Genomic DNA, 57,671 nt, shown 5'->3' with positions numbered 1-57,671 from the left:
CCCGCGAGGGTTTGCTCGTCCACGGGCTGAAGTCCCCGGACCAGGTCGACCTGGCCGGTTTGGACCGCTCCGGCACGGTGCGCCACCTCGGGCAGGTACTTCACCACGAGCTTGTCCAGGTATGCGGCGCCCTGGTTTGCCGCTGATTCAGGCGCCCACTTGTAATCCGCGCGCTTGGCGAAGGTGACTTCTTCATCGGTCTTCTCGGATTCGAAGACGAACGGTCCGGAGCCGACGATGTTGGCGATGGCCGACTGGCCGGCATTGTCCAACGTCAAGGTTTCAGGGGAAACCAGGCCCGAGGTGACCGACGATGTGGCACGCAGGAAGTTGGCGTCGGGGGTCTTGAGCGTGACCTTGACCTGGTTTTTTCCTACGACCTCGGCGGACTTGAAGGCGGCGAAGTCGACGTTGGGTGCGATCTGTGCGCTCTTGATGCCCTTGCCCAGGGCGTCCAGGTTTTCCTTGACGGCCTTGGCATCGAGCGCCGTTCCGTCCGAGAAACTCACGCCGTCACGAATGGTGAAGGTGAACTCGGTCTGGTTCTTGTTGGCGGTGAAATCCGACGCTATCCAGCCAACGAGCTTTCCGGTTGCCGCGTCGAAATAGGTCAGTCGGTCCAACACGCTATTGAGCACATTGGCCTTCTCGTAGAAGCGTGCGGCTTGGGTCTGCCAGTTGTTGATCGGGGTTACTTCCGCATACACGAAGGTTCCGCCCTGGACGGGATCGTTGCTTACCGGGTCGGCTGCATTTCCCGCTGTTTGGGTTCCCGATCCGCAGGCGCTGAGTGCCAGCGTGGCCACGGAAAGCACGGTAAGGATCTTGACGCCGAGGCCGGCGCGAAGGCGTCGCTTCGCAGGTGGTTTGGTGTTGCCCATGATTCATTCCTTCTCGGTTCACCCGAGGAACGCCGCGACATGGCTAATCAGTCGAATACCTGTCCAAGACATGACAGCATTCGGCGGACCGCGCAGAGTTTGGCTATCTCCATCGGTCCTGGCGGTAGCACCGGATCCCCATGAGGGGAGTGGTTGCTGCGGCGTCAACGAGCCAGGTCTCTCAGCCGCTCTGGATGGTGTGTGCTCGTGTTGGTTGGTTTCCAGCGTCGAACAATTCAAGTGTGTCGCAGGATCTTCGATACAACCAACATAAAAGGGTTCGCCGTGAAATAAATCGACGCACGGATCGGCTTTGGGGCCGGATTTGCTTCACGAAGCGTCATAAGTCAGAACGTGAAGCGAAAAACAACCTGGCCTTGCTTCACCGGGGCGTCATGTTGATAATGTGCACAAATTCATGCCCCGGAACTCATCGACTGGGCAAATGGCGGCTGACTCTCTTTCCTGGTCTCAGGCTGCCGGCCGTCCCGAACGTTCACGGCCCCTTAAACGGCCCGGGCGGCGGCGCACCTCATGGTGCGCCGCCGCCCGAAACTCGTGCGGGAGTTACTCCCGGCTACTTGACCTCGGCGTTCGAGAACCGGTAGTTCGCCGCGCGGTGGGAGTCCTGGACGCGGTCGCCCTTGCCGAAGAGCTTGTTGCGCAGCGTGCCCTCGACGTATTCGGTCGGGTAGGCGCCGCGTGCCTGCAGCTCGGGAACGATGAACTCCACGATGTCCTCAAAGGTGCCCGGGGTGATGGCGTAGGCCAGGTTGAACCCGTCCACGTCGGTGTCCTCGACCCACTCGATGAGCTTGTCGGCGACCTCGGTCGGCGAGCCGACGGTGATCGGTCCGAAGCCGCCAACGCCCACCCACTCGGCCAGCTGGCGGATCGTCCACGGGTTGCCCGAATCGCCGCTGGCCTGCTGGAACATCGACACGGTGGACTGGATGGCGTTGGACTTCACGTTGTCGCCGATAACGTCGTCCGGGCCGTAGGTCGACAGGTCCACGCCCATCCAGCCGGAGATCAGCGCAAGGGCGCCGTCGATGTCGGCGTAGGACTTGTAGTCCTCGAACTTGGCCTGCGCGGCGGCGGAATCCACGTCCGTGATGATGGTCTGCATGGTGTAGATGCGCACGTCGTGGCGTCCACGGCCGGCCGCCTCGGCGGCGTCGCGGATCTTGGTGACCGTGGCCTTGAGCATGTCCTTGGTGGGGCAAGTGACGAAGACTGCCTCGGCATTTGCCGCGGCGAACTGCATGCCGCGCGAGGAGGTTCCGGCCTGGAAGATCACCGGGGTGCGCTGCGGGCTGGGCTCGGTGATGGCGATGCCCGGGACCTTGAAGTACTTGCCCTCATGGTTGATCTCGTGGACCTTGGCCGGGTCGGTGAAGACACCGCGCTCGGCGTCGCGAACCACGGCGTCTTCTTCCCAGGAACCCTCGAGCAGCTTGTACACGACCTCGAGGTATTCGTCGGCGTGGTTGTAGCGCTCGTCGTGCTCAAGCTGGTCTTCCTGGCCCATGTTCCGGGCGGCGGAGGGCAGGTAGCCGGTCACGACGTTCCAGCCGATGCGGCCCTTGGTCAGGTGGTCAAGGGTCGCCAGGCGGCGGGAGAAAGGGTACGGGTGTTCGTAGGAGGTGCTGGCGGTGACGCCGAAGCCGAGGTTCTCGGTCACGGCGGCCATCGCGGAGACAAGCATGAGCGGGTCGTTGACCGGGACCTGGGCGCCGGTGCGCAGCGGCACCTCGTTGGAGCCGCCGAAGACGTCGTAGGTGCCCAGCACGTCGGCGATGAAGATGCCGTCGAACTTGCCCTTTTCCAGGGTCTTGGCCAGGTTGGTCCAGTAGGATAGGTCCTTGTAGCTGGCGGACTGGTCCTTGGGGTGCTTCCACAGTCCCGGGGACTGGTGTCCGACGCAGTTCATGTCGAAGGCGTTGAAGCGGATCTGGCGTGGGGCGGGAGTCGTGCTCATGTTTATCCTTCGCGAGGTGTTGGGAGTTGCGGATCCGGTGTTGTGCGGATCAAGTTGATGTGGGGCTCGTGTTGTTCTACGGGATGCCGGTTCCCTGGGTGGCACCCACGTCGCCGATGGCGTTGAGCTGCTGGGGCGCCGTGCCGTTGACCTCGTAGTCGCCGATGATGCGAGACTTGTAGATCGCGGGGTTGTGGGTGGCAACGGTGCGCGCGTTGCGCCAGTGCCGGTCCAGGTTGCATCCCTTGGCGGTTGCCGAGGCACCCAGTCCGTCAAAGAGCTTGGTCGCCGCGGAGAGCACCAGCGGCTGGACGACCGCCTGGGCCCTGTCCGCGGCGAGTTCACACACCGCGAACCGCTCGGCCGGGCTGAGCGATACATCGGCCAGCGCGACCTCGATCTCCGCCACGGCGGCCAGGACGATGGAGTCGACCGCGAATGCGGTGCCGGAGACCTCGCCGACCAATTGCAGTACCTGGGGTTCTTCGCGCACCGGAACACCGGTCCCGGTGCTGAAGCTTCGGGTGCGGGCCTGGACCGAGGAGCGCATGTCGTTGAGCACGGCGCGCGTGATTCCCGCCTGGACCCCGAGTAGCACCAATTGGAAGATGGCGGATTCCGGGTCGTTGACCTGCTGCTCGTCGGGAAGGATCGTGTCCACCGGGACATTCTCGAACGTGGTTGAGCCGGTGCCGGTGAGCTGCTGCCCGAATCCGTCCCAGTCGTCAAGGATCTTGACGCCGGAATGCTGCGTGGAAACCACGGCGATCTGCCTGCCGGCACGGGCGGGGTGCGCCACGGCGACTGCCACCCAGTCCGCGTAGATCGTGCCGGTGCAATAGTATTTTTCGCCATTGAGGATCCAGCGCTCGCCCTGCTTGGCAATGGTCGTGTTCAGGGTGCCCAGCCGGTTTCCGCCGCGCTCGGTGTAGGCGTTGCCGATAATTTGCCCGGCAACGATGCGCTCGACCCAGCGGTGGCGCAAGGCATCGTCTTCCAGCTGCAACACGGATTCGACGAAGCCGATGTGCGAGCGCCACAGATGTGCCACCTGGGAATCGGCTTCTGCCAGTTCGATGAGCAGGCGGAACAAGTCGGACACGCTGGCACCGTAGCCGCCCTCGGCGACGGGGATGCGCAGCGCCCCGAACCGCACCCGGTTCAGCCAGCCAACCGGTTCGAAGGGCAGGGTCCGGTTGGCGTCGCGCTCACTGGCCCCGGAGGCGATCCTGGCGAAGACCGGGCGGAAGATCGCGGCCAACTCGTCATAGTGCCCATTACGGGGAACGCCCGGAGTGAGCTTGAGCAGGTGCCGGGCCGGGGTGTCGCCGGTAAATGCGTCGAGGTTGACGGCACCAAAGATGTTGGGGTCCGCTTCGACAGCGTGTGCATGTGCAAAGGAATCGACAGCCATGAATTCTCTCCATCGGTTCTGGCGTGAGCACCTACCGCCCAATTAAGGGGAGGGGTTGCTGCGGCGTCATGGAGCCAGATCTCTCGGCCGCTCTGGATGGTTGTTGGTCATATTTCTACACGCCTCGGCGAAGCGGTGACAACCCGCTTCGTCACAATTGACGGTTGCGTCACAGGGCAAAACGGGATTCGCTGCCCGCCGGGGCAGGGGCGAAGCACCGGCGCACCGGCATTCCACCAGCCATTCGTTCGACGACGGTGGGCGCACGGTTGGAGGCCGCGGAACCAAATGACCCACACGACCCTTGGCAAGCATGTGCGCGAGATCCCGGGGTCCACACGGACGATCCCCGGACCGGATCCGATTGCCCGAAACCTCCAAAGCACCACAAGTTGAATGATCGAAAGTCCCGTAGATTTCCGTAGATAATTCGACGCATGGTCATTAAATTCCACCCCGTCGAACATTCGGTCACATTACGGCGGGCTTGCTCCTGTGACGCCGCATCGACTTTGATGGTGGTCATAACCCATCCCGAGCGGCCGAGAGATCTGGCTCTATGACGCCGCAGCAACCACCTCGTCGAGGCCGGTGCTACCGCCAGTCCGATGGAGAGATCATGACTTCCACGCTTGACCACCCGACGTTTGTCGCACCGACAAGTGTTTCCAGCAACGCGCTTCGCGTGACATTCCAGGGCGTTGGCCGCAGCTTCGGCGGTCGCGAGGTGCTGCACGATGTCGACCTCGAGGTCACCCCGGGAGAAGTCGTGGCAATCCTCGGCCCAAGCGGCTGCGGCAAGTCCACATTGCTCCGATCCGTGTCCGGGCTGGACCAGCCATCCGCCGGGCAGGTCCTGATCGACGGCACCGCTGTCAACGGACTGGACACCCGCTGTGCGGTGGCGTTCCAGGAGCCACGCCTGCTGCCATGGAAATCCGTGACCAACAACGTTTCCTTGGGCCTTCCGGCGGGCACCGACCGCACCACCGGTGCGGCACGCATCGCAGAGCTGCTCGAACTCGTGGAACTCGATGCCTACAGCGATTTGCGCCCGAGGGAAATCTCCGGCGGCATGGCCCAGCGCGTCTCGCTCGCCCGGGCCCTGGCCCGACGCCCCGGCGTCCTGCTCCTGGACGAACCGTTCGGCGCCCTGGATGCATTGACCCGCTTGAAGATGCAGGATCTCCTGCTGGACATCCACAGCGCGTACCCGACCACGGTCTTGCTGGTCACCCACGACGTTGACGAGGCACTGCAGTTAGCCGACCGCATCGTCGTATTGGGACGCCCGGACGGCGCAACAGCCGCAACCGTCACCCAGCTCCTCACGGTCCCGGGGTCACGTCCGCGAAACCGCAACGATGAAAGCCTCGGCCGAATGCGCAGCTCACTTCTTGCATCGCTCGGCGTTGACGCACACCGCCACTAAACCGGCACCCAAGCACCGTCACTTCACACCACTCGCATCTTCTGAACGAGCGTCCTTCTTGTCGTGCGTTCACCCATTCAAGGAATTCACCCATGAACCGAAACCTTTTCTCACGCCGCACTCTCATTGCCACCTCCGCGCTGGTTGCCGCCACCGCGTTGCTGACCGGTTGCGCCGGCGAGGGCTCGGGCGCTGCGGAAGCCACGACCCTCAACATCGACTTCGCCACCTACAACCCGTTGTCCCTGGTGCTCAAGGAAAAGGGATGGCTGGAAGCCTCGCTGAAGGAACAGGGCGTCACCGTCAACTGGGTGCAGTCGGCCGGTTCGAACAAGGCCAACGAAGCGCTTCGCGCGGGGGCAATCGACGTGGGATCCACCGCGGGTTCCGCCGCCCTGCTGGCCCGGTCCAACGGTTCCCCGATCAAGACCATCGACATCTACTCGCAACCGGAATGGGCCGCCCTGGTTGTTGCCAAGGACTCACCCATCAAGGACGTGAGCGAACTCAAGGGCAAATCGGTCGCCGCCACCAAGGGTACCGACCCCTACTTCTTCTTGCTGCAGGCCCTGGAGCAGGCAGGTCTCGGCCCGGATGACGTGACCGTGGAGAACCTCCAGCACGCCGATGGCCGCGCCGCCCTGGAAAACGGTTCCGTGGATGCCTGGAGTGGATTGGACCCGATCATGGCCGGCGCGGAGGAGAACGGCGCCAGCTTGATCTACCGCAACCTGGATTTCAACACCTACGGTGCCTTGAACGCCAACGAATCCTTCCTGGCGGAGTCCCCGGAAATCGCCCAGGTCGTGGTGGACTCCTACGAAAAGGCCCGCGAATGGGCCGCCAAGAACCAGAAGGAAACCGCGACAATCCTGGCCGACGTGGCAGGGCTGGAAGCACCGGTTGCCGACAAGGTGATCCTCGAGCGTTCCAATCTTGATGTCTCCGCGGTGCCCGGCCAAAAGTTGGTCGACGTCCTGACGGTCGTGGGACCGATCTTTGTCGAGACCGGCGATGTCACCAGCCAGGCCAAGGTCGACACGGCTCTTGATTCCCTCATCGATGATTCCTTCGCCAAAAAGGCCGACGCTTCGAAGGTCAAGGGTTCGTAATGTCTGCCGATTTTTCCCTCAACACCAAGGAAACGACGCCAGCCAGTGCAAGCGGGCCCCGGATCCCGGGCTCGACACTGGGCCGCATCGGGCTCGGCGCACTGGTGCCGCTGCTTGTCCTCGTGCTGTGGCAGAGCGCCACCTCCCTCGGCTGGGTCACCTCCGCACAGCTCCCATCCCCCACGTCGGTGTACTCGGCCGCAGTGGACCTGATCGGGCGCGGGGAACTTGGCACGCACATCGGCATCTCCACCCAACGCGTCCTGGTGGGCTTCGCCATTGGCGCGGTGCTTGGGCTTGGATTTGGCGCCTTGGTTGGACTGTCGCGGCTCGCCGACGCATTGCTGGGCCCCACCATTGGAGCCATTCGTGCGGTGCCGTCGCTGGCCTGGGTTCCCCTGCTGATCTTGTGGATGAAGATCGGTGAAGATTCGAAAATCACGCTGATTGCCATCGGCGCCTTCTTCCCGGTGTTCACCACCGTGTACCTGGCGCTACGCCATGTGGACAAGAACCTCATCGAGGCCGGACGTGCCTTTGGCCTCAAGGGGATCAAGTTGCTGACCACCATCCAGCTGCCTGCCGTGGTTCCTGCCATATTTTCCGGCCTCCGGCTCGCCCTGGCACAGGCTTGGCTTTTCCTGGTGGCTGCGGAACTGATCGCATCTTCCATGGGGCTTGGCTTCCTGCTCACCGATTCACAGAACAACGGCCGGATCGACAGACTGATTCTGGCAATCATCCTGCTGGCAGTGATCGGCAAGGCCACCGATGCACTGGTGGGCCTGGCTGAACGCTGGGCAGTCAGGCGCTGGGCCTAAGGGCAACCAACCACCCGTTTCGAGCGGCCCAGATTTCTGGCGTCACGACGCCGCAACAAGCACCTCCCCGAGACCGGTGCTACTGCCAGGAGCAATGGAGAAAACAATGACTGAAACCCTGCACCCCGTCACGACTGACATCGCCAACGAAGCCTCCCTGACCGAAGCCGAACGGCTCGCATTCTGGGACGCCGCCGCGCGGCGCCTGAGCTGGTCCGAGGACTGGCACACCATCCACACCAGCACCGGTGTCGACCAGGCGGCCAGGCGCGGCCCCGAACTGCGCTGGTTCGAGGGCGGCAAGCTCAATGCCGCCTACAACTGCGTTGACCGGCACGTAGAGGCCGGCCGCGGAGACAAGGTTGCCCTGCACTTCGAGGGCGAGCCCGGGGACAGGACCACCGTCACCTACCAGGACCTGCAGGACCGTGTATCCCGGGCCGCCAATGCGCTGGAGGCACTCGGCATTGGCAAGGGCGACCGCGTGGTCATCTACCTGCCGGTGCTCATCGAAACCATCGTCATCACCCTGGCCTGCGCGCGCATCGGCGCGGTTCATTCGCTGGTCTTCGGCGGCTTCTCCGCCGAGGCGCTGAAGTTCCGTGTCGAGGACACCGGCGCCAAGCTCCTGGTCACCACCGACGGCCAGTTCCGCCGCGGCACCTCGGTCCCGGTCAAGGCGCACGCCGACGAGGCCGTTTCCGGGGACAACGCGATCGAGCACGTGCTGGTCATCAACCGGACCGGGCACACCGACATCAACTGGGTCGAGGGCCGGGACGTGTGGTGGCACGAGACTGTCGACACCGCGAGCACCGAACACGCCCCGGAGGCCTTCGACGCCGAGACCCCGCTGTTCATCATGTACACCTCCGGCACCACCGGGCAGCCCAAGGGCCTGGTCCACACCACCGGCGGCTACCTGACGCAGGCCTCCTGGAGCCACGAGTTCCTCTTCTCCCACCCGGATCCGGCCAAGCGCGAGGACGATGTCCACTGGTGCACGGCCGACCTGGCCTGGGTCACCGCGCACACCTATGAGATCTACGGGCCGCTGTCCAACGGCGTCACCCAGGTCATCTACGAGGGCGTGCCCAACGCCCCGCACCCGGGCCGCCACTTCGAGATCATCGCGCGCTACGGGGTCACGAGCTACTACACCGCGCCCACCCTGGTGCGCTCGCTGATGGGTTGGTTCCCCGAGGGGATCCCGGCCGACTACGACCTGTCCTCGATCCGGCTGGCCGGAACCGTGGGCGAGGCAGTGAACCCGGAGGCGTGGCGCTGGCTGCGTGGCCAGATCGGGCGCGACACCGAGTCCGGCATCCCGATGGTCGACACCTGGTGGCAGTCCGAGACGGGCGCGACGATCCTTTCCCCGCGCCAGGACGACACCGCGTTCAAGCCCGGCTGCGGCACCCGGGCGCTGCCGGGCGTGGCGGTGGACATCGTCGACGATGCCGCGCAAACGGTGGAGAAAAACCTGCAGGGCTACATCGTGCTGACCAAGACCGGGCCGTCCATGGCCAGGACCGTTTGGGGAAACCCCGAGCGCTACTACACCTCCTACTGGGAGAAGTACGCGCAGCAGGGCTGGTTCCTGGCCGGGGACGGCGCGCGCTTCGATGCCGACGGGGACATCTGGATCCTGGGCCGCACGGACGATGTCATCAACATCTCCGGACACCGGCTCTCCACCATCGAGATCGAGTCCGCCCTGGTCACCCACCCGGCGGTTGTCGAGGCCGGGGTCTGCCCGACCGCCGACGCCAAGACCGGCCACGCTGCCACCGCGTTCGTGGTGCCCTTCGACAAGTCGGTGGTTGGAACGGACCTGGCCGGCGAGGCGCTGGCCAGGCAGCAGGCCCTCATCGCCGAGCTGCGCAACCACGTGGCAACCCAGATCGGGCCCATCGCCAAGCCGCGCGACATCGTCTTCGTTCCCGACGTGCCCAAGACCCGCTCGGGCAAGATCATGCGCCGGCTGCTGACCCAGCTTTTCGAGGGCAGCACCCTGGGCGACACCACCAGCCTGCAGAACGAGCCGTGCATCGCTGAAATCAAGGAAATCTGCGAGCGCTAGGCAACTTTCGCGCGCCGGGAAACGCAGCGGAATGCTGCGTTTCCCGACGTGCTTCGAGGCCCGGGCCCCGTTCGCCGCCGCCCTCTTCCCCCTGCCGGGGAAGGGGGCTCAGCCATTCGGCGCCACCGCACCGCTGTAGCCGTAGCGCATGGCACGAGTGGCAGTTAGGCTTGTTGGTGGGTGCCCCGCCCGCCCGGACCGCACGCCGTGATGCGGGGTTCCACGAAATAATTCAGTCCGAAACCGCTCCCGTCGGGGCCAGTTGAAGACCAGCGGAAAAGTTGAGCATGACAAGACCGGTTGAGCTCGAGCCAGTGTCGCGCGAGGCGTCCATGAACATGATGCCCCTGCGACTCGCCGCGGTCTGCGCCAAGCCTCGTGCCAATGCCGATGCCGTCCTCGTTGCCGACCACCGGGAGCGCTGCCCGGAGCCACGCCCGGCCGCATACGGCTCCTTGAAGCGGGCGCTCCACCTTGGTGCCGTGCTGGACTGCCAACGGCACGGGAACACCAGCCGCCACCGGACCTGCATGGGCGACAACCACCACCAAGCTCCTCCGGCGATGCCTAAGCCGCCTGCCGGGGCCCCGGTACCCCAACCCGACAAGTCAACCTAAGAAGGTAGCCATGTCTGAAACCACGAGCGACCAGTGTCCCGTTCCCCACGGCGGCGGCGCCCACACCATTCCCGGCAACGCGAATGCCGAGTGGTGGCCGAACAGGCTCAACCTGGGGATCCTGGCCAAGAACACCCCGGTCTCCAACCCACTTGACGCGGATTTCAGCTACGCCGAGGCCTTCGAGGCCCTGGACCTGGACGCAGTGAAGGCGGACCTCGCCGCGGCCATGACCACGTCGTACGACTGGTGGCCGGCCGACTACGGCCACTACGGCCCGCTCTTCGTGCGCATGGCCTGGCACTCGTCCGGCACCTACCGCAGCCACGACGGGCGCGGCGGCGGCGGGTCGGGCCAGCAGCGCTTCGCCCCGCTGAACTCCTGGCCTGACAACGTCAACCTGGACAAGGCCCGCCGCCTGCTCTGGCCGGTCAAGAAGAAGTACGGCCAGTCCATTTCCTGGGCCGACTTGATCATCCTGGCCGGCAACGTGGCCATGGAGACCATGGGCTTTAGGACCTTCGGCTTTGCCGGCGGTCGGCCCGACGTGTGGGAGGCCGACGACGACGTGTACTGGGGCCCGGAGAAGGTGTGGCTGGACAACGAGCGCTACACCGGTGACCGCGACCTTGCGGCCCCGCTGGCGGCGGTCCAGATGGGCCTGATCTATGTGAACCCGCAGGGTCCGGACGGCCTGGCCGATCCGCTGGCCGCGGCCGTCGACATCCGCGAGACCTTCCGCCGCATGGGCATGAACGACGAGGAGACGGTCGCGCTGATCGCCGGCGGGCACACCTTCGGCAAGGCCCACGGTGCCGAGGCCGAGTCCCACAAGGGTCCCGACCCGGAGGCCGCACCGCTCCAGCTGCAGGGCCTGGGCTGGAAGTCGGGCCATGGCAGTGGCCACGGCGACGACACCATCGGTTCCGGGCTGGAGGTCACCTGGACCTACCACCCGACCCGCTGGGACAACGAGTTCTTCGAGATCCTCTTCGGCTACGAGTGGGAAATGTTCCTCTCCCCCGCCGGAGCCCAGCAGTGGCGCCCGAAGGACGGTGCCGGCGCAGGCACGGTCCCGATGGCCCACAACCCGGAGCAGCGCCGCGAACCGCGCATGCTCACCACCGACCTTTCCCTGCGCCTTGACCCGATCTACGGCCCGATCTCCCGGGACTACATGGAGAACCCGGAGAAGTTCGCCGACGCGTACGCCCGCGCCTGGTTCAAGTTGACCCACCGCGACATGGGCCCGAAGTCCCGCTACCTGGGCAAGGAGGTCCCGGCCGAGGACCTCATTTGGCAGGATCCGCTCCCCGCCGCCCCGGCCGCGACGCTGGGCGATGCGGAGATCGCGGCGCTGAAGGCACTCATCGCCGACTCGGGGCTGAGCGTGAGGCAACTGGTCTCCACCGCATGGAAGGCCGCTTCCACCTTCCGCTCCTCCGACAAGCGCGGCGGCGCCAACGGCGGCCGCATCCGCCTGGAACCACAGGTGTCCTGGGCCGTGAACCAGCCCGCGCAGCTCAGGGACGTCATCGCCACGCTCGAGGCCGTCGTCGCCCGGTTCAACGCCAGCTCAATGGTCAAGACCTCCTTCGCCGACGTGGTGGTGCTGGCGGGCAACGTGGGCGTCGAACAGGCCGCGCGGGCCGCGGGACACGAACTCACCGTCTCGTTCACCCCGGGCCGCGTGGATGCCACCCAGGAACAGACCGATCCGGAGCAATTCGCGTGGCTTGAGCCGGTCGCCGATGCGTTCCGCAACTACGACTCGGGCCTCCTGAAGATGCCCAGTGAGTACCTGCTGATCGACCGCGCGAACCTGCTGGGCCTCTCCGCCCCGGAGATGACCGTGCTGCTCGGTGGCCTGCGCGTGCTGGGCAACAACTGGGACGGTTCGAACCTGGGCGTCTTCACCGACACCCCGGGCGCGCTGACCAACGACTTCTTCGCGAACCTCCTGGAGCTGGGCCTGGAATGGACGCCGGACGCCGAGGAGAAGACCTTCTCCACCACCGACGGCCGCTTCAACGGCAGCCGCGTGGACTTGGTCTTCGGATCGAACTCCGAGCTGCGCGCCCTGGCCGAGGCCTATGCCTCGGACGACGCGAAGGGGAAGTTCGCGCTCGACTTCGCCGCTGCCTGGGCCAAGCTCATGGACGCCGACCGCTTTGAGCTGAGGAGGTAGTCCCCCGCGCCGGCCGGTCAGCCGGCCTCGACCATCTCCCGGACCAGGTGCGCGGCATCGGCGCCGACCCCGGGGATCACCGACGACGGCTCGGCATGCAGCCACGGCAGCCCGATCACGTAGAGCCCCGGCTGGACGGTGACGCCGCGCCGGTGGAGCGGGTAGCCCCAGTCATCGAGGATCGGCAGCCCCAGCCAGGAGAAGTCCAGCCGGTAGCCGGTGGCCCACACCACCGCGGAAATCCCTTCCGCGTCCAGATCCACGCTGGCCTCCCCCTCCGGAACCGGCCCGCGTCCGGTGTCCGGCGGTTCCTGCGGCAGGTCAAGCCCGACGGCAGCTGCATAGGCGTCGAACATCGGCCGGAAGCGGACGTCGAAGTCTGCCTCGGCGAAGGCCACCTGCCCGGCCACGTCCTGGGCGAACCGCACCGTGGAACCCTCAACCCCCCGGACCTTCCCGTGCAGCACCGCACCGCGTTCGGCCAGGCGGCGCGGGGAATCCTCGACCAGGTGCGGATGGCATCCGAAGCGGGCGGCGGGGGTGGGCAGGTCATCCACCGTGGGCACCTGCATGCCGAGCTTCGGGCCCTGGATCAGTATCTGCATGAGCCACCAGTACAGGTTCCGGCCACGATAGCTGCGCGGGGCGGCGGCGCAGGAGGACACCGCCACGTGCACGCGGCGGCCGGCTGCCAGCAGTTCGGCGGCGATCTGCGTTCCGGACTGCCCGCTCCCGACCACCAGCACCGCGCCGGCGGGCAATTGGCCGGGTTCCCGATAGCCGTTGCTGTGCAGCTGCAGGACGGTGCCGGGGAACGCCGCCGCGACCTCCGGCAGGCGCGGCACCTGGTAGGGGCCGGTGGCCAGCACCACCCGGCGCGCCGCAAACGCGGTTTCAGTGCTTTCGACGCGGAAGCCGCCATTGGCCACCGCCAGCCCCGTCACCTCGGTGCCCAGCCGCACCGGTGCCTGAATCCGCCCGGCATAGCCGCGGAACAGCTCGATGACGGCATCACGGCCCAGGTAGGCGTCCGGGTCCGGCCCCTCGTACGGCATGCCGGGCAGTTGGAGGGCGAAGTTCGGCGTGACCAGCCGGAAGCTGTCCCAGCGGTCCTGCCACGCGCCGCCGAGGGTTTGGCGGCGGTCAACCAGCACGTGCCCGATGCCTGCCTGGTTGAGCCAATAGCTGGTGGCGAGCCCGGCCTGGCCTGCCCCGATCACCAGCGTGTCAACTGTTTCGGTACCCATGACGTCCTCCTGGGTTTGTTCCCGAGTGGTCTTGGTACCGAGGCTAGGCGCGCGAGGGGGTGGACGGCTTCGGCCGAATCACCCATCCCGGCCAAATGGGTCGTTCTGTGTAGTGCCCAGGCGCAGGTAGCGCGGTGTGCGGGCCGCATAGTCCGCGTACAGGCTCCCGAATTCTTCGATAAGCCGGCGTTCCTCGCCAAGGATCTCCCGGTGCACCAACAGCGCGGCGGCCGGGAGGGTCAGCGCTGTCCAGCCGCTGCCCGCCGCGGTGCCGATGCCGGCGTGGAGCAGCATCCACGCGAGGTACATCGGGTTGCGGCTGTGGCGGTAGGGCCCGGAGACCACCAGCGCCTGCGGGTGTGCCAACTGAACCGGGCGTGCCGCCCGCCAGGCGGTCACGGCAAGCAGCACGCCCGTACCTGCCAGCACCACCCCCGCGGCCCTTGCCCGGAGAGGTGCGGGATGCCGCCCTGCTGCCGCACCTCTCCGGCCCAGCAACAGGGCGGCACCCAGACCCGCCACATGCTGCGGGGGCACCGGGACGTTGGACAGGCCGCGGTGCCCCCGGGTCGCACAACGGCCCGCCGCGCTAGGGGTTTCCATGCCTTCCGCCGTCCGTGGCCCGTTTCCTCCCGGCGCCTGCGGCGATGCCGCGGTCATAGGCGTACGCGGTGGCGGCTGCCCGGTTCGCCACCCCGATCTTCGTGTAGATGTTGCTCAGGTGCCGGGCGACCGTCTTCTCGCTGAGAAACAGCGTCTCGGCCACCTTGCGGTTGGTCATCCCGGTGGCAACCAGGCGGAGCACCTGGGTTTCACGAGCGGAAATCCGCCCGCCGTTCCCCCGCGCCGATGCCTCCGACACCCCGGGCCCGGCTGCAGGATCGACCTTCATCGCCTTGTCGAACCGGACTGTCGCGGCGACGGCACCCAGCTCGCGCATGGCCGCACCTGCGGCACCCAGCTCCATCCGGGCACCCTCGGCGTCCCCCAGCAACCGGCAGGCCTCGGCCATCGGCAGCCGCGTGAATGCCACCTCCAGGGGCATGTCCAGTGCCGACCACTGCTCCCGCGCGCGGCTGAGCAGCGCCAGTGCCTCCTCGGGACGCTTTCGTGCCAGCAGGATTCTTCCCTGCAGGCACAGCGCCTCGGCCTGCAACTGGACCGAGCCGAAGGAGTGCGAGATTCCGGCCAGTTCCCGGGCCACCTCGGTGGCACGGTCGAGCCGGCCGACCGCCAGCAGCGCTTCCCCGGCCGCGGGAAGCAGCCGCGCCCGGTCGGTGGCGGCCGAGGACTCGGCCAGGGCGCGTTCCAGTGCCGCAGCGGCTTCCCGACCCCGGTCCTGGGCCAGGCGCAGCAGTCCCAACCCGGGTTGCGGCGAGACGCCGAAGCCGTGCGCCAACTCGTAGTGCTGTTCTGCCTCCGCAGCCGCGCCGCGAATCCGTTCGAGTTCGCCCAGCTCGTAGTGGGCAGTGCCCAATGCCGGGTGCCGGGGCCGGGCCAGCCGGTCCGCGGCCCGGGCTGCCTCCGCCGCTGCACTCTCCAGCTCCCCGCGATGGCGCAACAGCTGGGCACGGTGCACCATGCACTGCCCGCGGTACGGGACCAAGTCGGGCTGGCGGTCGCACCAGGCGCCCAGGGCATCGGTCCACTCCCGGGCCCGCGGCACATCGAAGATCCTCCGGCACTCGGAGATCACGGCGCAATAGACGATGCCCACGGCGATCGGGCACACCGCATCGCGGGTGACCACCAGCATGGCTTCGTCGATCAGCGGCAGGGCCTCGGCAATCCGTCCCAGCCGGATCAGGGCCTGGCTTCGCGCGAGGGTGCCGAATGCCAGCAGGTCCGCGTCGCCCAGCCGTTCCCCGGCCTCGAGCACCGTGGTCGCCCCGGCGAGCGCGGACCCGGGATCGGATTCCAGCCGGAAAAGGGTCTCCGGGACCAGCATCAGCACCTGTGCGGCGCAGTCGGGCGGGCAGCGCGGCAACAGCCGCCTGGCGCTGGCGATCCACCCGTGTGCCTGGGCTGCGCCGCCGCCGAGGACCAATTGCAGCACCAGCCAGAATGCGGCCTGGACCGCGTCGGAAAACCGTCCGGCGGCCACGTGGGAATGGTATGCGCGTTCGAGGCTTTCGCGGCTTTCCGCATCGCGGCCCAGCAGATAGGCGACGATGGCCAGCTTCAACAGGTCTGATCCGTCCGGCTGCGCCTCGTCCAGCGCCGCCGCAAGGTACCCGTGCGCGGCCTTCCATTCCCGCCGCGTAAAACTCTCACGGCCCTTCTCCAAGGCCCCGTTTTCCCTCACGCTGAACACCTCTGCGGCCAGAATACCGCAGTTCAGCGGCGCGGCGTCCGCGGCTTCGGTGCCGGTTTGCGCCGCCCGATCCGACGCAGCTAGCGCGAAATCTCCACGTAGGCCATGGACCCGCGCCGGGACAGCGTGACCGGTCCAAGCCCGCTGGCGCGCACCTGGTCAAAGAGCTCGTTGGCGGTCCGGATGCACGCGATGTCGCCGTGGGCCTTCAGCAGCGCAAGGTAGGCGTTGGACCGGGCCGACCCCTTGACCAACGAGGCCAGGAACAATTTCCCGTGTTCCTCGAGTTGCCGCCCCAGCGCACCGACGGTGGCGGCGACGTCCGGGACAAGGTGCAGCAGCCCCAGCCCCAGAATGGTTTCGTAACGGTGGTCCGCGCCGGGCGCGAGCATGTCCCGGCATTCCAGGGTGATCCGCTCGGGCAGCGTGCCGCCGGCGGCACGGGCGATTGACTCGCCCGCCAGCTCCAGCATCGGGGCGCTCATGTCCACCAACGTCGTCTCCCGTGCGCTGGCCACGTGAAGCGTCGCGGTGGCCTGTGCGGTGCCGGCCGCCACCTCCAGCAGCGGGCCTTGCCCGGAGCCGATCGCCTGTGCGGCGAAGATTGAATACTGCCGGGGGTCGGTGCCCCAGAAAACCTTGTTGTAGAGCCTTGAGCCGATCATGGCGTCGTAGGTCTTCGCGCATCGGGCGTAATTCCCGGGGTTCCCAAAAAACGATTCGCTCATGCACACATGGTGCGCCTCGGCGGGCAGGGGTTTCTAGGCCTAGTCCGCATGGATTTTCAGGCGGTCTCCACCAGAAGGACTTGCCCCGTCGGCAGCGGCGTCCGGCAGCTCACCGGCGGCACGGCGTCGGGGGTCGCGTGGTCCTAGACTTCGTCCTCCAGCCGTTCGGTGAGGATTCGCTTTGCCCGCCGCTGCAGGATACCGAGGGATTCCTTGATCAGCGGCGAGGAGATGCTGCCCTTGCGCACGGCGGCGACGATTCTGCGCGAGGGCTGTCCCTGGCCGGAGATGCGCAGTCGCGTCACATTTTCCGCGCTTCCCAGGGGCGCCAATCGCGGCAGCAGCCCCACCCCCATCCCGGCGCCGACGAAGGCGATCTGGGTTTCCCACTCGACGGCCTCGTGGGCAATCCGGGGAGTCACCCCGACTGCCGTGAAGGCCGCGGTGAACAGGGAGTGATAGGTCGACCCGGGGGCTTCGGTGATCCACGGTTCAGTCGCCAGCTCTTCGAGCGTCACCGTTGCCCGCGATGCAAGCCGATGGTCGGAGGGGAGGACCACGTCCAGGGGATCGTTCAGCAACGTGGTCTGCTCGAAGCGCGGGTCTTCTTCGACATAGGTCTGGGACTGCATGGCAACGATGACCGCCAGGTCGATGCGCTCGGCGACCAGCAGGTCGAAGCACCGGTCCGGGTTCGCCTCCAACACCTGCACCACCACCTGCGGGCGCGAGGTGCGCAGCGCCGCGGCCAGCGGCGCGAGCAGCTGGGCGGCCGCGGTGGAAAATCCGCCGAGCCCGAAGTGGGACTGCACCTGCTCCCCGGCCTGAAGCGCCGCGGCCCGCAGCCGCTCCCATTCCGTCATCAACGCGTCGGAGCCCGTCACGAGGAACCTGCCGGTGGCCGTCAGTCGCACCCCCCGCCCGTCCTTCGTCAGCAGCTGCATGCCCAGCACGCGCTGCAGCTCACGCAGCTGTGCCGACACCGCGGAGGGCGAGTATCCGGTGAGTTCCGCGGTTGCCCCGACGGTGCCGGTCCGGGCAAACACTCTGAGCGTGGTGAGTCGCGGGTCGATCATGCACCCATTCTGCATCATTATCCCCAAAATATTGCGCTTTTATTGCAGAGCGTCAATCCCTACCCTCGTGAGTAAGAAGATTTCAGCATTTCGGTGACATGGATCACCATCCGGATCCACGACCCCGCCTGCCACCCCATTCCTCCGAGGAGTAAACACATGTCTGCTTCAGTGAACGTGCCCCTGTCTTCACGCGGCAAGCTCGCTTCGTCATTGCCTGCAGAGCAGCTGGCCGAGATCGCCGAGTTGTTCGACTTCCGGCGCGAAGGGTATTCCCTTGACGCGCCGTTTTATACCGATCCGGCGATCTTCAAGATCGACATGCAGGCCATCTTCGGCGAACACTGGCTCTTTGCCGCAAGCGTCGCGGAGCTCCCGGAACCGGGCGACTACGTGACGGTCGACTACGGACCCTACTCACTGATTGTGCTGCGCAACGACGAGGGCGGCGTGAATGTCCTGCACAACGTGTGCCGCCACCGCGGCGCGCGGGTCCTGACCGAGTCGGCCGGGACCACGGGGAACCTCGTGTGCGGCTACCACTCCTGGACCTATGCCCCCAGCGGCGACTTGATCCACGCCTCCGCGCCCGGGGAAACGAAGTTCGACAAGGGATGCTTTGGCCTCAAGCGCGCCCACAGCCGCGTCAACGCCGGCCTCATCTTCGTCTGCATTGCCGAGGAAGCACCGGCCGACTTCGACGAAACCGCGAAGATCTTCGAGCCCTATCTGGCCCCCCACGACCTCTCGAAGGCGAAGGTCGCCTACCAGCAGAACATCATCGAGGAGGGCAACTGGAAGCTCGTCATGGAGAACAACCGGGAGTGCTACCACTGTGACGGGCACCCGGAACTCGCCTGCTCCCTCTTCCCCACCTGGGGCCTGACCGAGGGCCTGATCCCCCCGCACCTCGAGGAGGTCTGGGACCGCAATACCGAGGCCCAGGCCGCGCTCGAAAAGCGCTGCCAGCGCTATGGCATTCCCTACGAGGTCGTCGAGGAGCTCGACACCCGCGTCGCGGGCATCCGCATCTCGCGCGAGTCCCTCGACGGCGACGGCGAATCATTCTCGCCCGATGGGCACCGGCTCTCCAAGAAGCTGCTCGGGGACCTGCGCGACTTCCGCCTCGGCCGCTGCTCGATGCACCTGCAACCCAACAGCTGGTTCCATTTCCTCGGCGACCACGTCGTCACGTTCGCCGTGTTCCCGGTGAACGAGCACCAGACCCTGGTGCGCACCACCTGGCTGGTCGCCGATGACGCCGTGGAGGGCGACGACTACGACCTGGAGAAACTCACGCACACCTGGAAGCAGACCAACCTGCAGGACAAGGCGTTCGTCGAGCTGTGCCAGAAGGGCGCAAACAGCCCCGCCTACGAGCCCGGCCCGTACATGAAGAGCGAATACCAGGTCGAGGCATTCATCAACTGGTACGTCCAGCGCGTGCAGGAGCACCTGTCGTGACCATGACCACGACCGAGCCCACCACCTCAACCATGACCGAGCCTACGACCGTGAGCGAGCCCACCACCACGACCATTACCGCGCCCCATCAGGAGCCACAGCGCATTCGCGGCCTGGAAATGCCGTGGAACCGGGTGCTGGGCAGCACCGAGGGACCTGCCAGTGCCGCCCGCGCACTGGGCCCCTGGCATCCGCAGGAGTTCCTGGCCGAATGCGTCGAGATTGTTCCCGAGGTCGGGGGCATGCTGACCTTCGTGTTCCGCCGCGCCGACGGCGCGCCCCTGGCGTTCCGTCCGGGCCAATACGTGAACATCGCCTTCCCCGTGAACGGCGAGGGCGGGGACCCGATGGACCGCAGCTACTCCTTGTCCAGTTCGCCCACGAAACCGTGGACCTTCGACATCACGGTGAAGCGCGATCCCAAGGGCCGGGTCTCGCCCTGGGTGCACGAAAACATCGGACCCGGCACGGTGCTCGAGATGCTCGGGCCCGTCGGCGCCTTTCACCTGCCCGACGCCGACCGGCGGGCACGCTACCTCCTGCTGGCCGCGGGAGCCGGAATCACCCCCATCATGTCCATGCTGCGGACCATCCACTCACTGCCCGGACAGGCCGACGTGGTGGTGCTGTACCACGGGGCCGAACCCGGGGGCTTCGCCTTCCACCAGGAATTGGGCTACATCGCCACCGTGGACTCCCGCGTCGCCGTCCACTTCTCCCTGGGCGACCGCCAGGTACCCGAGGACTGGGAAGGCCTCACCGGACGGCTGTCCACCGCGATGCTCGACGAGGTGGCGCCCGACGCCAACGGACGCCAGGTCTACGCCTGCGGCCCCGAGGGCTACCTGAACAACGTGTCCGAACTGCTCGCCGCGGTCGGCGTCGACGACACCTCCATCCACATGGAATTCTTCTCCGGAGACCGCCAGACCATCCTGGAATACGAGGCCGAAGTCGCCCTGGCCGGAGAGATCGCCGAAGAAATCGCCGAGGAAATCGCCGATTCCGCGGAGGACTACTACGAAAGCCAGCCCAGCGCGCTCGGTCTCTACGAACCGGCCTACGACGACGAGGGAACCCTGGAGGCCACTGGAATGCCGCTCGAGGCGGCCAACCCCGACTTTGCCGCACCAGAACCCGTCGATTCCGAGGTTCCGGCCACCGAGGCAGAGCCCGAGGAAACAGCGGACCCCTCCGCCCCCGACGCCTCTTCGTTCGACACCGTCGGCACCGGAAGCCTCACCCTGTCCTTTGTTCGCACGGGCATCAATGTCCTGATCAATCCCGAGGAAAAGATCCTCGGCGCGGCCAAACGGGCGGGTGTCAGGATCGGCGCGAACTGCCAGGAAGGCATGTGCGGCTCCTGCAAGATCGTCAAGCTCTCCGGGGACGTCGAGATGAACCACCAGGGCGGGATCCGGGCACGGGAAATCGAGGCCGGAAAGTTCCTGCCGTGCTGCTCGACCGCGCGGACGGACCTGGTGATCGACGCCTAGCCGGGGGGCCGGGCAGGCTCAGCGCGCGATCGCCGGCGCCAGTTCCCGCACGAGTTCCGCCAGCCGCGTCGGATCGATGTGGACCACTTCCCCGTTTTCCACCTTGGTGCCCAACGGTTCGCCGGGGAGCGCGTCGCGCACGATCCGCATCGTGGCGCCGTGGCTGACAACCAGGATGCGGCGCCCGGGATTCGCCTCGAGAAGCCGCTGCAGGGCCGGCACCGCACGGTGCAGCACGTCCTGCCTGTCCTCGGTCCGCTCCGCCAGCAGCCTGGCCTCCGCGTCGGGAATCTCGGCCATGATCCGGCCCTCGAGCGGGCCAAAGCCGCGCTCGATCACCTCGGGCACCGGGTCGCCGGTTTCGGCCTGAAGCTCCTCGGCGATCAACTGCGCGGTCCGGGCGGCACGGGAAAGCGGCGAGCCGAGCACCAGGTCCCAGCCCTGGCCCCGAAGTTTCCGTCCAACCCCGCGCGCCTGTTCGCGGCCCGTCCCGTTGAGTTCGATGTCGGTGCGCCCCTGCAGGCGCCCGGCGAGGTTCCAGTCGGTTTGCCCGTGTCGTACCAGTGCCAGCGCGGTGTCCATGGCTCGAGCATAGGCGCTGCGCGGCGGCGGCCGGGAATCGCGCGGGCTGTGCCTCGCGCAACGTAAGGACTCAAACTTGGGTCACAATCGGACATATTGAGAGACTGTTACAACCATCCCGAGCGGCCGAGAGATCTGGTTTGATGACGCCGCAGCAACCTGCCACAGCCGGTGGTTACGGTGCTACCGCCAGAAACGATGGAGCTGCTTTCCGCCCGAACCCGGACGGGTAAGCGACATTGATCCCGGGATTCCTGCCGCGATGGCCCCACGCATGCGCGGGGCCGAAGAACCAGTCGACAAGGAGTCGCAAGCCACCATGGCCGAACACCAATTTGGATTCCGCACGCGTGCGCTGCACGCCGGCGGCACCCCCGACGCCGAGCACGGCTCGCGCGCCGTTCCGATCTACCAGACCACCTCGTTTGTCTTCAAAGATTCCGACGACGCAGCCAACCTCTTTGCGCTGCAGAAGTACGGCAACATCTACTCGCGCATCGGCAACCCCACGGTGGCCGCATTCGAGGAGCGCATTGCGTCCCTCGAGGGCGGCATCGGCGCGGTGGCCACCGGCTCGGGCATGGCCGCCGAGTTCATCACCTTCGCCGCGCTGGCCGGGGCCGGGGACCACATCGTGGCCTCCTCCAAGCTCTACGGCGGCACCATCACGCAGCTGGACGTGACCCTGCGCCGCTTCGGGGTCTCGACGACATTCATCGACTCCACGGATCCGGCCGAGTTCGCCGCCGCCATCCAGGAGAACACCAAGGCCGTGTACACCGAGGTCGTGGCCAACCCCTCGGGCGACATCGCCGACCTCAAGGGCCTGGCCGAGGTCGCCCACGCCGCGGGCCTCCCGCTGGTGGTCGACTCGACGCTGACTCCCCCGTACCTCCTGCGCCCCATCGAACACGGCGCCGACATCGTGATCCACTCCGCCACCAAGTTCCTCGGCGGACACGGCACCACCCTGGGCGGGGTCGTCGTGGAGGCCGGCACGTTCAACTGGGGCAACGGCAAGTTCCCCGCGATGACCGAGCCGGTGGCCTCCTACGGCAACGTCTCCTGGTGGGACAACTTCGGCGAGTACGGCTTCCTGACCAAGCTGCGTTCCGAGCAGCTGCGCGACATCGGCCCGGCGCTCCCGGCCCAGTCGGCCTTCCAGCTGCTGCAGGGAGTCGAGACCCTGCCCCAGCGCATGGACTCGCACCTTTCCAATGCCAAGGCCGTGGCCGAATGGCTCGAGGCCGATGAGCGCATCAGCTACGTGAACTATGCCGGGCTGCCCTCGCACCCGCACCATGAGCGCGCCAAGGAGCTGCTGCCCCTGGGCGTCGGCTCGGTGTTCAGCTTTGGCGTCAAGGGCGGCCGCGCCGCCGGCACCGCCTTCATCGAGGCGCTGCAGCTGGCCAGCCACCTGGCCAACATCGGCGACGTGCGCACCCTGGTGCTGCACCCCGCTTCCACCACCCACCAGCAGCTCTCCGCCGAGCAGCTGGTTGCCGCCGGCGTGCCGGAGGACCTGATCCGCTTCTCGGTGGGCCTGGAGGACCTCGAGGACATCCTCTGGGACCTGGACCAGGCGCTGACCGCCTCGCAGCAGGTGGCAGATGCCCCCGCCGGGGAAAGCTACGACGGGGCGGCCTGCTCCATCGACGCCGCCCGCGCGGCCGCCGTGACGGGAGCCAAGTAATGAGCAACGCAGTCCAGATCCGCACCTGGGAAGGCCCGAACGCGGCCGAACGCCTCGAGATCCTGCGCAACACCAAGTCGATCGCGATCGTGGGCGCCTCCAACAAGCCCTCGCGCGCCAGCTACTTCGTGGCGACCTACCTGCTGTCCTCCTCCAAGTACAAGGTCTACTTCGTGAACCCGGTGCTCGATGAGATCCTGGGCCAGCCGGTCTACAAGTCGCTGGCGGACCTGCCGGAGACCCCGGACCTGGTGGAGGTCTTCCGCAAGCACGACGACCTGCCCGGTGTCCTGGACGAGTCGATCGCCGTCGGCGCCAAGACCCTGTGGCTGCAGCTGGGTTCCTGGCACGAGGAGGTCGCGGCCAAGGCCGAGGCCAACGGCCTGAACGTGGTGATGGACCGCTGCGTGAAGATCGAGCACGCCCGCTTCCACGGCGGGCTGCGCCTGGCCGGCTTCAACACCGGCGTCATTTCCTCCAAGCGCCAGCTGCTCGCCTAGCAGGACCGGCGGCGCAAGAACAAGGGTCCGTTCCCGAAACCAAGTGGTTTCGGGAACGGACCCTTCGTCGTCGGCGGGAACCCGCGGGATCTCCCGCCCGGTCTCCGGTGCCGGCCCGACGCTCAGCGGCGGGCCATGGCTGTCTTTACCACTCGGTGTCGTCGTCGTCGGCCTCGGAGATCCCAAGGTCCGGCTGCTGGTTCGAATCGAACTCGGCCCAGGCCTCGGCAAACCCGAGGATGTCCTCGAGCGCCTCCTCCTCGTCGTCGTCCAGCAACTCCAGGGCCTCGGGGGTGTCGAGGATGATTCCGATCGCCGAGGCAGGGTGTTCCTCGAAGTAGTCGATCGGCGAGTAGTCGGAGTTGAAGGTCATGTCCTTGCTCTGCCCATACAGTTCAATGAAGGCCCGCACCGCCTTCGGCACACGGGCCAGGTCCAGGCCGGACAATGAGTCGTTGTAGGCCTGCGCCGTTGCCTCGGCCCATTCCTCGATGATGGCTTCATTCATTTGTGTATCGGTATTGCCCACTGCCCTGTCCTGCCTAATTGGAGTTACATCGAGCACCAATAGTAGTGGGCGGAGCCCGAAGCGTACATGCCGGAAAATGTGAAATTCGTTGGTCTAATACAGGCGCCTCGCTTGCGCCGATCCGCCGGCCCCGGGGGAAGGCAAAAGGGAACCCGTGCGGGCACCTGGACGGCGGCGGCACGGGTTCCCCGGGCAGTGCCTTGTTACAGCCGGCGGTTGGCCAGCACGGGCAGGAACTCGCGCACCTCGTCGATGCGCCGGCGGGTGACGTCGGTCGTCACCAGGCCCTCGGCGTCGTCGCCCAGGTACTCGATGGGCACGCCCATGGGGTCCAGGATCGCTGAGTGCCCGATGGTGTGGCTCGAGCTGGTTCCGGCGGCCGCGACCCAGACCGTGTTCTCGATCGCGCGGGCTCGCAGCAGCGTTTCCCAGTGCTCGATCTTGTGCTCGCCCTTGAACCAGGCGGCGGCCACCAGCAACAGCTCGGCACCCTCGTTGACCAGCCTCCGGGCAATTTCCGGGAAGCGCAGGTCGTAGCAGGTGAACACCCCGACCTTCATGCCGGCGATCTCGAACACGGGGACCTCGGCGACGTCCCCGGCCTTGATCGACTTGGATTCCTGGTAGGAGAAGGCGTCGTAGAGGTGGATCTTGCGGTAGGTGCCCAGGATCTTCCCGTCGTCCCCCAGCACCGCCAGCGTGTTGTAGGGCCGTTCGTCGCCGCTCTGCTCATAGCCGCCGGCCACGATGGCAACCTTGTGCTCCGCTGCCATGAAGGAGAGCTGCTGGACGAACTTCGTCCAGTTCCCTTCGATGGCGGCGTTCAGCGGACCAGTCACCTGGGAAACGGCGAGCATGGCCTCTTCGGGAAACAGCACCAGGTCGGCGTCTTCGGCCTTCGCCTTGGCAACCAGTCGTTCCATGGTTTCCAAGTTGTCGGCGACCGACCCGGTGGGGGCAAATTGACCAACGCTGACCTTCATGGCGATTCCCTTCGTCGCGGAGTGCTTTCACCCAGCCTAGCGACAATCACCCATCCGGTGGATCGGCTGCACCTATTTTGGCCCCGGCCCGAACAATGTGACGGGAAGGCACACGCAAGGGAGGCTGCGCGTCCTTCCGCCGCGGGTACGGCAGGATGCCGGGGATACGGCGAGGGCGCGGCACCGGCCGGTTCAAATGAACCCGGCCCGCACCGCGCCCTCGCGCGTGCCCGGACTTAGTCGTTGATCAAGTCGTGGCGGACGATCGTCTGCTCGCGGTCCGGTCCCACGCCGATGGCGGAGAAGCGGGTGCCGCTCATGGCCTCAAGCGCCAACACGTAGTCGCGGGCGTTCTTCGGCAGGTCATCGAGCGTGCGGGCTCCGGTGATGTCCTCAGTCCAGCCCTCGAAATACTCGAAGATCGGCTTGGCGTGGTGGAAATCGGTCTGCGTCATCGGCATTTCGTCGTGGCGCACCCCGTCCACGTCGTAGGCCACGCACACCGGGATCTTCTCGATGTTCGTCAGCACGTCGAGCTTGGTGACGAAGTAGTCGGTGAAGCCGTTCACGCGCGAGGCGTGGCGGGCCAGGACCGCGTCGTACCAGCCGCAGCGACGCGGGCGGCCGGTGTTCACGCCGAACTCGCCGCCGGTCTTCTGCAGGTATTCACCCATCTCATCGAACAGTTCGGTGGGGAACGGACCTGCGCCCACGCGGGTGGTGTAGGCCTTGATGATGCCGATCGAGCGGCTGATGCGGGTCGGGCCAATGCCCGAGCCGACCGACGCACCGCCGGCGGTCGGGTTAGAGGACGTCACGAACGGGTAGGTGCCGTGGTCCACGTCCAGGAACGTGGCCTGGCCGCCCTCCATGAGCACGACCTTCCCGGCGTCCAGCGCGTTGTTCAGCTCGAGGGTCGCATCGATCACCAGCGGACGCAGGCGCTCGGCGTAGGAGAGGAAATACTCGACGATTTCCTCGATCTCGACGCTGCGGCGGTTGTAGACCTTGACCAGCAGCTCGTTCTTCTGGCGCAGGGCGCCCTCGACCTTTTGGCGCAGGATGGATTCGTCGAAGACGTCCTGCACGCGAATGCCCAGGCGACCGATCTTGTCCATGTAGGCAGGGCCAATGCCGCGCCCGGTGGTGCCGATGGCACGCTTGCCCAGGAAGCGTTCGGTGACCTTGTCCATGGTCTGGTGGTACGGGGCCACCAGGTGCGCGTTGGCCGACACGCGCAGTTTGGAGGTGTCGGCACCTCGTGCCTGCAGGCCCTCGATTTCTTCGAAGAGCGCCTCGAGGTTGACCACGCAGCCGTTGCCGATGATCGGGATGGCATTTGGCGAAAGAATGCCGGCGGGAAGGAGCTTGAGCTCATACTTTTCACCGCCAACGACGACTGTATGACCTGCGTTGTTGCCGCCGTTTGGCTTTACAACGTAGTCAACCTGGCCACCCAATAGGTCAGTGGCCTTGCCTTTGCCTTCGTCGCCCCACTGGGCGCCGACGATCACGATTGCTGGCATGGGATCCTCCCCCTTGCTCGATTCAGCGCGGCCGGCAAAAATGCCGGGTCCCGGCGGTGCCGGGCGCAGAAATGCCCCTCGCTCTTCGAATGGCCCAAGCAGGATCAGGAAGAACAGTAAGGGGCTCTTACGTCACGAGTTTACCCGATGCAGCATCAATGGGTTGATTTATGCTTCCCGCGGCTGGTCTTCTGCGTCGATCGCGGCCGACAAGGCGGCCCGGGCCAGCGTTTCCCAATGCTCGATAGAGCTTTCCGGAACCGACACCCAATCGCGGAAGGGCCGCCCCTGGCCCGAGGGGTCGAAAAGTTTGGCCCCGGGATGCTTCAGGGCCTCGAGCATGACCTCGCTCTCGCGGCCCACCTTGAATGCCATGGTGTCCTCGAGCAGGCAGGCGATGGCCTTGGCCTCGTACTTCAAGGCATCCTTGCCAAACATCTTTCCGGCAGCAACTCCCTCGCCAAGCAGGGCACGGGTGAGCCGCTGAAACTCTTTCATGGCCTCGGGTGTAGGAAATTGCATACTCATGTCCCCATCAAACCCCGCCACTGCCCCTTGCGTCGAGTGATCGGCGAAAAGACTTTTCGCGGGAACCTGTCGCAGCATCCGGCGCAGAATTGATGACGCGGAGTATTTGCGCATATTCATACTTGCGAGAAGCGCCGCCTAGACTGGGATCCATGGCCCTGACGCGTGAACAACTCATTGATGCCGCCGTGGGCGTGCTCTCGGAGTTTGGCCTGGCCGACCTCTCCATGCGCCGCCTGGCCCGGGAACTCGACGTGCAGGTCGGGGCGTTGTACTGGCACGTGAAGTCCAAGCAGGAACTCCTCGTGGATGTTGCCGCCCGGCTCCTCGACGCCGTGCCCCGGCCCGATTCCCCCACCCCGGCGTTGGCGCCCATGGCCATTGCCGCGCTGCTGCGCCAGCTGCGCACCGCCTTGATCGCGGTTCCGGACTCGGCCGAGGTCATGCAGCTCGCCCAGTCCATGCGCCCAGAGTCCCTGGACCCGCTGGGCTGGCTTTTGGAATTCCTGCGGATCGCGGGCGTCCCCGAGAGCGACGCGGCCTATGCCCGGCACGTTCTGGTCAACCACCTGCTCGGGTCGATCGGCGCCCATCAGGAGGCGCAGGCACTGGCCGCCGGCGCCGAACCCACCGAGGCGTCAACGGCCTGGGGTGACGAGGCCTTCGACTACGGCGTGCGGGTGATCCTGCAAGGGATGGCCCTGGAGCACAGTAGCGCCTAGTTGCCCAGGCGACCGTTGGAGGCGTCCAGATAGCAGGCGCCACAGAGGGATTCGTACCAGACCTCGTCACCGTCGATGGCCACCTGGTCTCCGTCGAAGATGATCTCGTTTCCGATGCGACGGGTGTTGAACACCGCTTTCTTGCCGCAGCGGCAAATCGTCTTGAGTTCCTCAAGGCTGTGCGCGATCTCCAGCAGGCGCCGCGACCCGGGAAAAGCATGGGTGCGGAAGTCAGAGCGGATCCCGTAGGCCAGCACGGGGACGTTGTCCAGGATGGCGATGCGGAACAGGTCATCGACCTGTTCCGGCGTCAGGAACTGGGCCTCGTCGACCAGCAGGCACGCCACCGGCGGCGCATCCACGTGCTGCAACAGGGCATCCGGGTCGTCCCCGGCGACTTTAGTGGCAAAAAGCTCCCGGGCATTCGCTGACGGCGGGATGAGGAAATCCACGTCGCGGCTCATTCCCAGCCGGGAAACTATTGCCGCGTCGCCCTTGGTGTCGATCCCCGGCTTCGCCAAAAGGACCCGCTGCCCGCGCTCTTCATAGTTGAATGCGGTCTGGAGAAGACCCGTGGACTTGCCGGAATTCATTGCCCCATAACGGAAGTACAGCTTCGCCACATCGTTCCTTTCGAGTTGGACGCCGTGGACGATTCTATGCGCAACCGAACCCCTGCCCCTTCCGGCGCCTGCCCTTTCGACGAAGGCGCCCGGCCTCGCCGAACGGTCCTTTGGACGAACCGTCCGGCGCTGCCGGGCATTTTCAACGTGCACGCAAATCTACTTGTGAGTTATGCCAAGTCCTCCACGAGAGCCATGTCCTGACGCTCCTCCCCGACAGGGACCATGCGTTTGCGCAGCAGAAAATAGAGCGCCCCGACGACAAGGGCGAAAGGGACGCCAAAAACAAGCGTCATCGTAAATTCGTCGGTAAACAGCGTGGTGACCAGCAGGGCCGCCATGAGCAACGCCCCCAATAGCGAGCCCAGGGGATAGAAGGGAAGCCTGTAGGCAAGCTTTTGGCCGCTGCGCTTATGGTGGCGACGGAAATACAGATGGGTGACAAAGATCAGCATCCAGGTGGCCATGGCGCCAAACATTGACAAGGCCATCATCACGGTGAATCCGGTTTCCGGATTGGCCGCATAGATCAACGTCGCCACGGCGATGCCTCCTGCCGAAAGCAGAAGTGCGTTCACCGGGGCGCCGTTCTTGCGCACCTTTCCAAAAACCCGCGGGGCTTGGCCACCGCGCGAGAGCGAAAACATCATGCGCGTGGAAATGTAGAGCTGCGAATTCATGGCCGACAACGCCGCAACAATAACCACGAAATTCAGGATGGAATCGGCATATGGGATGCCGATGACCTGCATGACAGTGACAAAGGGGCTCCCGCCCTCCAATATCTTGCTTACCGGCGCGATGGCGAGAATCAGAGACAGGGTCAGGATGTAAAAAAGGAAGAGGCGCAGCAAGGTGACCTTGAAGGCCTTCTTGACCGCCGTTTCCGGTTCCTTGGCTTCACCGGCCGCGATGGCAATCATTTCGATGCTCAGGTACGAGAAGATCGCGACAATCACGGCGAACCACACTCCCTTGAAACCGCCAAGGAAGAAGCCGCCGTCGGCGTGGTAGTTTTGCATCCCGAAGTCCGGATTTGTGCCGCCGAACACCAGTGCGGCGGCAACAACGATGAACCCGACAATGGCGAAGACCTTGGTTGCGGAGAACCAGTATTCGAGGGTGCCGAATGCCTTGACGTTGAACATGTTGACAGCGATGAGCAACGTAGAGAATCCGAGGACCCAAACGATCGGCGGGACGGCCGGGAACCACATCTGCATGTAATCCCCCACCGCGGTGACTTCCGTTCCCACCGCCAGCACGATGCACGACCAATACAGGTATTTGATCATGAACCCCGCCAGGGGGCTGATGTAGTGCTCTGCAAAAGCACCAAAGGATCCGGTGGTTGCGTGTGCAACCGTCATCTCCGACAGTGCGCCCATCAAAAGCAGGGCGATAAGGCCCCCGATGACGTAGCTGATGATGACGCTTGGGCCGGCAAAGGAGATGGCAAATTTGCTGCCCAGAAAGAGGCCTGTCCCGATGGCCCCGCCCAAGGCAATCATGCCCAGTTGGCGGGAGGTCAGCTGCCGGGACAGCCCGGCTTCCCGTTTCTTGATGCTATCCAACGACGAACTCATGAATTACCTCGAATCATTGTGTACGAGTGAAGCGGAGCAGTAGTTTTTGGGTACGACAAACCTGTGGGCGGTCCGAGTGCCTGTGGGCCGCCCACCATGAAGACTTGTAAAGGAGTTGTCCCTTTAGGTGACAGCCTGACGCGTGCGGTAGGCCGGGACGTCCCAGGCGCGGGTTTCCAGGATGTCGCGCAGGATTTCCACTGCGTCCCAGATATCGGTGAAGGAAAGGTAGAGCGGCGTGAGTCCGAAGCGCAGCACCTCTGGCTCGCGGTAGTCGCCAATGACGCCCCGGTCAATCAATGCCTGGATGATGGCATAGCCCTCGGGGTGGCGGAAGCTGACATGGCTCCCGCGTTCGGCATGGTTTTCCGGCGTCACGAGCTCCAGCCCGAATTCCCCGCAGCGCTCGCGCACCAGGGCGATGAACACGTCGGACAGTGCGAGTGACTTGGCCCGAACCAGGCCCATGTCGGCCTCCAGCGACACGTCCAGGCCGCATTCGATCATGGCCATGGATGTGATGGGCTGGGTGCCGCACAGGAAACGGCGAACATCGTTGGCGGCCGTGTAGCTGTCGGCCATGGCGAATGGCGCGGCATGCGACCACCACCCGGTGAGGGGCTGCCAGAAACGGCCCTGATGGCGGGCATTGACCCAAATGAAGGCCGGAGAACCAGGTCCACCGTTGAGGTACTTGTAGGTGCAGCCAACTGCATAGTCGGCGTTCGCACCGTTGAGGTCCACCGGGACGGCGCCGGCGGCGTGGGCGAGGTCCCAGATGACCAGGGCACCGGATTGATGCGCGGCAGCGGTGACCGCACCCATGTCCCACATGGCGCCGGTTCGGTAGTTGACGTGTGACAAGGCTAGTACGGCGACGGAGTCATCCAGCGCCTGCTCCAGGGATAGGTTCTCGTCGATGAGGCGCACTTCGTAGTGATCGTTGGCTGTGGCGTTGACCGAGTTCAGGAAGTCACTGATGCCCTCGGCAATGTAGATGTCGGTGGGGAAGTTGTCGCGCTCGGTCAAGATGACGCGGCGGGACGGAGCATCCTGCTGCTGGATGCGCACGGCCGAGGCGAGCGCTTTGAACAGGTTCAGGCTGGTCGTGTCGGTGACGACGGTCTCGCCGTCGTTTCCGCCGATGAGCTTGGAAAGCTTGTCGCCCAATCGGCTGGGGAGCTCAAACCAACCGGAGGTGTTCCACGAGCGGATCAGGCCCTGGCCCCATTCGTTGTTGATGACTTCGGCAGCCCGTTCGGCGGCACCGCGCGGCAGCGGGCCAAGCGAGTTTCCGTCAAGGTAGATCAAGCCCTCCGGGATGGAAAAACGTCCACGGAAAGACGCCAGTGCATCCACCGCATCCTCCGCTTGGAGACTTGCGCGATCCGTGTGGGTGGGTGTTCTCATGATCGGATTTATGGCCTTTCGGGAATCAATGGCGTTCCCCTGCCGCGGAATTCGTGCCACGGCGAGGAAAACCCATCATAGAATTATTCACGATGCACTGGATAGGACCTTGAACAAGTGCTCAAAATAATGGGAGTTTTTCGTGCTTAATTCTGAATCCATCAGGAATCATGACAGCCAGCGAAATGCTGTTCGGCTCGATGAAGTGGATCTGCGGATACTTCGCGAACTCAGCACCGACGCGCGCATCCCCAATAACCTTCTGGCCTCACGTGCGGGGGTCGCCCCGTCCACCTGCCTGAGTCGCGTCCGCGCACTCCAGGAGTCCGGGGTGATTCGCGGGTTCCATGCGGACCTGGACCCGGCAAAACTGGGCTTGCGCATCGCCGCCATGGTGTCCGTGGTGGTCCGCTCCGACTCCCGCGATTCCATGCTGGAATCCGCACGCACCCTGCGCGGGCTTCCGGAGGTCCAGGACGTGTTTGTACTTGGAGGAACCCCGGACATCTTGGTTCACGTCGTCACCGATTCCATCGAGTCACTGAGGGATTTCGTGGCCAAGAATCTCGGAGCGAATGCCGCCTTTTCGTCCACGCAAACCAATATCGTCTTTGAGCACCTGTCCCCCGCCAAAAAAGCCTGACGAACACAGGGAAAGCCTTTGGGCACCTACGGGGCTGCTTCCGCATAGGCGCGCAACGATTTCAAGGTATCGGCCTCGGAGCCGGCAATAGCGGCCAGAAGGTCCCCGACCTCTTTTCGAAGTTTCTTGGCCGCTTCGACGTTGATCGTCAGCCGGACCCGAGTCTGTGCTGATTCTCCGGCGAGCGCATACCGGTAGTGCACGCTGATGTCTCCCCCGCCGGAAGTCAGGGTAATGGCCTTCTGCTCGACCAATTCCGAAATCACCAATTGACGTTCATGGAATCCGGAACGGTAGTCCAGGACTGTCCCGAGGCTCGTGAGTTGCTCGGCCTCCATCGAATCAACGCCGGGCATCCATTTGGGCGCGGCCACCCAATCGGTAAGCAGTTCCCACACTCGCGGCACCGAGAGGTGAATCAGCTCCTGGGAATCCAAAGCCTGAAACTGTGTCATAGCCGAATCGTGTCACGCCGCAGCCCAAAATGAAACGCCTACAGACCCTTTTGCCTCTTGCGCATCACGAGGGTCAAGGTACCGCCCAGCAGTAGTACCAACCCGAGACCACCCATGACTACGGTGCCGTTGCTGCCGGTATTTGCCAGTTCATGCCGTTGGGATTCGACAAGGGGTTTGACGACTGCCTGGGCAACTTGCTTATTCTGGACCACGGGCTTGGTGACGGTCGCAGCGGGCTTGATTTCAATATCTCGCTCTTCTGGCTGTTGCGTCGGCGTGGTCGGCTCCGGCGACTCCGATTCGGGGAAATCCCATTCGCCGAAGCCCGCCAGAATCCCGTCAAAGGCTTCCTGTGCCCACTCGGGGTTGTCGGGGAAGAGCTCATTGAGGTACTCCCACAAATCGTCCAGGTATGCTTCGTCACCAGTGGCCATAAAGCCCGTCAGGATATCAACGATTTCAAGGAATGGGGGCCACACCATCAACGCCTCGACGTACTCTTCGATGAAAACCGCGCCCTCGTCGGAATCCAGGAAGTCGTTCCACTGGTTTTCGTCCCAGGTCTCGGAGCCTTCCGGCATCGTAATGTTCGGCAGGTCTGGCTCCTCGGGAAGTTCTTCGTCCATCAGTGGCGGGGCTGTCTTACCAACGGCTTCGCTTGCACTTGTTTCCTCCGCGGCCCGTTGGTCCGTGGTTTCCTCTGGAGTGGTTCCCGGGTCAACGACTCGGATGTCCGTGTCGACCGTTGCGTCGGAGTCGGATGGCGCGGCATCTGCCTGCCCTGGATCGTCCGCCGCGACGGAGCCATCCTTCACAGGCAGCTCCATGCTCTCCACAAGCGACGAGTCGTTTGGCTCGGTTCCCCCGATCGGGTCAGGGCCCTGCGTTTCGGTGGTGGATGAATCATTTCCCGCCGATTCTTCCGGCACAGGCTGCCCATCGACCGGCGCTTGTCCCGCCTCCGTGCTGCCGGCGTCGGCATCACCAACCGTGGGCTCGGCCATGGGAGCACCGGCCGGCTCCTGGCTGCTAACCTGCACTCCCCCTGCGTTTGCGGCTGCCTCTGAACCGGCATCAGGGGCCGATTCGGCCGTCGATACGAGCTGCGCGGGTGCGATCGAGGTGTTGGCGCCTTCTTCAGGAGGCAGCGCTTGAGCCACCAGGGGGCTAAGCATCAGGCCCGAGGCCATCACCGTTCCGAGCAACGCAGTACGAATTCGAGGTGCCATGTCAGTCCTGTCCCAGAGATTGGTGCGGTGGAAACAGGATCCGGTGCCACGTGACGTCCCCTTGACCCGTGCCCTGCAGTCAACGTGGAAGGTGCGCCACGTGTCAGATCAATCTATGGCAATGACAGGGTTTCGCCTAGTCACGATTTGGAATCGGATTCCCCGCTACCCGGCCCCTAACCCACCCACGCGGCTGAAACCCCTCAGATTCGAGTCGGCTCCAACGGTCGCATCAAAATGCCGCGCGGCTGCCTCTGTTTCCTCCAGGTTCGTGGTTTCCTTCTATGCGAATGAAGCCTTCGACCTGCGGGCCAGAGCGTCGGGCGGACAGCTTGCGCACCGAATGTCCTGAGGAAACGTCTCAGGTCTTTGTGATGGGCATTCGGAGAGAATCAAACCACCATTCACGAATCCTCATCTAGAGAGCCGTCCCTGCTTTCCGCAGCGTCCTGCGACAGCTTGCTGCCGGTCGACTCTTGAACGCGAAGGCCTATGAGCCGCCTGGCACCGTGCCACCGGTATTTTTGCGGTCCGCGAGATACCGGACATGGGCGCCAATGATGGAACCGGCGATTCCGCTGAGCAACCATGTCGGAAGCCCAAGGACCAGTGGGCTTTGCGCTGAAATGAGAACTGCCCCAATCACAAGGAAGCCAAGGACCAAGACAGCGCGGGCGGCATTCGGAGGCAACACAAAGAAGGCGGTAGCACCGTACAAAATCCCTAACGTCACTGCGAGCAAAACGATGGATAGGGCCGGCAGGCCAGTCGTTCCCAACGTCAATATGGCAGCCGCTACCGGGCCAATGACGGCTACACCCCATTGAATCGCGTCAGCGCCCTTTGGGTACCGGCGATTGTTCGATTCACGTTTCATCGTCCACGGGCACCATTCCGTTTGCCGATTTCACGAGCGGCAGTCCATTGATCACTGGATTCGTTTCCCGCCATGGATCAGGACGGCCGGGAGCCATGCGACCAGGCAACATCGAGCGAGCGAGATCCCGTTACCGCGAAATATCGTGCTGCCAATTGGGCGCGGCGCAACGACTCACCCTCCGCCTGACCTGGCGATTGGGGCGTGATTTTGTGGTTTACCTGCGTCGTTGGTTGCGAAGCAATGAGGGTATGCCACGCGGCGGAGTCGACGTCATCGGTCTCATATACTTCAACGGCGTCCGCTGTGAAACCAACCGCGTCCAGTCGGGCTGACCCTCGCCGCAGGGTGAGTATCGAAAAGTTCTCTCCCAGCTGCGACAACAATGCATCGATCTTTTCCCCCGTCGGATCGAGCTCCTCGAAGCGGTCCGTGCCGATTGCCCAACTCGCCACCGTTGTCCCAGGAACGTCCATGGGTTCCGTCGCCGGATCGGGAATAACCTCTGGGCCTTGCTTGGCCGCCCGACGGGTGCGCCCAAGAGTTGCTCCGAGGAAGGCGCAGCCGGCCAACGCGGCGATCACCCAGGTGACAGGCCCGAAATTAAGCAACAGCGGAACGGAGAACGCGAAGACCAGCGGATAGACCATCACTCGCTTTCGGGGGTCCCGGTGCGCGCTGGCCATGAAAGACAGCACCAAGACCAATGTCGAGAAGGGCACGACGAGTACCGGCGGCGGACCAGCCATCAAGGGGATCGCCAGGCCCGCGACGGCCGAAACCACGGCAAGAAGGTATCTTTTCGGGCTGGGAGCCGTCACCGGGGCCACTCGCGTCAACCGGCGCTGACCGGTCATCACGAAGCCAATGGCCGTCGTTCGCACACGTCCTCTGAGGCATACCACGTCAGTGTCGGATCTGCTTGACCCGTGGAAGCAAAATGGCGCGCAGCGGCAATCGCACGCTCCACTGTTGTCGTTTCCCAGTTCTCGAACGAACCTTCCAAATCCCCGATCGCGACCTCGGTCTGGCCGTGCTCGGACCCTGGCGTTGTCATCATGTTCCACAGCCGGTCATCCGATGTGTCGGGAGAGAAATAGACAACCATCGCGCCTTCCGCACCCCCACAGAAGTCCATCCGCGCACCGCCACGCATCGCGCTGACAAGCGTCCGTTTCTTGCCATCCAAGGACCGCACGCTCCCGACGAGGGAAGTTGCGGACGGGGCGTCATCCTCGAACAACTTTCTCCCGTCGTTCCCGGTGAGCAGAAGTGCACCCGAGGCTAGTTTCTTCGCCTTCTTCTTTTTGTCAGGTCGAAAATTGGCGCCAATAATGGTTCCGGCAATTACGCATGTGAACCAGGTCAGGCCGAGGCCACCGGTTCCTCCCTGAATGCTTTGGATATTCCGGAACCACAGCAGAACCCCAAAAAAGACTACGAAAAAAAGCAGGATTGGCAACCTGCCTTTGGCGAACATGAACGTACCCGCGCCAGCGGCGAAGCCAACCAACAAAACCATGAGGACGATGGAAACATTGGCGTCCCACCAGATAACCGGGAGCAAGACACCACTCAGGACACCGATCCCCGCCATCGCCATTCCGACGAAATCAGCGTTCTTTGAGGAACTACGCGCCACGGTTGAATTCACCAACATGCCGTGCCGCCCACGGCCGCAGCGACCGCAAGGACACCTGTTCGCGGCGCTGGCACGGCCACCAGCGCAACGGTCGTCAGCCAGCGTTCCCCGGAAATCATGAGGCCAACGTCCTCCAGTCAGCAATCGTCGGCGAACTGAACCACTTCATTTGGGGATCAGCCCGGCCCGTTCGCTGGAAGTGTCGCGCCGCAACCAGCGCCTTCTCCAATGTCGTGATTTCCCAAGATTCATGCGCCAGCGACATGTGTCCAATCTTCACATCGACCTGTCCGGGATCGCTACCGGTCGATGTCAACACGCTCCACTTGTCCTCCTCCGAGGTGTCGGCAGAGTAGAACACCATCAGGGGGCCCTGCGCATTGCCTGCAACGGTGAGGCAGGCCTCGCCACGGACGGCACTCACCAGCGAGCGCCGGTCACCATCCAAAGACTGGATCTTGGCAACCAAGGCAGCCTCCGAGAACCCGGCCTCGCGGAAGGTCTTCCGGCCAACGCGCCACTCCAGGGATTTCCCCGTTCCCTGCCGGGAACGATCCTTTGCCGGCGTCCCGCGGCCCCGGCGCCGATCCCACTCGGAACGCAACATCGAGCCCAAGACCCAACCAACAAAGGTGCAAAGCAGCCACGACAGAAAGACCGGGGAGAAGTTGGGGACAAACCGAGAAACGATGTACGGCGCAAGGAAAAGCGCGGCCAACAACGTAAACGGTGCGCCAACGGCCACGAATGCCAACGTTGCGGCAAGGACCAACGAGCCACCAACGGTACCCAGCAAGAGGCCCATGTCCCGCTGCCCGCCGATGAGCGGTCCCACCACCGCCACCGCGAGCACAATCGGCACCACGATGCATCTCGCGATGACATCTGACCGGCTCAAGGGTGCATATTTTGCTGTCCCTGCGCGTTTTTTAGTCACTCACAACATCCCAACTCGTACCAAGTGTGGATCCGATGACACCACCGATTCCGGCAGAACCCCACAGTGCAGTGGTGTTCCTCTGACCCAAGTTTACGAAAGTTCCCTGGAACGTTCGCGGTTGCTGGTACGGGAGCCGTCGCAGTACATCGAAATTGGTCTGTGTCACCGACCCGGGCAGGCGTATGAGCGGCATGACCCCGCCTGCGCCCGCAGCCACCGCCAGGTCACCCCAGGAGGTGTCTTCGCCGGCAACAAGATTCGTTGCGGCCACGCCACTGACATTGGCGGCCGCACTGACCCCGGACGACGAGAGGGTGGAAAACAGCGACGAAGTTGGTTTTCCCAGACGCTCGGCTATCGAACCTCCCGCAGGTCCGGCGAGGCCCCCGGCGGCACCGCCAACGAAGCCGCCCACGAACGCCCCAGCCAATCCTCGGCCGGTCATCTCCTCGCCCTTGATCGCCTGCGCTACACCGTAGCCGCCCGAACTGGCCACCGCGCCAACGCCGCCGTTTACACCCATATTCACCGCTAAAGACTTGACCACGTTCGCGGTGGGAGCGACCCGCATGGAGGCCTGTGTTGCCATGCCACCGACCCTCGTAGCCTTCAGCAGCATCGGAGCGGCCCCACCAACCCCGCCGAGGACCGTTGAGGCAGCAGCTTGCGCCCAGTTCACGTCCCCGGTCGTGGCCTTCTGGATTATGACGTCGGCACCACCGGCCATCAACGCCATGCCGACCGGCCCGCCGACGCCGGTGAACATCAACGCACCGCCGGCGACCACCATTGCGCCACCGACGACGTATTCCCAGTTCTCTACAAACCAGTCGCCCGCCGCAGCCATGGCGCCGTTGTTGCCGTCGCGGTACGCCTGCAGTTCGTCCTCGGTGACCGGACGCAGACCCAAGGGATCGATCGCGTGCAGCGGATCGTTGCCGGCATAGGAATACGGGTTTCCGGACCAACCGGAACCCACCACCGGATCCAGCGGATCAACCGACAGGAACCCGCGCGTCATCGGGTCATATGCCCGGGCGCCGAACCAATCCATCCCGCCCACCTGCAACCCGCCGGACGCACCCACGCCCAGCCCGGCAGGAAGGCCCGGGAGCGCGTCCGATGCCATGCCCCACGGGCTGCCCGCCTCCGTCGGATGCGCACTGCGCCACCCGGCGGAGAGCACCGTACCCCCAATCGCCGTCACGCCGCCGGGCAGGGCCACCACCGACTGGTCACCGACGGACATCACCCGGGGGGCAACCTCCGCAGAATCCCACCACACCTCGGCGCCGTCTACGTCCGCCAACTCGCCGAGCGCGTCCACCCACAACTCGCTGCGGGAGGATGCCCCGGATGAACCCTCCGTTGCCACGGCGGACAGCCAACCGCGCGGGGACCATTCAAAGGACCGCACCGAGCCATCTGGCTCCACGGTCTCGGTCCGGCGACCCAGCCCGTCGTAGGCATACGTGCTGGTCCCGGCCGCGTCGGTGCGGGAACGCAACTGGCCCGCGGCGTCGTAGGCAAGCTCCGCGGCAAGCCCTTCAACCGCTTCGTCCACCAAGCGGCCGGACAGGTCATAGCGCCACCTGGACACCACGCCGTCTTCGCGCTCCGAACGCTCCAGCTGGCACGCGGCGTCATAGAAGAAGCGGGTTTCGATGCCGTCGGCAAGGATGGTGGCGATGCGCCCGTTCCCGTCCCGGCGAACCACCGTCTCATCAACGCCGTCAAGGGTGGTCGTCGAGTGGCGCACCAGCGCGCCCTCGGCATAGTCCCATTTCTGCACCGCATGGCTGGCGACCGCACCGACCAGGCGTCCGGCGGCATCGCGCTCGTAGGAAATCCGTCCGAGGACCGGGTGCTCGACAACAACCACGCGCCCGGCGGCGTCATGCCCGAACTCCGTGCGCGTCCCCTGCGGGTCCACCATTGCGGTGCGGTTTCCGTCCGCGTCGTATTCCCATGACGGGCCGCGCCCGTCACGCAGCCGCTCGATGAGCTGTCCGCGGCGGTTGAAGCGCAACAGCTGCTCGACCTCGACACCGTCTTCCCGGGTGAGGTCGGCGATCCGCACGGTGCGGGAGCGTGCATCGCGGCCGATCTGCATCAGCGTCTGCCCGTCTACGCCCAGGGATACCTGGCGCCCCGCCGCGTCATAGGTCCACTCGGTGCGCCGGCCCTCCGGGTCGCACTGCCACAGCTGGCGCCCCGCCGCGTCAAAGCCCGCGGTGATCGTCCGGCCCAGCGGATCCGTTTCCGAGACGACCTGGTCGGATTCGTTGTAGGCCCGGCGCGTGGTGGCACCCAGCGGGTCGGTGACCGTGGTCAGGCGTCCGCGCGAATCGTATTCGTAGCGGGTCTTGCCGCCCAGACCGTTGACGGCCTCGATGAGTTGCCCCGCCGCGTCGTAGCGGAACCTGCGCCGCCCGAATGACGAGTCGAAGGCACGGACCAGGCGCCCGGCCAGGTCGTACTCGAAGCGCGAGGTGCCGCGCCCCGGGGTGTAGCGGGAGACAACGCGGCCGACGGCGTCGTATGCCAGGCGCTCCGTCTCCCCTCCCGGGAAGACGCGGGCGACGACGCGGGACTCGGCGTCGTATTCCAGGGTGGTGCGCGCACCGGTCGGGTCGATGCTCGCGGCCGGGCGGCCGGCGGCGTCGAACTCGAACCGGGTGACGGCCCCGCCCGGTGAGCGGTGTTCGATGACCCGGCCGGCGGCGTCGCGGCGCAGCAGGGTGAGCCCGCCGTCGGCGTTCACCAGCTCCACGGGGCGCCCGCACGCGTCGTAGGTGGTCAGCTCTGTGCTGCCGTCGGCACGCTCGGAGGCCACGGGGCGGCCAAACTCGTCGCAGCGCACGCTACTGCGCTCGAACGCGTCCCGGACCGTGACGGTTCCCGTGGCCGCGTCGGCCGAAATCTGCTGGCGCACGCCCGTGGGGTCCACCACCGCGGTGAGTTCGCCGTTTTTGTTGTACTCGCGCGACCAGGCGTGCCCCGCGGGGTCGGTGACCTGCGTCAGCCGGGCCAGCGCATCGTGGACGAAGCTCCACCGGGCGCCGTCGGGAAGCTCGAGGCCGGACACGTTGCCCAGGTCGTCGAAGCTGCGCGTGACGGCCCGTCCCAGCGGGTCGACGGTGCCGGTGAGCTGGCCGTGGGAACCGTAGTGCATCTCGGTGCGGGACCCGAGCGGGTCGATGACCACGGCCAGGGCTCCGCCCGGGGCGTACTCGAACTTCCACAGGGCGCCGTCGGCATCCCGGCGGGAGCGCAGCTGCCCGTTTGCGTCATACAGGTAGGTGGTCCGGGCACCGCCGGGGGACACCGCCTCGGTGACCCTGCCCGCTGCATCGCGGTGCAGCGTCGCGGTGTTCCCGAAGGCATTGGTGATGGTCGCCAGGTCGCCGTGTGCGTCGTGGCCGAAGCGCACGGCCACGCCGACCGGGTCGACGATCTTCTCCAGCAGGCCCTCACGCCAGTGCAGCTGCGTGCGGCCGCCCTCAGGGTCGATGACCAGGGAGGGGTTGCGGGAGGAGTCGTCGGCATATTCGTAGGTCACCAGGGCGCCGGACTCGGTCACCACGGTCACCGGCCGGTCGGCGTGGTCATAGCCGTAGGTGATGTCGGCACCGCTCGGGGTGCGGGTGCGGACCTTCCGGCCACGCTGGTCGTAGGCGTGCACCGTGAGGGCACCGTCGCGCTCGGTGACGGAGACCAGGTTGCCGTAGCGGTCATAGCTCATGGACTGGCGCGCGTCGTTGGCGTCAATGACGCCCACCAGGCGGCCCCGGGCATCGGCGATCCAGGCGTTGGAACGGGTCCCGTCCGCATCGGACACCACCGTCAGGCGGCCCGGCAGGTAGGCGAACCGGGTCACGCGGCCGAAGGCCGAGACCTGGGTGAGCACCCGTCCGTGCTCGTCATAGGTGTTGACTGCCTCTTCGACGCCGGCGGCGTCGGTGACGGCCTCGATCAGGCCCGCGTCGTTCCAGCGGTAGCTGCGCACCCCGCCCGGCCCGGCGGCGGAGAGCAGCTGCCCGTTCTCGTCGTACTCGAACTCCACGCGGCGCCCGTCCGAGGCCATAAGCACGGCGATCCGCTCGCCCGCGAATTCGGTGCGCACCCAGCGACCGCGTTCGTGCCTTAGTTCGGCGATGCGGCCCTCGTCATCCCGGCTCACCAGCAGCGCGGTCCCGGGGCCGGTGTCCGAAGACAGCCAGGTACCGGCCGCGGTGAACACCCAGCGGGCTCCGGCGTTGTCGCGCACCACGAGAACCTCGGCGGAATCCGCCGCGTATTTGTCGAGCTCCTCGTCATTCAGGGTTTCGCGATTAAGCCAGGAGCTTTCCCCGTCGGCCCGGTCCCAACCCTCGCCGAGGCGGGGGAACCACAGGTGGCGTCCATCGGCCAGCACCATCCAGGCGCCCTCGTCCTCCAGCTCGAGGCGGGTGTCAAACACCGAGGCCCAGCCTGTCCCGAAGGAACCGACCCGCTCGTCCAGGCAGTTGTATGTGCGAGCGGCCGACAGTGACGACGCCGCACCCGCGAATCCGAGGTCCACCTCGGTTTCCAGGAAGTTGCCGGTGGAGGTGTTGACCGGGTCGTTGGAGTAGCCGGTCGTCGGAGGGGCGCCGAGGGCAAAAGCAGCATCGATGGCGATGTCCTGGCGGGTCGCGCCGACCCCTTGGGCGGCGAGGGCGGCCAACAGCGCCGAGTCGGCGATCCGCGAGACGTTACCTTCGCCGCCGGCGGCGGCGAAGGCGTTGGCAATCGTCAGGGCCCACGCCACGTCCTGGTCGTTGGCCTCGAGCCACTTGTCGAAGCCGTTGACGACACCGCTGGCGTTCAGCGAGCCATGGCTGCAGCGGGCGGCAAAGTCCGCGAGGTGGCTGCGCAATGATGCAGGCTTGCCGGCAAGTTCACTATTGAGGTTCGCCGATCCCGTGGCGAAGGAACGCAAGTCGCTGGGGCGTGCAGCGGAGACGCCGGCATTGGAACCGCCGCCCGGGGCGGGCGTTTGCCTCACGCCGGTCACGGGGGTCGAGGCCTGGATGCTCACTTCCTGTGCCGGCGGCCCGACTGGAGGGTCCTCCTCACCGAAGACCATGTCCCATCCCTTGAGGAGGATGTTGTCTTGGCGTTCTTCGCGGCGCTGTTTCCATTCGCGGGCCAGCCGGCGGCGTTCGTTTTCCTTGCGGGCTTCTTCCTTCAGCGAATTGGCGCCGGTGGCTGCCTCGCGCAAACGTGCCGCGAGCTCGTTCGCGTCCGCGGACGCGACGCGTGCATTGTCTGCAAAGAGCTTTGAGAAATGCCCCTGGAACTCGGCTCCGGCCGTCGCCACCAGGGAGGACCGGGAACCTGACTGTCCCTCAATCTTGGATGCGGCGAGGTTGAACGCCGAAATCAATGCGTCTGCCGTCCCGTTGTCAAACACAACGTCATGTTCAAAGACACCCAGATCGGCCACGCAGAAACTCCCTCATCAGACCAATGGGGCCCGGAGGTCCCGAAAAACGATCCGAGGCACCGTCGAAACCTCGGTAAAGGATGGAAAACGCCCCCGCCGCCACGGCGGCACCACGGCCGGCGGCAACGGGGGCGAACCGAATACCTGCTAGTTGCCGCCGCCTGCGGTGAAGATGTTCGTCGAGATCTGGTTCAGCTGGCCACGCAGCTGCTCCAGCTCGGTGCGGGCCTTGTCCAGAGCGGCCTTCGTCTCGGGCCACGTTGAACCGCGGAACTGGGAAGCCAGGGGGCCATCCCACACGTTCGGGTCCGACAGGACCCGTCCCTGGGCGTCCAACTGGCTGATCTGGTCGGTGAAGCCACCGTTGATGATCGCCTGAATCTGCTGAATGGCAGTCTTTGCCTGCTCCGTTGATAGGACACGCGACATGAAATCCTCCAAGAATCTTGGTGATGTCCCCGCGCAAATGCGCTACTAGGAGACTCGAACGAGAATAACTCTAACAAGATGACATGCCGCGTTCCAAGTAATGAGCCCATAAATTTCTCGTGTTCGCTAGAAATTTGACTTCCGGCCAGCGGCACGGGATGCGGCTGCTCAACGGGGACATCAGGCACGGCCTTAAGCACTCGGTAAAAGATGCTTACAAATGGCAGTCATCATTGAACGCGGGGTAGCCGATGGCCCATATGGCCACCCGACGCCTCGTTTCGAATCAACGCCTACCCGCGAGCGCGGCCAGTGTCAGTGGCAGCCATAAGATTCGAGAGCCACTGGACACCGGATTGCCGCGGGCACTCACCGCCGCGAATGGGCTGCGCAGGGCCTCCTGGCAATCGGGAAGTCGGCCCGATCTATGCTGTTCAGACCTGATTTAAACTCGCCGCTTGAACCGGCAGGGCGGCTGATCGCATGAGGCCAGCCAAGGATTCTGCACGGATACACCGAAAAGATGCTCAATCCATGGAAAGTCCAACAACATGAGTTAGACGGCTCCAAGGAAGCCGAAGCGGGTCCCCAAAGGGCGCTCTCCGCGGCGCGTTTGGAGGCCACGCCCAGTTAACGACATGTCGGCGATCGGGTTTCGCCACGGCGCAGGTTTATCGATTCGGACGGTGTACCGCCTATTATTCAATAGGAATTTGAATCACGAAGGGGAGCAAGTGGCCAGCACACGACCACGTAAGACGAACGCCGCACGAACACCGAGCTCGAAGCTGGTCCGAACTGCAGGCGCGATCCTGACGGTGGCCGCCGTGGCATTCACGGCCTCGTGCACCAACGCACCCAACGTCGTCGGCACGCCGTCGCGCGTGCTGCAGTCGGTGAACGTGGCCCTTGCCTCCAACGGATCGATCTCGGCGGTCAACGGGACAGCCATCTCCGTGGACGACACCACGGGAGAATCCTCGAGCGCCGATACCGCCTATGTTCCGGGCGAGGTCGCCAACGACCTTCCCGTCCGGGTGAGCGCGCAGTACCGCACCGCGGAGAAGACGGGCACCAACCTGGAGGAGCTGGCCGGCTACACCGGCCGGGTCGAGATCGGTTTGACCGTGGAAAACCTGACGGTGGCCCCGCGCGACGTGACCTTCGATGTGGCAGGCCAGTCACGCACCGAACCGGTACTCGTGGGTGCTCCGATGACGATCGCCGCCTCGACGGTGCTCTCCGGCGTCTCCCCCGGCAACATCGTGGGCGAATCCGGGCCCGGCTCCGCCGGGACCAACGGCATCATCAGCGCCTCTCCCGAAGGCGAGGCCGTCATCCAGTGGGCAACTCTCCTCGCCCCTCCGGCCACGGGTGCCAGCACCACCATGCGCCTGGTCGCCGACGTCACCGAATTCGCCGCTCCGAGCATCGATCTGGCCGTCCAACCGGGCATGTCCACCGACCTCTCGGTCGATGGAGTGCTGGCCTCCGCGTTCGACACCAGCCCCACCTCCGAGCTCGCCCTGCAACGGCGCACCATCGACCTCATCGCCGAAGTCAACGACGTGCTAAGCCGCGCGGGTTCCACCATCACCGACGTGCGCGGCAACCTCGAGAGCACCTCGAAGACCCTGGGCGTCAGTACCGCCGCCCACCTGAAGGAGAGCAGCGACTCGCTGGCCGGAACCCTTAGCGGCCTGAAGGACCAGCTCGGCTCGCTCAAGACCGACCTGGATTCCACCGTCACCGGGGCCGAGACCACGACGCTCGCGCAGCTCTCCCAGACCGTCAACACCGTCGACGCCATGCTGGGCGACACCTCGGTCGGCGTGCCGAAGGCGACGATCAAGGGCAACGGCTGCGCCGCAATCGTTGCACCCGCTGGCGAAACCGCGACCGTCTACTCCAGCCTCGTGCTGATGTCCGCCCAGCTGGACGGCTACGCCCGCTCGACCGCAGGCTGCCGCGACGAAGTTGCCACCGCGCTGCAGAAGACCGTTGGCCCCTCTGAGCCCAACGCCGAGAACTGCACCGTGGCATCCCTGACCTGCGCGTTCCACGCGTCCTCGATCACCGTGACCGGTGCCCTGCTGAAGCTTGTGGACCAGGGCGACAAGCTGGTCGCAACGCTTCAGCCCGAGGTCATCACCGGCGCGCGGGCACAGCACCGGCTCCTTTCCGACGGAATCGACGAGCTTGCCCTAAAAGTCGACGCTTTGGACGAGGCGGCGGCCACTGGCGATGCCAACAAGGAACAAGAAGCCAAGGCTACCAAGGTTGCATTCCAGGAACTTAGGGACACAGTCAAGAACGTTGAATTTCCAGTTGATGAACTGAAAACGGCAATCGACAACCTGGTCACGGACGAGCGGGCTAAAAACGAGAAGATCAATACGATCGCTACAGAAACGATCAAGCTCGTCGAGGACCAGAACTTTCCGTTGAATCTGAAAAATCCATGGGTCTACGAGCCAATTGAACACACGAACACGCTCGACTCAATGACCAAGCAAAATGACAACCTTGCAGCCGAAATGTGCGACCTGATACCCGCGGATGCCGACGCTGAGAGCTCGCCATCCGAAGCGGACATCGACAAGGCTCCCTCGCGTGAGGACATCGAGGAGCTTCGGTCATACCTGACCTCGATTCCGTGCCGCGGCACGGACCCCGAAACTTTTGAGGACCTCGCGAAGGACCCTGAGCCACTACACGAACGGATGCAAAACTTAGCCGATGACCTAGACGATCAGGCTACTGAGCAAACCGAAGCGTGGACAAAATGGGCCGATAATGAGACCGCGACATGGGACGCCCGTACCGAGCGTCATGCAGCGACGCAAGTCGCGGCGTGGGAAAAAGTTGCAAAGCTGGCCACCGAACCAGTCTCGGACGGCCCCGTGTACGATGCGATCGACAAATCCAATTCGAGCCTGACAGAGAGCCTTGAAGCCGTCAGCACCAAGGTTGAAGAACTAGACGGCACGTTGAAAGTCGGCGGCAGCCTCCGAGACGAAATCGAAGTACTTCGCAGGACCGTGGATGATGCCAAAGCAAGCCGGGACTCCATGGGTGAGGCGCTCCTGACCCTGCAGAAGCAGCAGGACACACTCGAATCAGGCATCACGCAGGCCTTCGAGAACACCCAGATGGCGATGACCGAAGAGGTCACCGCGCTGATCAACAGCCAGATTCGCGTCGTCTCCGCCCAGGGCGCGGAGGGCAGCGATGCAGTCGTGAAGGCATTCGACCGCTCGGTCGCCGGTTTGTCCTCGACGGCCGCCGACGTGGAAGCCAACGCCAAGACCACGGTTGACAAGCAGCACGACGAACTTGCCAAGCAGGATGCCGGCTTGACCGAGGCAGTCAGCAAGCAGACCGCCGCCTCGCTCGAGGGCATCGCGCAGAGCACCGGAGCCTCGACGCGGGATGTCGAGGGCGCCTCGAAGCTTCTGGCTGCCGGACTTTCCAAGGTCATGCTCGACCTAGGCGACCGCAAGGTCAACGGGTCCGGCCTGCTCGGATCGATGGCCACCAGCGCTGCAAAGGCCGACACGGCCGACTACCAGCTGGCGCTGGCCACCAAGAACGCCCAGGGCTACGCGAACGTGCGGGCCGAGGACGTTGCAGGGATCCTGCTGCGCCAGGCGCAGTTCAAGGCCTCCCTCGAGGCGGTGTCGGCACTGCCGACCTTCCACCTTGAGGTGCCGGCGGGCACCGCGACCCAGACGCTGTACTCCTTCCGTCTGGGAAGTGCCAAATGAGTTCCCTCGCCACCCGCCGAAACCTCATTTCGGCAGGCGTGGTGGTCGTGGCAGTCGCCGCGATCATTGCGCTGTCGGTCTTCCTGTTCCGCCCGGCCGATGCGGCCAAGGGCGATCCGGTGGAGGCGGGCGTCCCGGTGGCGCTCTCCGCCGCCAACGTCCCGGCCGACACCAGGCTCGGCGTCGTGGTGACGCTCGGGTCCGGTTCCGGCGCCGCGTGGAAGGATGCGGCGCAGGGCGCTGCCGTTGCCGCACACCGCTTCACCCTTTCGGGAACGCCCATCGCGCTATCCACCGCAGATGACCGCGGAACCGCCGAGGGCGCCCGCAAGGCCGTGGAAAAGCTGGTTTCCGAGGGCGTTGCCGGAATCATCGTGGCCACCGACGGCGAGCAGGTGGACGGAGCACTCGAGGCCGCCGCCGACGCAGGGGTCCCGGTGATCCTGCCCTACTACGACGGCAAGATCGAGGCCGAGGGCGCGGCCTGGCGCACCGCACCGACCGGGGCACAGGTGTCCAAGGCGCTGGCAGCCGCCCTGGCGGGCGCAAAGCGCCCGCTGCTCATCGATGCCGGGGGCGGCGCCCCGGACTCCGTGGACGTCGACTCGAGCATCTCCTTCGCTCCGGGTGCCGATCCGGAAGAGCTCGCGGCCGATGTCGCCCGCCGCACCGGCGTGGCGGAACCGGCGAAGGCCGACGGCACGCCCGGCCGCACCCCGGTGGCGGACCCCGCCGATGCCATCCTGCTCTCCGGCAACCCGACCCAGCAGGCAACCGTGGTGCACGCGCTGCAATCCGCCAAGGTCACGGTCCCCCTGGTGCTGACGCCCGGGGCCACCAGCCCCGCGTTCGCCTCCGGGCTCGCACAGGCCGGCGGCACCGTCTCGGGCCGGCTCTCCACCGTCGGCGCCAACGCGGGCGACGCCGCGGCCCTGCGCCCGGATGACTCCGGCCGCGCCATGTCCGGATTCCTGGCCGGCCTGCGCGTCCTGGCGCAGGACAAGGAAGCCAAGAACCTCACCGGCGACATGGCCTTCAGCGAGGTCGCGAATGCCGCCGACTCGCGCAGCCACGACGCCGTGGTGGCCCTGGTGCGCGCGGTGTCAACCGCCGGGAGCAACGACCCGGCCAAGGTGGCCAAGGCACTGGGTACGCTGAAGCCGGGCCCTGCCGACGGCATCGCCGGTCCCGCACTTGACTTCACCCGACCCGACGCCATGGACGGGGACCCGGTGGTGCTGCACTTCTCGGCGCAGGACCTGGGACTGCGCCCCACGGCCACCGGCGACGGCGCGACCGCCTCCTGGTTCGCCCGCCCCTCCGCCGACTGACCCCCACTGCCCGACGACGAAAGGAGCGCGCGGTGCGCGTGCTGATCCGGCTGGATGGCCAGCGACTTGACCGGGAGCTGGGCAGCTTCGCTCCCGGCACGACGCTCGCGCAACTCGTCGCCGCCGCCGGCGGCAGCGTCCCGGCACCGGGCTCCACGCTGTACGTGGACGCCGCCGCGGTGCCCGCCGACACCCCGCTGGAGGAGTTGCTGCTGCTGGAGGGCAGCACCATTTCCCTGGCTCCCCTCCCGCGCCCGGAACCGGTGCGCGGCTGGAGCGCCACGCTCTCCGGCGGGCTGGAGGCCGGGGACCTCGTTCCGCTGCCGGCGCACCGGCCGCTGCTCATCGGCCGCTCCCCGCAGGCGGACCTGGTGCTGGGAACCGAAAGCGCCTCCTGGAACCATGCAAGCCTCGAGCTCGAGGACGGCGGCGTGCGCGTCAGGGACGCGGGATCGACCAACGGCACGCTGCTCGCCGGGGAGCCTGTCGACGCCGACGGCGTGCTTCTCACCTCCCCGGCCACCCTGATCATGGGCGGGACGACGGTGCTGCTGCGCCCGGAGATCACGGAGAACCGCGCCCCGGAACCCGGCTCCCTGCACAACCTCACCCCCGCCGCCACCGCGCCCTTCAACCGGCCCCCGCGCCCGGGAAACCCGCCGGAACCCGACCCCTTGTCCCCGCCGGTGCGCAAGGACGTCCCGCCGGCCTCCAAGTTCAGCTACATCACGGTGCTGGCCCCGCTGCTGCTGGCCGGGGCCATGGTGATGATGCTCGGCGATGCCCGCTTTGCGATGTTCGCCGCACTGAGCCCGGTCATGGCCGTGGGCATGTGGTTCGAGCAGAAGCACCGCCGCGCCAAGAACCTCAAGGAAGAGGACGAGCGGTTCACCGCCGCCCTGGCCGACTTCTCCGCCGAGATCGCCGAGGCCGCAGCCGCCCAGGCCACGCGCCGCCACGCCGAAATCCCCGACCCCGCCACCGCCATGCGCATCGCCGCGCTGCCCACGACCGGGCTGTGGCAGCGCAGGGCCGGTTCCAAGGGTTTCCTGGCGCTGAATGCAGGGATTGGCGACGTGCCCTGGGCGCCGGGGCTCGATGACCGCTCCGCCCCGGTGCCCGACCCCCTGGTGCGCGAGGCACTGGCTGCCAGCCGGATCCCCGCGGCCCCCTTGCTGGTGGACCTCACCGACGCCGGCGTCGTCGGCATCGTCGGGGACCGCGCCGGGGCCCTGGCCCTGGCCCGCTCCCTGCTCGTCCAGGCCGCCGTGCATGCCGGGCCCGCCGACCTGTCCGTCGCGGTGTTCTGCGACCGCGGGCGCCACGAGGAATGGGCCTGGGCCTCCTGGCTGCCGCACACCCGCCGGCTCGGCACCGGCACCTCCGAACGCTGGCTCTCGGACGACCGCCGGCGCAGCGCCGCCCTGCTCCGCGCCCTGCGCGAGGGCATCGACGATTCGGCCGGCGGCACCACGCTGCTGGTGCTGGACTCCGAGGTGCTCACCGAGGGCCGCGACGCCCCGGCGCGCGAGCTGTTGGGCCACGGCCGCTCGGTCCCCGGGCTGGGCGGGCGCGGCCCCGGGCAGGGACCGCGGGTCTCGGGCATCGTGATTGCCGCCTCCGAGCAGCAGCTGCCCGCCGCCTGCACCACCGTCATCACCGTGGGGGCGGACGCCGCGGCGTCGGTGCACGACCTCGGCGCACTCACTGACGTGGGCGACGTGGTGCTGGCGGGCATCGGCATCGAGGCCGCCGAGCGCTGCGCCATGGACCTGGCGCGCTTCGACGACCCGGAGCTGGTGGTGCCCGGCGCGGCGCTGCCCTCCCTGGTCCGGCTGCCCGAGCTGCCTTCCATGCCCTCCCCCGATGCCGCGTCGATCCGCGCGGCGTGGGCCAAGGCCAAGGGGTTCTCCGCCCCGATCGGCACCTCCGAGTCCGGGCCGATGTCCCTTGACCTGGTCAAGGACGGGCCGCACGGGCTGGTCGGCGGCACCACCGGTTCGGGCAAGAGCGAGTTCCTGCGCTCGCTTGTCGCCGGGCTCGCTGCCCGCAACGACGCCACCAGGCTGAACTTCATCCTCATCGACTTCAAGGGCGGCGCCGCGTTCGCCGCCTGCGAGGCGCTGCCGCACACCATCGGCACCATCTCCAACCTCGACGAGCAGCTGGCGGACCGCGCGCTGCGCTCCCTCGAGGCGGAAATGGCCCGCCGCCAACGGATCTTCGCCGCCGCCGGGGAGGACATCGACAACCTCGACGCCTACCTGGCCACCAACCCGGAAGAGCCCATGCCGCGGCTGCTCCTGGTGGTCGACGAGTTCGCGATGCTCGCCAAGGACTTCCCCGAGGTGCTCTCCTCGCTGGTCTCCGTCGCGGCCGTGGGGCGAACCCTGGGCGTGCACATGATCCTGGCGACCCAGCGCCCCGCCGGCGTGGTCAACGACGACATCCTGGCCAACACCAACCTGCGGGTGGCCCTGCGCGTCCAAAGCCGCGAGGATTCCTCCAACGTCATCGGCGTGCCGGCGGCCGCCGGCATCACCCGGGCGCAGACCGGGCGGGCCTACATCAAGCTGGGGCAGGACGAGATCACCCCGGTGCAGACCGCGCTGGTCACCGGGCGCGCCTCCCGCGCCTCCGCCACCGAGCTGGTGGTCGAGGAGACCGGGCACTTCGGGCTCCCGCGCCCGCCCCGGGCCCCCGCCCCGGGCGCCGAGTCGGACGCCAGCGACCTCGACGAGCTCATCGAGGCCATCACCGAAGCCCACCAGGCCGCGGGCTTCGGGGTGCCGCGGCCGGTCTGGCCCGTCGCGCTGGGCGAGCGCGTCAGGCTCGCCGGCTTCGACGCCCCGGACCCCGCCGGCGGACCCGCCCACCGCGCCTCGGAGGTGCCGCTCGTGGGGGCGGTGAACGGGCACCGCATCGAGGTGGCGCTGAGGGACGAGCCGGAGGCCCAGCGCCAGACCCCGGGCGGCTGGGATCTGGCCAAGGGCAACCTGCTGCTGCTGGGCATCGCCGGATCGGGCACCAGCACCACGCTGGCCTCCCTGGCCCTGGCCGCCGCGGCCGCCAAGGACCCGCGGGAACTTGACCTGCTGGTGCTTGACACCGGTTCGCGCGCCCTGGCCCCGCTGGCCGCGCTGCCGCACACGAGCGCCTACGTGGGCACCGGGCCGGGCGCCCGGGAGCAGCAGGCCCGCTTCCTGCGCCACCTGCGCACCGAGCTGGCGCGCCGGCGCGCGGATCCGGGGGCCCGCAAGGAGACGCTGGTGCTCATCGACGGGCTTGCCACGCTGCGCGACGAGTTCCAGGACTACGACGGCCAGGGGCTGCTGGACGCCCTGAACCGCGCCTACGCCGACGGGCCGGCCCTGGGCCTGTACTTTGCCGTGTCCACTACCCGCGCCAAGGCGGTGCCCTCGGCCATCGACGAGGTCACCATCCAGAAGTGGCTCTACCGGCTCGCGGACCCCTACGACTACTCGGCCCTGGGCGTGCGCGGGTCCAACATCCCCGCCGCGGTCCCCGGCCGCTGCGTGGACGCCGGCTCGCTGCGCCAGATGCACGTGGCCACGCCCGGCACCGACCTTCCCACCGCGGTGGCCACCGTGGCCGCGCGCTGGCCCGGTGCCGAACCGAAGCCCGCTGCCATCGGCCGGCTGCCCGAGGAGCTCACCGTCGGGCAGCTCGGCGTGCCGGCGCAGCTTGACGGCGAGCCGTGGCGCTTCCCGGTCGGGTTGCGCGAGGAGGACCTGGCCCCGGGTGTGCTGGAGGTCTACGAGGGCGAGCACGTGCTGGTCTCCGGGCCCGCGCGCTCGGGCAAGTCGACGCTGCTGCTGGCGCTGGCCGAGTCGATCCGCGGCTCGGCCGCCGCCAGCGGGCAACCTGTTGCTGTCTGGGGCGCCTGCGACAGGCGCTCCCCGCTGGCGAACGCCGACCTGGACAAGGTGGCGGTGGGCGCGGAGGACCTGCCGGCGCTGCTCGCCTCGATCCGGCTCGAGCGCGGGCCGGTGGTGCTGCTGGTCGACGACGCGGAGCGCTTCGAGGACTCCGACCAGGCCCTGGCCAACCTGCTGGCCTCCTCGGCTCAGGTCTGCGTGATCGCCGCGGGCCGCTCGGCGGACCTGCGGGGTCTCTACGCGCACTGGACCAAGACGCTGCGCAAGTCGCGCTGCGGCGTGCTGCTGGTTCCCGACGTCGACTACGACGGCGAGCTGCTGGGCGTGACCCTGCCGCGCCGCGCACCGGTGGCGGTGACCCCGGGCCGCGGCTACCTCTGCGTCGGCGGGGTGCCGACCTTCATCCAGGCCATGGGCCCGGGCGCCGCGGCCGGCGCCTGAACCGCCGCCGCCCGGCGACGGGCGGCTACTCGCGGGTGGTGATGCCGAAGGGGTCGCTGGCCAGGTCGGTGAAGTTGCCGACCCCTGCCCGCAGGATGCAGCTCGGGGAGACCGACAGGGCGGTGACCACCAGCCCGTCGGCGGAGACCGCCAGGGAACCTGAGCAGCCGTCGGAGAACCGCACGCCCTTCTCGCCCCCGGCCACCGCGGCGAGCATCGCCGAGGCCTTGCCCGTGGACGGGGAGGTGTACAGCGGGTTCAGCACGTCCGGCCCGCCCGGCCACACCGGCACCAGCGTCACCGGCAGGGCCGTCTGGCTGACCGTGCGCGCCGGGGTGACGACCTGGATGTCCCGCAGGCGCTGCACCGGGTACGCGGAGCCGCCGGCTGCGGGGTCGGCCACCGCGGCGGTGGTTGCCGCGGCCGCGCCCTGCAGCCACTGCTCCAGGGCGTCCTCGCCCACCAGCTCCACCGGGATCTTCGCGCTGGCCTCCACGCTGCCCTTGGCCGGGACGGTGATCCCGCCAAGGCTCCAGCCGCATGCCGCGGAAATGCCCGTCAGGCTCGGCTGGTTGCGTGTTGCCGCGACCTTCTCCCAGGTCGCCGGCGGGCAGGAGGCCGCTGCGGAAGCGCCGGGGAGCACCTCGAGGAACGGCCCGGCCAGCGGCGCCTTCTGCGCCGCATAGGTGATGGTCAGCCGCACTTCCTTGGCCTGCGCGTCGTATTGGGCGCTGCGGGCGATGGACAGGCCGCTGGGCAGCGGGGCGTCCTGCTGGCTTGCGGTGGAATCGGCGGCCGGCGCCGCGGCCGGGGCGTCGGGCTTTGCCAGCGCCATGGCCCCGAAGACAATCGCAACCGCCGCCACGAGCCCGCCGGCGATCAACGCGATGGCCTTGCCGGTCAGCCAGGTCGGCCGCCAGCCGGCGCGCACCGGCTCCGGTGCCGGCCGGGACCGGGGGCGCAGCTCGGGCCGCGGCATAGAGCGCACCACCGTGTGCTGGGCGGCCTCTCCCAGGTCGGGAAGGGCGGAGGCCGGGAACCCGGAGTCCGGTGCCGGTGCGGGCCCGGCATCCGGCGTCGTTCCCACGCCGCGCAGCACCGTCGCCGGACGCTCGAGGGGCGCAAACGCCTCCGGTTCGGCGGCAACCGGCAGGGCCGGCAGGTCGGCGTACCGGGCAGCCAGGCGGCGCAGCCGCGCCGCGGCCTCGGGGGCGCCGGGCCGTTGCCGCGGGTCCTTGCCCAGCAGCGCTTCGACCGCCTCCCACACCTCGTCGGGCACCTCCAGCCGCGGCGGAATGGTGGTCACGTGGCGGTAGGCGAGGGTGAAATCGGTGCCGGTCCCGGCGAACGGGGTCCGCCCGGAGAGCAGCTCGTAGAGCATGATGCCGGTGGCGTAGAGGTCGGCGGCGGGCCCCACCTCGCCGGTGCTGAGCAGTTCGGGCGGCATGTAGGCGGGGGTGCCGACCATGCCGGTGGTGTGCCGGGCCCGTTCGTGCATGACCGAGGCGATGCCGAAGTCCGAGACGCGCACCGCCCCGGTGAGCCCCGGAGCCCAGGGCTCGGTGAGCAGCACGTTGTCGGGCTTGATGTCCCGGTGCGTGGTGTTGCGGGTGTGCGCGTACGCGATGGCGTCGAGCATCTCGGCGCAGATGGCCAGGGCGTCGGCGGCGGGCAGCGTGCGGCGCTCCTGGAGCAGGTCGCGCAACGACCCGCCCGGCACGAGGTCCATGAGGATCGCGAGCCGTTCGCCCTCGACCACGAGGTCCCTGACCGCGACGATGTTCGGGTGCCGCAACCCCAGCAGCACCGAGCGTTCCTTCACGAAGCGTTCAACGAGGGCGGGGTCGTGCGCGTGTTCCGGGCGCAGCACCTTGGCCGCGAGGTCGGGACCGCCCGAGATCGCGCTGACCCGCCAAACCTCGCCCACCGCACCGGAGCCGAGGGGCTCGACGAAGCGGTAGGAGGCGCCAAGCGCGTCACCGGGCTGCACGTTTGCCATTCTTCTTTGCCTGCTCCTTGGTTAAGCAGCAATTGTTCGTGCCGGACCCGGGGGTCGGCACGAACAATTGCCAGCGGGGCCTAAGGCGGCCCGACGGGATTACTCGGCTTCGAGCGCTGCCGCCGCGAGCGGGTCCGAGTCGTTGAGGAAGCGGCCAATGCGCTCGACTTCCTCGGCCTCGCCGATGGCTGCGGCTGCACGCTGCAGCGCATAGAGCGAACGCAGGAAGCCGCGGTTGGGCTCGTGCGCCCAGGGCACCGGGCCCTGGCCGCGCCAGCCGGCCTTGCGCAGGGCATCGAGTCCGCGGTGGTAGCCGACGCGGGAGTAGGCGTAGGACTCCACGAAACGGCCCTCGGCATGTGCCTCGTTGGCCAGCAGTGCCCAGCCCAGCGAGGATGCCGGGAAGGCCGCGGCGATGTCCACCGCTTCGTCCCCGGCCTCCAGCCGCGACTTGACCTCGGTTTCCTCAGGCAACAGGGTTTCCGGGATGCCGAGCAGGTTTGCTCCAAGATCTGCCATGTTTACTTCAGTGCCTTTCCGGCGGAACCAAGCTGGTTTGCAGCCTCGACGATGCGGGCGGCCATCGAGGCCTCGGCGGCGGCGCCCCAGACACGCGGGTCATAGGTCTTCTTGTTGCCGACCTCGCCGTCGATCTTCAGCACGCCGTCGTAGTTGGAGAGCATGTGGCCTGCAACCGGGCGGGTGAAGGCGTACTGGGTGTCGGTGTCGATGTTCATCTTGATGACGCCGTAGGACACCGCGTCGGCGATCTCCTTGTCGGAGGAACCCGAGCCGCCGTGGAAGACCAGGTCGAACGGGTTGGCCTTGCCGATTTTCTGCCCGACCTGCGCCTGGATGTCCTTGAGGATCTCCGGGCGCAGCTTCACGTTGCCCGGCTTGTACACGCCGTGCACGTTGCCGAAGGTCAGTGCGGTGATGTAACGGCCGTTTTCGCCGGCACCCAGGGCCTCGATGGTGGCCATGGCGTCCTCGACGGTGGAGTACAGCTTGTCGTTGATGGCGTTTTCCACGCCGTCCTCTTCGCCGCCCACGGCGCCGATCTCGACCTCGAGGATCTGCTTGGCCGCGGCGGTGCGCGGCAGCAGCTCGGCGGCGATGCGCAGGTTCTCCTCGAGGGTCTCGGCGGAGCCGTCCCACATGTGCGAGTTGAAGTACGGGTTGCGGCCGGCGGCGACCTCGGCCTCCGAGGCTGCCAGCAGCGGCAGCACGAATTCATCGAGCTTGTCGGCCGGGCAGTGGTCGGTGTGCAGGGCGATGTTCACGCCGTAGCTCTTGGCGACCTCGCGCGCGAAGGCAGCGAAGGCCAGCGAACCGGTCACCATGTTCTTGACAGAGGCACCCGACCAGTAGGCTGCGCCACCGGTGGACACCTGAATGATTCCGTCGGATTCGGCTTCCGCGAAGCCGCGAATGGCGGCGTTCAGGGTTTGCGACGACGTCACGTTGACTGCGGGGAAGGCGTAGCCGCCGGCCTTCGCAGAATCAATCATGGCGTTGTACTGTTCCGGGGTTGCGATGGGCATACTGACTCCTGTGTAGATAAGGAATTGTGGGGAGTAGACCTCGTTGGCTGCCTCCATCCTATCTACATGTGTGCTGGATCGCTTACGGGATGACGCAAGGCCCCGGCCGGGGACATGCCAAGGGCGCCGGTTCGCGGCGCCCTTGGCTTGCCTTCTACTTGTCCGTGTCGCTCGCGCTCCCCACAGCGGCGGCCGCTTGGCCCGTGGTCGGGGCCGCCGGCTTGGCAGCCGGCTCAACGACCTTGGGCTTGGCAACCACGATCTTCTTGACCGGTGCCGGCGCTGCCACCTTCTTGACCGGTGCCGGCGCTGCCACCATCTTGACGGGTGCCGGCGGGGCCTTCACAACCGGGGCCTTGGGCGCCGGCGGCCGAACGGCCTTCGGCTTGGCTACCACCTTGGGTACCGGTGGCGCGAAGACCTTCTTCGGGGCCACCGCCTTGGGCGCCGATGGCGCGATGGCCTTCGGCTTGGCCACGACTTTCTTCGGGGCGAGCGCTTTGGGTGCCGGTACCGCAACGGCCTTCGGCTTGGCCACGGCCTTCTTCGGGGCGAGCGCCTGGGGTGCCGGTACCGCAACGGTCTTCGGCTTGGCCATGGACTCTACTTCAACGACCTTGGGTTGAGCCAGCGGCAACACCTTCGGCAACTGGACCGCCGGCTTCTCTTGCGTTGCCTGCGAATCGCTGTCGGTTTCCCGCGGGATCGAGTCCCCGTTCCCTGTGTCCGCCTGCGGCTCCTGGACAGGAGCATCGTCATCGGCGTCGGGCGGCTCGGGGGCCACTTGCTCAGGCGATTGCGGCTCGTCGTCGGGGGTGGCCGGAGGATTCGCCGGATCCGTTGAAGGTTCCTCGACATCGGGTACCGGCAAAGTCGGGACCTCGATCGGCTCCGGGACCGTGGGCGTCGGCGGCTCGTTGGGTTCCGGACTTGTCGGATTCGGTGACGAGTCCGCCGGTGCCCGCGACGGAGTCTTAGGCACCGGCGGCTTGGTCACCGGCGGCCTGCTCGGTGCCGGGCTCGTCGTGGTCGGCGCGGGCTTGGGCTCAACCTTTGGCGGCGGAGTTGGCTTGGCGGTCGGCTGTTCCTTGACCTGTGGTGCCGGCTTGGCGCTTGGCTGCTCCTTGACCTGTGGTGCCGGCTTTGGCTTCGTTGCCGGCGCTTGCTGTGGATTGGCCTTAGGTTTTGCGCTCGGCACGTGCCTGCTTGGCGCGCCCTTGGAAACGTAGGACCTTGGCGCCGGTACCCAGTGGTCCGGAACGTCCCCCGCGCCGGTCGCATGCCAGTGAGGCGCCTCGCTGTTGCGGATCGGCTCCGCCGCAATCGTGGTGTAGCGCGAGTCGATCTTCGGATTCGGTTGTCCAGCGACCGGCGGCAGGAAGTTTCGCGGGTCGTTCCAGCGGCCGTTGATGATGACCTCGAAGTGCACGTGGCAGCCGGTCGAGTTGCCCGTGGTCCCGCTCAGT

Annotated in this window: 42 protein-coding genes and 4 riboswitches (1 of these 46 running past the window's edge); of the genes, 15 read left to right on the top strand and 27 right to left on the bottom strand. The window is 66.4% G+C overall.

The genetic code is table 11. The annotated features are described in order from the left end of the window. From AC6CHY_RS10300 to AC6CHY_RS10290, 3 genes are all read right to left on the bottom strand, one after another. A protein-coding gene (locus AC6CHY_RS10300) for an ABC transporter substrate-binding protein (RefSeq protein ID WP_498226645.1) crosses the window boundary here: on the bottom strand, positions 1 to 881 show its 5' portion. The gene continues 778 nt to the left of window position 1, outside the view; the window shows 881 of its 1,659 coding nt (coding positions 1-881); its start codon is at positions 879 to 881; its stop codon lies beyond the left edge, outside the window. Between the two features lie 106 nt (positions 882 to 987). Next, positions 988 to 1,082: riboswitch (SAM riboswitch) on the bottom strand. Between the two features lie 376 nt (positions 1,083 to 1,458). Beyond that, positions 1,459 to 2,862 (bottom strand): LLM class flavin-dependent oxidoreductase, encoded by a 1,404-nt coding sequence (locus AC6CHY_RS10295; RefSeq protein ID WP_217388851.1) that lies wholly within the window; start codon positions 2,860 to 2,862, stop codon positions 1,459 to 1,461. Between the two features lie 76 nt (positions 2,863 to 2,938). Next, complete coding sequence (locus tag AC6CHY_RS10290) at positions 2,939 to 4,276, bottom strand: acyl-CoA dehydrogenase family protein (RefSeq protein ID WP_498226644.1); 1,338 nt, start codon at positions 4,274 to 4,276, stop codon at positions 2,939 to 2,941. Positions 4,277 to 4,282: 6 nt separating this feature from the next. Further along, a riboswitch (SAM riboswitch) is annotated at positions 4,283 to 4,379 on the bottom strand. A 423-nt stretch (positions 4,380 to 4,802) separates the two neighbouring features. Next, positions 4,803 to 4,891: riboswitch (SAM riboswitch) on the top strand. Positions 4,892 to 4,895: 4 nt separating this feature from the next. Here AC6CHY_RS10290 and AC6CHY_RS10285 point away from each other — a divergent pair. From AC6CHY_RS10285 to katG, 6 genes are all read left to right on the top strand, one after another. Further along, complete coding sequence (locus AC6CHY_RS10285; RefSeq protein WP_217388853.1) at positions 4,896 to 5,708, top strand: ABC transporter ATP-binding protein; 813 nt, start codon at positions 4,896 to 4,898, stop codon at positions 5,706 to 5,708. A gap of 92 nt (positions 5,709 to 5,800) precedes the next feature. After that, entirely contained in the window at positions 5,801 to 6,820 is a 1,020-nt protein-coding gene (locus AC6CHY_RS10280; RefSeq protein WP_217388854.1) for an aliphatic sulfonate ABC transporter substrate-binding protein, read from the top strand. Beyond that, on the top strand, positions 6,820 to 7,641 hold the full coding sequence (locus AC6CHY_RS10275) for an ABC transporter permease (RefSeq protein WP_217388855.1): 822 nt from the start codon (positions 6,820 to 6,822) through the stop codon (positions 7,639 to 7,641). The genes AC6CHY_RS10280 and AC6CHY_RS10275 overlap by 1 nt, the downstream gene beginning before the upstream one ends. Before the next feature lie 106 nt (positions 7,642 to 7,747). Further along, positions 7,748 to 9,724 carry an acetate--CoA ligase gene (gene acs / locus AC6CHY_RS10270; protein WP_217388856.1) on the top strand — a complete coding sequence of 659 codons (1,977 nt, stop codon included), beginning with the start codon at positions 7,748 to 7,750 and terminating at the stop codon, positions 9,722 to 9,724. Between the two features lie 287 nt (positions 9,725 to 10,011). Then, positions 10,012 to 10,341: a hypothetical protein gene (locus AC6CHY_RS10265; protein ID WP_498226643.1), complete on the top strand. Its 330-nt coding sequence runs from the start codon at positions 10,012 to 10,014 to the stop codon at positions 10,339 to 10,341. Between the two features lie 10 nt (positions 10,342 to 10,351). Then, a complete protein-coding gene (katG, locus tag AC6CHY_RS10260) occupies positions 10,352 to 12,529 on the top strand; it encodes a catalase/peroxidase HPI (protein ID WP_498226642.1) in 2,178 nt (725 codons plus the stop codon). Positions 12,530 to 12,546: 17 nt separating this feature from the next. Here katG and AC6CHY_RS10255 read toward each other — a convergent pair whose 3' ends face one another. From AC6CHY_RS10255 to AC6CHY_RS10235, 5 genes are all read right to left on the bottom strand, one after another. Continuing rightward, on the bottom strand, positions 12,547 to 13,776 hold the full coding sequence (locus AC6CHY_RS10255; protein WP_498226641.1) for a flavin-containing monooxygenase: 1,230 nt from the start codon (positions 13,774 to 13,776) through the stop codon (positions 12,547 to 12,549). A gap of 78 nt (positions 13,777 to 13,854) precedes the next feature. Further along, positions 13,855 to 14,379 (bottom strand): methyltransferase family protein, encoded by a 525-nt coding sequence (locus AC6CHY_RS10250; RefSeq protein ID WP_498226640.1) that lies wholly within the window; start codon positions 14,377 to 14,379, stop codon positions 13,855 to 13,857. Next, entirely contained in the window at positions 14,366 to 16,081 is a 1,716-nt protein-coding gene (locus tag AC6CHY_RS10245) for a LuxR C-terminal-related transcriptional regulator (protein WP_498226639.1), read from the bottom strand. Before AC6CHY_RS10245 ends, AC6CHY_RS10250 begins: the two co-directional genes overlap by 14 nt. An 89-nt stretch (positions 16,082 to 16,170) precedes the next feature. Beyond that, positions 16,171 to 16,818, bottom strand: a complete 648-nt coding sequence (locus AC6CHY_RS10240; protein ID WP_498226638.1) for a methyltransferase domain-containing protein — start codon at positions 16,816 to 16,818, stop codon at positions 16,171 to 16,173. Between the two features lie 143 nt (positions 16,819 to 16,961). Continuing rightward, complete coding sequence (locus tag AC6CHY_RS10235; protein ID WP_498226637.1) at positions 16,962 to 17,894, bottom strand: LysR family transcriptional regulator; 933 nt, start codon at positions 17,892 to 17,894, stop codon at positions 16,962 to 16,964. A gap of 159 nt (positions 17,895 to 18,053) precedes the next feature. On the opposite strand from AC6CHY_RS10235, the gene AC6CHY_RS10230 reads away from it, so the two are divergent. Both AC6CHY_RS10230 and AC6CHY_RS10225 read left to right on the top strand, forming a co-directional pair. Further along, entirely contained in the window at positions 18,054 to 19,358 is a 1,305-nt protein-coding gene (locus AC6CHY_RS10230) for an aromatic ring-hydroxylating oxygenase subunit alpha (protein WP_217388863.1), read from the top strand. A gap of 32 nt (positions 19,359 to 19,390) precedes the next feature. Beyond that, a complete protein-coding gene (locus AC6CHY_RS10225; protein WP_498226750.1) occupies positions 19,391 to 20,854 on the top strand; it encodes a ferredoxin reductase in 1,464 nt (487 codons plus the stop codon). Positions 20,855 to 20,872: 18 nt separating this feature from the next. Here the strand turns inward: AC6CHY_RS10225 and AC6CHY_RS10220 are convergent, their stop codons facing one another. After that, positions 20,873 to 21,436: a histidine phosphatase family protein gene (locus tag AC6CHY_RS10220; RefSeq protein ID WP_498226636.1), complete on the bottom strand. Its 564-nt coding sequence runs from the start codon at positions 21,434 to 21,436 to the stop codon at positions 20,873 to 20,875. 110 nt (positions 21,437 to 21,546) lie between these two features. Beyond that, positions 21,547 to 21,641, top strand: a riboswitch (SAM riboswitch). A 114-nt stretch (positions 21,642 to 21,755) separates the two neighbouring features. Here AC6CHY_RS10220 and AC6CHY_RS10215 point away from each other — a divergent pair. Both AC6CHY_RS10215 and AC6CHY_RS10210 read left to right on the top strand, forming a co-directional pair. Beyond that, entirely contained in the window at positions 21,756 to 23,129 is a 1,374-nt protein-coding gene (locus tag AC6CHY_RS10215; RefSeq protein WP_498226635.1) for an O-acetylhomoserine aminocarboxypropyltransferase/cysteine synthase family protein, read from the top strand. Beyond that, positions 23,129 to 23,629 carry a CoA-binding protein gene (locus AC6CHY_RS10210; protein WP_217388866.1) on the top strand — a complete coding sequence of 167 codons (501 nt, stop codon included), beginning with the start codon at positions 23,129 to 23,131 and terminating at the stop codon, positions 23,627 to 23,629. The genes AC6CHY_RS10215 and AC6CHY_RS10210 overlap by 1 nt, the downstream gene beginning before the upstream one ends. Positions 23,630 to 23,774: 145 nt before the next feature. Here AC6CHY_RS10210 and AC6CHY_RS10205 read toward each other — a convergent pair whose 3' ends face one another. The 4 genes from AC6CHY_RS10205 to AC6CHY_RS10190 form a co-directional block, all read right to left on the bottom strand. Then, the gene (locus AC6CHY_RS10205; RefSeq protein WP_498226634.1) at positions 23,775 to 24,137 is read right to left on the bottom strand and encodes a hypothetical protein; all 363 of its coding nucleotides are present in this window, start codon (positions 24,135 to 24,137) and stop codon (positions 23,775 to 23,777) included. A gap of 224 nt (positions 24,138 to 24,361) precedes the next feature. Next, positions 24,362 to 25,141 carry a carbon-nitrogen hydrolase family protein gene (locus tag AC6CHY_RS10200; protein ID WP_217388868.1) on the bottom strand — a complete coding sequence of 260 codons (780 nt, stop codon included), beginning with the start codon at positions 25,139 to 25,141 and terminating at the stop codon, positions 24,362 to 24,364. A gap of 236 nt (positions 25,142 to 25,377) precedes the next feature. Next, positions 25,378 to 26,667 carry an adenylosuccinate synthase gene (locus AC6CHY_RS10195; RefSeq protein WP_217388869.1) on the bottom strand — a complete coding sequence of 430 codons (1,290 nt, stop codon included), beginning with the start codon at positions 26,665 to 26,667 and terminating at the stop codon, positions 25,378 to 25,380. Positions 26,668 to 26,835: 168 nt separating this feature from the next. Beyond that, entirely contained in the window at positions 26,836 to 27,165 is a 330-nt protein-coding gene (locus AC6CHY_RS10190; protein WP_217388870.1) for a hypothetical protein, read from the bottom strand. Positions 27,166 to 27,347: 182 nt separating this feature from the next. Between AC6CHY_RS10190 and AC6CHY_RS10185 the strand changes: the two genes are divergently transcribed. Further along, positions 27,348 to 27,917, top strand: coding sequence for a TetR family transcriptional regulator (locus AC6CHY_RS10185; RefSeq protein ID WP_498226633.1), 570 nt, complete (start codon positions 27,348 to 27,350; stop codon positions 27,915 to 27,917). On the opposite strand, the gene AC6CHY_RS10180 is transcribed toward AC6CHY_RS10185, so the two are convergent. From AC6CHY_RS10180 to kynU, 3 genes are all read right to left on the bottom strand, one after another. Next, positions 27,914 to 28,540, bottom strand: a complete 627-nt coding sequence (locus AC6CHY_RS10180) for a thymidine kinase (protein WP_217388872.1) — start codon at positions 28,538 to 28,540, stop codon at positions 27,914 to 27,916. The genes AC6CHY_RS10185 and AC6CHY_RS10180 overlap by 4 nt on opposite strands. A 170-nt stretch (positions 28,541 to 28,710) precedes the next feature. Then, positions 28,711 to 30,051 carry an amino acid permease gene (locus tag AC6CHY_RS10175; protein WP_498226632.1) on the bottom strand — a complete coding sequence of 447 codons (1,341 nt, stop codon included), beginning with the start codon at positions 30,049 to 30,051 and terminating at the stop codon, positions 28,711 to 28,713. 198 nt (positions 30,052 to 30,249) lie between these two features. After that, positions 30,250 to 31,536 carry a kynureninase gene (gene kynU, locus AC6CHY_RS10170; protein WP_498226631.1) on the bottom strand — a complete coding sequence of 429 codons (1,287 nt, stop codon included), beginning with the start codon at positions 31,534 to 31,536 and terminating at the stop codon, positions 30,250 to 30,252. 205 nt (positions 31,537 to 31,741) lie between these two features. On the opposite strand from kynU, the gene AC6CHY_RS10165 reads away from it, so the two are divergent. Beyond that, complete coding sequence (locus AC6CHY_RS10165; protein ID WP_336245083.1) at positions 31,742 to 32,179, top strand: Lrp/AsnC family transcriptional regulator; 438 nt, start codon at positions 31,742 to 31,744, stop codon at positions 32,177 to 32,179. Between the two features lie 26 nt (positions 32,180 to 32,205). Here AC6CHY_RS10165 and AC6CHY_RS10160 read toward each other — a convergent pair whose 3' ends face one another. The 7 genes from AC6CHY_RS10160 to AC6CHY_RS10130 form a co-directional block, all read right to left on the bottom strand. Next, complete coding sequence (locus AC6CHY_RS10160; RefSeq protein ID WP_217388876.1) at positions 32,206 to 32,634, bottom strand: SRPBCC family protein; 429 nt, start codon at positions 32,632 to 32,634, stop codon at positions 32,206 to 32,208. 38 nt (positions 32,635 to 32,672) lie between these two features. After that, the gene (locus AC6CHY_RS10155; protein ID WP_498226630.1) at positions 32,673 to 33,866 is read right to left on the bottom strand and encodes an LPXTG cell wall anchor domain-containing protein; all 1,194 of its coding nucleotides are present in this window, start codon (positions 33,864 to 33,866) and stop codon (positions 32,673 to 32,675) included. 954 nt (positions 33,867 to 34,820) lie between these two features. Continuing rightward, the gene (locus AC6CHY_RS10150) at positions 34,821 to 35,627 is read right to left on the bottom strand and encodes a hypothetical protein (protein ID WP_498226629.1); all 807 of its coding nucleotides are present in this window, start codon (positions 35,625 to 35,627) and stop codon (positions 34,821 to 34,823) included. Continuing rightward, the gene (locus AC6CHY_RS10145) at positions 35,600 to 36,403 is read right to left on the bottom strand and encodes a hypothetical protein (protein ID WP_498226628.1); all 804 of its coding nucleotides are present in this window, start codon (positions 36,401 to 36,403) and stop codon (positions 35,600 to 35,602) included. The genes AC6CHY_RS10150 and AC6CHY_RS10145 overlap by 28 nt, the downstream gene beginning before the upstream one ends. Before the next feature lie 97 nt (positions 36,404 to 36,500). Beyond that, positions 36,501 to 37,283, bottom strand: a complete 783-nt coding sequence (locus AC6CHY_RS10140) for a hypothetical protein (RefSeq protein WP_498226627.1) — start codon at positions 37,281 to 37,283, stop codon at positions 36,501 to 36,503. A 31-nt stretch (positions 37,284 to 37,314) separates the two neighbouring features. After that, positions 37,315 to 42,795: a DUF6531 domain-containing protein gene (locus AC6CHY_RS10135; RefSeq protein WP_498226626.1), complete on the bottom strand. Its 5,481-nt coding sequence runs from the start codon at positions 42,793 to 42,795 to the stop codon at positions 37,315 to 37,317. Positions 42,796 to 42,942: 147 nt separating this feature from the next. Then, positions 42,943 to 43,224, bottom strand: a complete 282-nt coding sequence (locus tag AC6CHY_RS10130; protein ID WP_071214649.1) for a pyrophosphorylase — start codon at positions 43,222 to 43,224, stop codon at positions 42,943 to 42,945. A 734-nt stretch (positions 43,225 to 43,958) separates the two neighbouring features. Here AC6CHY_RS10130 and AC6CHY_RS10125 point away from each other — a divergent pair. From AC6CHY_RS10125 to AC6CHY_RS10115, 3 genes are read left to right on the top strand one after another with little or no spacing between them, the layout of a single operon-like run. Further along, positions 43,959 to 46,991, top strand: coding sequence for a hypothetical protein (locus AC6CHY_RS10125; protein ID WP_217388882.1), 3,033 nt, complete (start codon positions 43,959 to 43,961; stop codon positions 46,989 to 46,991). After that, entirely contained in the window at positions 46,988 to 48,322 is a 1,335-nt protein-coding gene (locus AC6CHY_RS10120; RefSeq protein WP_217388883.1) for a type 1 periplasmic-binding domain-containing protein, read from the top strand. The genes AC6CHY_RS10125 and AC6CHY_RS10120 overlap by 4 nt, the downstream gene beginning before the upstream one ends. A gap of 32 nt (positions 48,323 to 48,354) precedes the next feature. Continuing rightward, positions 48,355 to 52,662, top strand: a complete 4,308-nt coding sequence (locus AC6CHY_RS10115; protein WP_498226625.1) for a type VII secretion EssC family protein — start codon at positions 48,355 to 48,357, stop codon at positions 52,660 to 52,662. 25 nt (positions 52,663 to 52,687) lie between these two features. On the opposite strand, the gene AC6CHY_RS10110 is transcribed toward AC6CHY_RS10115, so the two are convergent. The 4 genes from AC6CHY_RS10110 to AC6CHY_RS10095 form a co-directional block, all read right to left on the bottom strand. Beyond that, complete coding sequence (locus AC6CHY_RS10110; protein WP_498226624.1) at positions 52,688 to 54,661, bottom strand: serine/threonine-protein kinase; 1,974 nt, start codon at positions 54,659 to 54,661, stop codon at positions 52,688 to 52,690. Between the two features lie 99 nt (positions 54,662 to 54,760). Further along, a complete protein-coding gene (locus tag AC6CHY_RS10105) occupies positions 54,761 to 55,180 on the bottom strand; it encodes a DUF3151 domain-containing protein (protein WP_217388886.1) in 420 nt (139 codons plus the stop codon). 2 nt (positions 55,181 to 55,182) lie between these two features. Beyond that, a complete protein-coding gene (gene fbaA / locus AC6CHY_RS10100) occupies positions 55,183 to 56,205 on the bottom strand; it encodes a class II fructose-bisphosphate aldolase (RefSeq protein ID WP_217388887.1) in 1,023 nt (340 codons plus the stop codon). 154 nt (positions 56,206 to 56,359) lie between these two features. Then, the coding region (locus AC6CHY_RS10095) for a M23 family metallopeptidase (protein WP_498226623.1) at positions 56,360 to 57,671 on the bottom strand (1,312 nt) is incomplete at its 5' end.

The organism is Paeniglutamicibacter sp. GQ140 (assembly GCF_059759235.1).
Note: the sequence above shows the minus strand (reverse complement) of the source record. Positions and strands in the feature narration are given on the sequence as shown.

Bases quoted from the DNA above. Each gene is read 5' to 3' on its own strand.
- AC6CHY_RS10205 (WP_498226634.1), bottom strand. From the start codon at position 24,137: ATGAATGAAGCCATCATCGAGGAATGGGCCGAGGCAACGGCGCAGGCC.
- fbaA (WP_217388887.1), bottom strand. From the start codon at position 56,205: ATGCCCATCGCAACCCCGGAACAGTACAACGCCATGATTGATTCTGCG.
- AC6CHY_RS10220 (WP_498226636.1), bottom strand. From the start codon at position 21,436: ATGGACACCGCGCTGGCACTGGTACGACACGGGCAAACCGACTGGAAC.
- AC6CHY_RS10240 (WP_498226638.1), bottom strand. From the start codon at position 16,818: ATGAGCGAATCGTTTTTTGGGAACCCCGGGAATTACGCCCGATGCGCG.
- AC6CHY_RS10110 (WP_498226624.1), bottom strand. From the start codon at position 54,661: ATGGCAAACGTGCAGCCCGGTGACGCGCTTGGCGCCTCCTACCGCTTC.
- AC6CHY_RS10160 (WP_217388876.1), bottom strand. From the start codon at position 32,634: ATGACACAGTTTCAGGCTTTGGATTCCCAGGAGCTGATTCACCTCTCG.
- AC6CHY_RS10210 (WP_217388866.1), top strand. From the start codon at position 23,129: ATGAGCAACGCAGTCCAGATCCGCACCTGGGAAGGCCCGAACGCGGCC.
- katG (WP_498226642.1), top strand. From the start codon at position 10,352: ATGTCTGAAACCACGAGCGACCAGTGTCCCGTTCCCCACGGCGGCGGC.
- AC6CHY_RS10265 (WP_498226643.1), top strand. From the start codon at position 10,012: ATGACAAGACCGGTTGAGCTCGAGCCAGTGTCGCGCGAGGCGTCCATG.
- AC6CHY_RS10280 (WP_217388854.1), top strand. From the start codon at position 5,801: ATGAACCGAAACCTTTTCTCACGCCGCACTCTCATTGCCACCTCCGCG.
- kynU (WP_498226631.1), bottom strand. From the start codon at position 31,536: ATGAGAACACCCACCCACACGGATCGCGCAAGTCTCCAAGCGGAGGAT.
- AC6CHY_RS10195 (WP_217388869.1), bottom strand. From the start codon at position 26,667: ATGCCAGCAATCGTGATCGTCGGCGCCCAGTGGGGCGACGAAGGCAAA.
- AC6CHY_RS10185 (WP_498226633.1), top strand. From the start codon at position 27,348: ATGGCCCTGACGCGTGAACAACTCATTGATGCCGCCGTGGGCGTGCTC.
- AC6CHY_RS10130 (WP_071214649.1), bottom strand. From the start codon at position 43,224: ATGTCGCGTGTCCTATCAACGGAGCAGGCAAAGACTGCCATTCAGCAG.
- AC6CHY_RS10230 (WP_217388863.1), top strand. From the start codon at position 18,054: ATGTCTGCTTCAGTGAACGTGCCCCTGTCTTCACGCGGCAAGCTCGCT.
- AC6CHY_RS10190 (WP_217388870.1), bottom strand. From the start codon at position 27,165: ATGAAAGAGTTTCAGCGGCTCACCCGTGCCCTGCTTGGCGAGGGAGTT.
- AC6CHY_RS10235 (WP_498226637.1), bottom strand. From the start codon at position 17,894: ATGATCGACCCGCGACTCACCACGCTCAGAGTGTTTGCCCGGACCGGC.
- AC6CHY_RS10295 (WP_217388851.1), bottom strand. From the start codon at position 2,862: ATGAGCACGACTCCCGCCCCACGCCAGATCCGCTTCAACGCCTTCGAC.
- AC6CHY_RS10285 (WP_217388853.1), top strand. From the start codon at position 4,896: ATGACTTCCACGCTTGACCACCCGACGTTTGTCGCACCGACAAGTGTT.
- AC6CHY_RS10250 (WP_498226640.1), bottom strand. From the start codon at position 14,379: ATGGAAACCCCTAGCGCGGCGGGCCGTTGTGCGACCCGGGGGCACCGC.
- AC6CHY_RS10225 (WP_498226750.1), top strand. From the start codon at position 19,391: ATGACCGAGCCTACGACCGTGAGCGAGCCCACCACCACGACCATTACC.
- AC6CHY_RS10175 (WP_498226632.1), bottom strand. From the start codon at position 30,051: ATGATTGCCTTGGGCGGGGCCATCGGGACAGGCCTCTTTCTGGGCAGC.
- AC6CHY_RS10255 (WP_498226641.1), bottom strand. From the start codon at position 13,776: ATGGGTACCGAAACAGTTGACACGCTGGTGATCGGGGCAGGCCAGGCC.
- AC6CHY_RS10120 (WP_217388883.1), top strand. From the start codon at position 46,988: ATGAGTTCCCTCGCCACCCGCCGAAACCTCATTTCGGCAGGCGTGGTG.
- AC6CHY_RS10200 (WP_217388868.1), bottom strand. From the start codon at position 25,141: ATGAAGGTCAGCGTTGGTCAATTTGCCCCCACCGGGTCGGTCGCCGAC.
- AC6CHY_RS10290 (WP_498226644.1), bottom strand. From the start codon at position 4,276: ATGGCTGTCGATTCCTTTGCACATGCACACGCTGTCGAAGCGGACCCC.
- AC6CHY_RS10105 (WP_217388886.1), bottom strand. From the start codon at position 55,180: ATGGCAGATCTTGGAGCAAACCTGCTCGGCATCCCGGAAACCCTGTTG.
- AC6CHY_RS10145 (WP_498226628.1), bottom strand. From the start codon at position 36,403: ATGTTGGTGAATTCAACCGTGGCGCGTAGTTCCTCAAAGAACGCTGAT.
- AC6CHY_RS10215 (WP_498226635.1), top strand. From the start codon at position 21,756: ATGGCCGAACACCAATTTGGATTCCGCACGCGTGCGCTGCACGCCGGC.
- acs (WP_217388856.1), top strand. From the start codon at position 7,748: ATGACTGAAACCCTGCACCCCGTCACGACTGACATCGCCAACGAAGCC.
- AC6CHY_RS10155 (WP_498226630.1), bottom strand. From the start codon at position 33,866: ATGGCACCTCGAATTCGTACTGCGTTGCTCGGAACGGTGATGGCCTCG.
- AC6CHY_RS10275 (WP_217388855.1), top strand. From the start codon at position 6,820: ATGTCTGCCGATTTTTCCCTCAACACCAAGGAAACGACGCCAGCCAGT.